Annotated in this window: 41 protein-coding genes and 1 pseudogene (2 of these 42 only partly in view); 17 read left to right on the top strand and 25 right to left on the bottom strand. The window is 45.1% G+C overall.

The genetic code is table 11. The annotated features are described in order from the left end of the window. Positions 1-192 (bottom strand): annotated as a pseudogene (locus AC1DXC_RS05995) (DNA/RNA non-specific endonuclease) (its annotated part extends 342 nt beyond the left edge of the window); the annotation flags it as partial. Positions 193-234: 42 nt separating this feature from the next. Here AC1DXC_RS05995 and AC1DXC_RS05990 point away from each other — a divergent pair. Then, complete coding sequence (locus tag AC1DXC_RS05990; RefSeq protein ID WP_477458233.1) at positions 235-930, top strand: hypothetical protein; 696 nt, start codon at positions 235-237, stop codon at positions 928-930. Then, on the top strand, positions 920-1,123 hold the full coding sequence (locus AC1DXC_RS05985) for a hypothetical protein (protein ID WP_477458232.1): 204 nt from the start codon (positions 920-922) through the stop codon (positions 1,121-1,123). The genes AC1DXC_RS05990 and AC1DXC_RS05985 overlap by 11 nt, the downstream gene beginning before the upstream one ends. Positions 1,124-1,355: 232 nt before the next feature. Here AC1DXC_RS05985 and AC1DXC_RS05980 read toward each other — a convergent pair whose 3' ends face one another. The 21 genes from AC1DXC_RS05980 to AC1DXC_RS05880 form a co-directional block, all read right to left on the bottom strand. Next, positions 1,356-3,920 carry a glycoside hydrolase family 2 TIM barrel-domain containing protein gene (locus tag AC1DXC_RS05980; RefSeq protein WP_477458231.1) on the bottom strand — a complete coding sequence of 855 codons (2,565 nt, stop codon included), beginning with the start codon at positions 3,918-3,920 and terminating at the stop codon, positions 1,356-1,358. Positions 3,921-3,933: 13 nt separating this feature from the next. Then, positions 3,934-6,300, bottom strand: coding sequence for a right-handed parallel beta-helix repeat-containing protein (locus tag AC1DXC_RS05975; RefSeq protein WP_477458230.1), 2,367 nt, complete (start codon positions 6,298-6,300; stop codon positions 3,934-3,936). Continuing rightward, complete coding sequence (locus AC1DXC_RS05970; RefSeq protein WP_477458229.1) at positions 6,276-6,542, bottom strand: beta-galactosidase; 267 nt, start codon at positions 6,540-6,542, stop codon at positions 6,276-6,278. The genes AC1DXC_RS05975 and AC1DXC_RS05970 overlap by 25 nt, the downstream gene beginning before the upstream one ends. A 22-nt stretch (positions 6,543-6,564) precedes the next feature. Beyond that, entirely contained in the window at positions 6,565-8,124 is a 1,560-nt protein-coding gene (locus tag AC1DXC_RS05965; RefSeq protein ID WP_477458228.1) for a GH39 family glycosyl hydrolase, read from the bottom strand. 24 nt (positions 8,125-8,148) lie between these two features. Further along, positions 8,149-10,281, bottom strand: coding sequence for a beta-galactosidase (locus AC1DXC_RS05960; protein WP_477458227.1), 2,133 nt, complete (start codon positions 10,279-10,281; stop codon positions 8,149-8,151). A gap of 499 nt (positions 10,282-10,780) precedes the next feature. Then, on the bottom strand, positions 10,781-13,081 hold the full coding sequence (locus AC1DXC_RS05955; RefSeq protein ID WP_477458226.1) for a glycoside hydrolase family 31 protein: 2,301 nt from the start codon (positions 13,079-13,081) through the stop codon (positions 10,781-10,783). Between the two features lie 544 nt (positions 13,082-13,625). Further along, positions 13,626-13,934 carry a hypothetical protein gene (locus tag AC1DXC_RS05950; protein WP_477458225.1) on the bottom strand — a complete coding sequence of 103 codons (309 nt, stop codon included), beginning with the start codon at positions 13,932-13,934 and terminating at the stop codon, positions 13,626-13,628. Positions 13,935-14,004: 70 nt separating this feature from the next. After that, on the bottom strand, positions 14,005-15,102 hold the full coding sequence (locus AC1DXC_RS05945) for a bile acid:sodium symporter family protein (protein WP_477458224.1): 1,098 nt from the start codon (positions 15,100-15,102) through the stop codon (positions 14,005-14,007). Between the two features lie 35 nt (positions 15,103-15,137). Beyond that, the gene (locus AC1DXC_RS05940; protein ID WP_477458223.1) at positions 15,138-16,064 is read right to left on the bottom strand and encodes an RraA family protein; all 927 of its coding nucleotides are present in this window, start codon (positions 16,062-16,064) and stop codon (positions 15,138-15,140) included. A gap of 51 nt (positions 16,065-16,115) precedes the next feature. Continuing rightward, entirely contained in the window at positions 16,116-17,372 is a 1,257-nt protein-coding gene (locus AC1DXC_RS05935) for an amidohydrolase/deacetylase family metallohydrolase (RefSeq protein WP_477458222.1), read from the bottom strand. A gap of 113 nt (positions 17,373-17,485) precedes the next feature. Then, on the bottom strand, positions 17,486-18,706 hold the full coding sequence (locus AC1DXC_RS05930; RefSeq protein WP_477458221.1) for an aminotransferase class V-fold PLP-dependent enzyme: 1,221 nt from the start codon (positions 18,704-18,706) through the stop codon (positions 17,486-17,488). Positions 18,707-18,733: 27 nt separating this feature from the next. After that, a complete protein-coding gene (locus AC1DXC_RS05925; RefSeq protein WP_477458220.1) occupies positions 18,734-19,189 on the bottom strand; it encodes a RidA family protein in 456 nt (151 codons plus the stop codon). A 119-nt stretch (positions 19,190-19,308) separates the two neighbouring features. Continuing rightward, positions 19,309-20,835 carry a SusD/RagB family nutrient-binding outer membrane lipoprotein gene (locus tag AC1DXC_RS05920; RefSeq protein WP_477458219.1) on the bottom strand — a complete coding sequence of 509 codons (1,527 nt, stop codon included), beginning with the start codon at positions 20,833-20,835 and terminating at the stop codon, positions 19,309-19,311. Between the two features lie 42 nt (positions 20,836-20,877). Continuing rightward, positions 20,878-24,123 (bottom strand): SusC/RagA family TonB-linked outer membrane protein, encoded by a 3,246-nt coding sequence (locus AC1DXC_RS05915; RefSeq protein WP_477458218.1) that lies wholly within the window; start codon positions 24,121-24,123, stop codon positions 20,878-20,880. A gap of 321 nt (positions 24,124-24,444) precedes the next feature. Further along, positions 24,445-25,422, bottom strand: coding sequence for a FecR family protein (locus tag AC1DXC_RS05910; RefSeq protein WP_477458217.1), 978 nt, complete (start codon positions 25,420-25,422; stop codon positions 24,445-24,447). A gap of 223 nt (positions 25,423-25,645) precedes the next feature. Further along, entirely contained in the window at positions 25,646-26,218 is a 573-nt protein-coding gene (locus tag AC1DXC_RS05905; RefSeq protein WP_477458216.1) for an RNA polymerase sigma factor, read from the bottom strand. 700 nt (positions 26,219-26,918) lie between these two features. Next, a complete protein-coding gene (locus tag AC1DXC_RS05900; protein ID WP_477458215.1) occupies positions 26,919-28,220 on the bottom strand; it encodes an HlyD family secretion protein in 1,302 nt (433 codons plus the stop codon). Positions 28,221-28,286: 66 nt separating this feature from the next. Then, positions 28,287-30,464: a peptidase domain-containing ABC transporter gene (locus AC1DXC_RS05895; RefSeq protein ID WP_477458214.1), complete on the bottom strand. Its 2,178-nt coding sequence runs from the start codon at positions 30,462-30,464 to the stop codon at positions 28,287-28,289. A gap of 241 nt (positions 30,465-30,705) precedes the next feature. Continuing rightward, entirely contained in the window at positions 30,706-31,728 is a 1,023-nt protein-coding gene (locus AC1DXC_RS05890; RefSeq protein ID WP_477458213.1) for a hypothetical protein, read from the bottom strand. A gap of 214 nt (positions 31,729-31,942) precedes the next feature. Beyond that, positions 31,943-32,776 (bottom strand): hypothetical protein, encoded by an 834-nt coding sequence (locus tag AC1DXC_RS05885; protein WP_477458212.1) that lies wholly within the window; start codon positions 32,774-32,776, stop codon positions 31,943-31,945. Positions 32,777-33,296: 520 nt separating this feature from the next. Further along, positions 33,297-34,898 carry a cysteine peptidase family C39 domain-containing protein gene (locus tag AC1DXC_RS05880; RefSeq protein WP_477458211.1) on the bottom strand — a complete coding sequence of 534 codons (1,602 nt, stop codon included), beginning with the start codon at positions 34,896-34,898 and terminating at the stop codon, positions 33,297-33,299. A 258-nt stretch (positions 34,899-35,156) separates the two neighbouring features. Here AC1DXC_RS05880 and AC1DXC_RS05875 point away from each other — a divergent pair, with 258 nt between their 5' ends. From AC1DXC_RS05875 to AC1DXC_RS05820, 12 genes are all read left to right on the top strand, one after another. Then, positions 35,157-36,155: a universal stress protein gene (locus tag AC1DXC_RS05875; RefSeq protein ID WP_477458210.1), complete on the top strand. Its 999-nt coding sequence runs from the start codon at positions 35,157-35,159 to the stop codon at positions 36,153-36,155. A gap of 73 nt (positions 36,156-36,228) precedes the next feature. Beyond that, a complete protein-coding gene (locus AC1DXC_RS05870) occupies positions 36,229-37,485 on the top strand; it encodes an acetate/propionate family kinase (RefSeq protein ID WP_477458209.1) in 1,257 nt (418 codons plus the stop codon). Between the two features lie 7 nt (positions 37,486-37,492). Continuing rightward, entirely contained in the window at positions 37,493-39,895 is a 2,403-nt protein-coding gene (locus AC1DXC_RS05865; protein ID WP_477458208.1) for a phosphoketolase family protein, read from the top strand. A 6-nt stretch (positions 39,896-39,901) separates the two neighbouring features. Next, a complete protein-coding gene (locus tag AC1DXC_RS05860; protein ID WP_477458207.1) occupies positions 39,902-41,503 on the top strand; it encodes a L,D-transpeptidase family protein in 1,602 nt (533 codons plus the stop codon). A 119-nt stretch (positions 41,504-41,622) separates the two neighbouring features. Next, positions 41,623-43,053: a class II fumarate hydratase gene (gene fumC, locus AC1DXC_RS05855; protein WP_477458206.1), complete on the top strand. Its 1,431-nt coding sequence runs from the start codon at positions 41,623-41,625 to the stop codon at positions 43,051-43,053. A gap of 111 nt (positions 43,054-43,164) precedes the next feature. Continuing rightward, on the top strand, positions 43,165-44,310 hold the full coding sequence (locus tag AC1DXC_RS05850) for a porin (RefSeq protein ID WP_477458205.1): 1,146 nt from the start codon (positions 43,165-43,167) through the stop codon (positions 44,308-44,310). 9 nt (positions 44,311-44,319) lie between these two features. After that, positions 44,320-45,750 (top strand): anion permease, encoded by a 1,431-nt coding sequence (locus tag AC1DXC_RS05845; protein ID WP_477458204.1) that lies wholly within the window; start codon positions 44,320-44,322, stop codon positions 45,748-45,750. 47 nt (positions 45,751-45,797) lie between these two features. Further along, positions 45,798-46,457, top strand: coding sequence for a succinate dehydrogenase cytochrome b subunit (locus tag AC1DXC_RS05840; protein ID WP_477458203.1), 660 nt, complete (start codon positions 45,798-45,800; stop codon positions 46,455-46,457). Positions 46,458-46,462: 5 nt separating this feature from the next. Next, on the top strand, positions 46,463-48,373 hold the full coding sequence (locus AC1DXC_RS05835) for a fumarate reductase/succinate dehydrogenase flavoprotein subunit (protein ID WP_477458202.1): 1,911 nt from the start codon (positions 46,463-46,465) through the stop codon (positions 48,371-48,373). 9 nt (positions 48,374-48,382) lie between these two features. Continuing rightward, positions 48,383-49,129, top strand: coding sequence for a succinate dehydrogenase/fumarate reductase iron-sulfur subunit (locus AC1DXC_RS05830; RefSeq protein WP_477458201.1), 747 nt, complete (start codon positions 48,383-48,385; stop codon positions 49,127-49,129). A gap of 11 nt (positions 49,130-49,140) precedes the next feature. Then, positions 49,141-49,959 carry a DUF6544 family protein gene (locus AC1DXC_RS05825; RefSeq protein ID WP_477458200.1) on the top strand — a complete coding sequence of 273 codons (819 nt, stop codon included), beginning with the start codon at positions 49,141-49,143 and terminating at the stop codon, positions 49,957-49,959. 12 nt (positions 49,960-49,971) lie between these two features. Next, positions 49,972-50,427: a universal stress protein gene (locus AC1DXC_RS05820; RefSeq protein WP_477458199.1), complete on the top strand. Its 456-nt coding sequence runs from the start codon at positions 49,972-49,974 to the stop codon at positions 50,425-50,427. A gap of 95 nt (positions 50,428-50,522) precedes the next feature. Here AC1DXC_RS05820 and yiaA read toward each other — a convergent pair whose 3' ends face one another. Beyond that, entirely contained in the window at positions 50,523-50,990 is a 468-nt protein-coding gene (yiaA, locus tag AC1DXC_RS05815) for an inner membrane protein YiaA (protein WP_477458198.1), read from the bottom strand. Positions 50,991-51,123: 133 nt separating this feature from the next. On the opposite strand from yiaA, the gene AC1DXC_RS05810 reads away from it, so the two are divergent. Continuing rightward, a complete protein-coding gene (locus AC1DXC_RS05810; protein WP_477458197.1) occupies positions 51,124-52,626 on the top strand; it encodes a hypothetical protein in 1,503 nt (500 codons plus the stop codon). A 64-nt stretch (positions 52,627-52,690) separates the two neighbouring features. Here AC1DXC_RS05810 and AC1DXC_RS05805 read toward each other — a convergent pair whose 3' ends face one another. Then, positions 52,691-54,631, bottom strand: a complete 1,941-nt coding sequence (locus AC1DXC_RS05805; RefSeq protein ID WP_477458196.1) for a sensor histidine kinase — start codon at positions 54,629-54,631, stop codon at positions 52,691-52,693. A 92-nt stretch (positions 54,632-54,723) separates the two neighbouring features. Between AC1DXC_RS05805 and AC1DXC_RS05800 the strand changes: the two genes are divergently transcribed. Together AC1DXC_RS05800 and AC1DXC_RS05795 are read left to right on the top strand one after the other, a co-directional pair. Beyond that, complete coding sequence (locus AC1DXC_RS05800; RefSeq protein ID WP_477458195.1) at positions 54,724-55,242, top strand: cupin domain-containing protein; 519 nt, start codon at positions 54,724-54,726, stop codon at positions 55,240-55,242. Between the two features lie 39 nt (positions 55,243-55,281). Then, positions 55,282-55,647, top strand: coding sequence for a response regulator (locus AC1DXC_RS05795; RefSeq protein WP_477458194.1), 366 nt, complete (start codon positions 55,282-55,284; stop codon positions 55,645-55,647). Positions 55,648-55,977: 330 nt separating this feature from the next. Here the strand turns inward: AC1DXC_RS05795 and AC1DXC_RS05790 are convergent, their stop codons facing one another. Continuing rightward, positions 55,978-57,671, bottom strand: partial view of a GH39 family glycosyl hydrolase gene (locus tag AC1DXC_RS05790; protein ID WP_477458193.1) — the 3' portion only. 4 nt of this gene lie beyond the right edge of the window; 1,694 of the gene's 1,698 nt are visible here — the last part of the coding sequence; the start codon falls outside the window, past its right edge; the stop codon is at positions 55,978-55,980.

Genomic DNA, 57,671 nt, shown 5'->3' with positions numbered 1-57,671 from the left:
ATCCTCCGTGCAATCAAAAAATAACGTATACAATCGACGGGCTGCATCGTTAAAATGCCGCACCTCCGCGTCATCAAACTCGTCCTCGTACGCTGCTGTTAATGCATTACGGAGTTCCTTCTCCAAAAAAGCCACACAACTCTCGTAATCTCCATCCGGGATATCCCCGAACAATTTGTAATAAGCGATCATGCCCTTAAATTAATATTTTTATATTTAAACTCCTGAAATCCTATGGCCAAATCGTTTGAGTCAAATCTTGTTATCCTTTTAGAAACGCACATTGCGCATGAAAGCCCTTTGGTGATTACCTGGAAGTGCGTACACTGTGGCGGACAGCATAACGGCAATTTGCTAAAAAAAGTAAAATCAATTGCGCTGGTTGAAGGAGACATCAGCCTGTTGGACGGAGAAAAAAAAACATTCGCGCTTATTCATATTTCCAAAAATAAAAATCCAAAAACAGACCTCTCAGATAGTTACCAGCAGCAAGGCATTATTTACATCCAGGTAAACCCATCAGGTCAGCTTGAACTTCCTCTGTTCGTCAATACCTGCCTTAATCCGAAGTGCAAAAAATGTAGCAATTTTTTACAGGATAAATCTATGCTCATTATCAATTCGGAATGCTGGAAATGCAACAGTCCAATGAAAATCGCCATGCTTGATGGCCATTGTTATCATCCCGGACCGGAGGCTTTTACGCCCGGTGAACTGGACTTCGCCCGTGACCAAGGGGTAATCATCCAAAGCAACTTCAGCTCCGTTCGCAGGGAATCCTATCTGTCTAATACTTGCCCCGCATGTGGTAAGCTGACCGGGGAACATTATTTGTTTACCGGGCATTACAGCCCGGCGATATGTGGACATTATACCTACACCAGCTACCCGATGGGTTATTACTGTGAACACTGCATATATGAGCAATAAAAAACAGCACGCTAAAGACAAATTCCCTGAAGAACTTATACGGGAATGGGAGAACTCCGCCGGGGTAAATTTTGCGGTGGCATTAGCCAGATTGACGGGCTGGCTGTTACATGTAGATTGGTGGACGCCAAGGCATGGCGCTGCCATTAACGACCGGAAAAACTCTCTGATTTACTCGCCAGACACATTATGATCAACTATAAAAAATCAACTAATAATGCATTAGAACCTGTCTAAATTTGATTTGTTAAAAATGTTACGATGATTTGGCGGTCAAAATTAGAGGATTGCAGCAGATTTTATTGCAAAAAACGGTGTATCATTAAACCTAAGAAGCTTGTAAATGCCTTATAACATCTTCAAATTACTGTTTTTAGACAGCTTCTTAGGACGCTGGATTAAATTTAAGTAAAATTCTTTATAAGTTATAGGCCTTCATAAGCGCTAATGCTCATTGTTTTAATATTTAAAATAGCCGGTGACAGATCAGGGCAAGTAACCGTCAATTTAATATCACCCACACCATGAGTGCTTCTTATAATAACCAAAGCACGTCCGTGCCAGGCTTTGTGAGCGTTGCCAACATATGGGTCGGTATCTTTCAGATCACCATTGGCAACTCCGGCAATTGTTCCTGGCCCTTCAATTTTAAAGTTTAGGCGGTTTGCGGCATTTGGTTGAAGTGTACCGTCCTTGTCGGTTACCTCTACAGTAACATAAGACAGGTCCTGCCCATCTGCTGCTATCTCTTTCCTATCAACTGTTACTTTGATTTTTGCAGCATCGCCGGCGGTTTGTAAAACGGTAGTTTCAATTTCCTTACCGTTATCCACACCGATGGCTTTAAGCTGGCCTGGCGCATAGGGTACGGTAAATTCAGCTTTAAATTCCTGGTCTTCAGTTGTTGGCTTCTCGCCAACAAGTTTGTTGTTGAGGTAAAGACGCACACCGGGATACTTTGAATAAATTTCAACCTTAATAGCTTTTCCTACATATTCCGGCCAGGTCCAGCTTTCCCAGGTCGGCCATACGGACCACCACGTTGTTTTGATTTCTAATGGATCCGGCTCGGGCTCGCGAACAGCCATGTAGAGCTTTTCGGTATTATTGTATAAAAGGCTACGATAGTGGGAAATGGGCTTTCTCCATCCGATCAAATCGATATCGCCGCAATAGGCGCCATGCCAGGGGAAAAAATCATGCTCCCAATGTTCACCGGGAACATCGCCCGAATAATACCAACGGCCAATCCCAGATTCGCCAAGATAGTCCATAGCAGTCCAAACAAAATCCCCAATAACATAATTGTTATTCTTCACCAACTTCCAATTTGCAAAGGCATCTTTGGGATACGACTCTGTTTGCATGATCATTCGTGAAGGCACCCGCTGATGATCGGCGGACGCACTCCATAAGTGATAATTATACCCGGCAACGTCATGCGCCGCCATAAGCGAATCAAGCGTAGCCCAATCTTTACCATTATCCACAATTGCGGATGTAACCGGGCGACCATTATCTATTTTTTTTATCGCATCGGCAAGCATTTTGGCGGTTTCTACCGCTCCCGGGGTACCGCGCTCCACTATTTCGTTCCCAATGCTCCACATGATAATCGAGGGGTGATTACGATCACGCAAAACCATCGCATCTAAGTCGCGTTTCCACCATTGGTTAAAATATTGGGCATAATCTTGTTTGTTTTTGCCTGTTTTCCAACAATCGAACGACTCGTCAATAACCAACAAGCCAAGCCTATCACAAGCATTTAAAAATGCCTCTGAAGGCGGATTATGAGAAGTTCTTACAGCGTTAAATCCTGCTTCTTTGAGTTGCTCTATCTTACGCTCCTCTGCACGGTCGAAAGCGGCGGCGCCCAGGCAACCGTTATCGTGGTGGACACAGCCGCCATTCAACTTTACGGTTTTTCCATTAAGCTGGAAACCATCCCCAACTGTGAACTTTATAGAACGTATGCCAAAACTCGTCTCTGTTTCGTCAATTACTTTTTTATTTTGCAGCACCTGTACCCGGGCATGGTATAAACCGGGGCTTTCCGGCGTCCATAGCCGGGGATTTGTTACCGTTATAGTTTGGGCAACTTCCTTCTCACTATTAGCGGCCAGATCAACCTTTATCTGACCATTTCCGGCATTTTTTGCATCTGCGCCCTTTAACCAGGTGCTTAAAACAATACTCTTAGGCAGATCGGTTTCGTTTTTTACCAGTGTTTTAATTTGAACGGTTGCCTTTCTTGAAGACACATCAGGGGTTGTAATGGCAACGCCCCACTGGGCTATATGAACAGCTTCGGTAGCGATCATCCAAACGTGGCGATAGATCCCCGAACCACTGTACCAGCGGCTGTTTACATGTTGCGAATTATCTACCCGCACCGCTATTACATTTTCCTTGTTAAAATCCAGGTAAGGAGAAAGATCGTAACTGAAAGATGAATAGCCATATGGGTAAATTCCAAGCGATTTCCCATTTATAAAAACTTCAGAATTCATATAAACTCCTTCAAAATAAATGGAGACTTTTTTGCCTTTCCATTCCCCCGGAGCTTTGAAGGTTTTACGATACCAGCCAATACCCGCCGGAAAATATCCGCCGGCACCACCGGTTGGGTTTTTAGGACTTACTTTACCTTCTATACTCCAATCATGCGGCAGATCAAGGCTTCGCCATGCCTTATCATTAAAATCCCTCGATTTAGCCGAAGCAGTATCTCCCAGGAAGAACTTCCATTGATAATCAAATAATTGCTTTCGTTCCGCTTCACCGGGATTTTGAGCCCGGCACGCGAGGTTACCAACCAAAAACAGAAAGGTTGCAATTATCATTTTAATATACCGGGTAATAATATAGGTTTTAAGCGGATTCATAATGGGTACCGGACCAAATGGCTTTGGCGCACTGATTTGAGCGTTGCAAAACAACGGTGGAGATAGAGAGAAAACAATTCCCCTAAAAAAATTTCTATTCATAAAAGTGATATCATTATATTTTTACTTCAATCTTTCGCTTCAGTTGCTGCTGATTACGAAAAATCACTATTTCGGTATTTTTCCCGGTAACCGTATTCCGGGCTTCCTGCAGATCTTTAAGATTGCTGACCTGGTTGCGATTAAAAGTTAGAATTACATCATTGGCCTGGAGGAATGCTGAGGCAGCAGAGCCGGGGGCAACCGAGAGGACTAATACGCCTCTTATCCTGTCCATGCCTGTTGCAGATTGCTCGCCGGCTGTGGTAAGGTTTTTTACCCTCGCACCCATAAAGTCTATTATTTCATCTTTGGTTAAATTATTGGTAATTATGGTCGCCGGAAAAATAGGCTTTTTGGCAATCCTCTTCAGCCCTACGGAAACCACACCAAAGTTATCCATCGAGAAATTTTTGAAGCCAACCGACAAAGCAGCGGCACCTTGTTTTACCCGAAAATCTCCTTTTTCAGGATTTTCAAAGGTTAGCGGCCCGTATGCAGAATGGCTATCTGTTCCGCGTGAACGGGCCTCGGCCAGTGAAGCGGAATCAGGAAAAGCGTTATAGTCAATTTCCCGGCCCCAGTCGGCAATACCGATAGGCAGGTACGCCGCGCCAACAATATTATGACGAAATACATCCTGGCTGTTTTTAAACCAAACATGGGGGTGAAAAGTATTATTGACCATGATATTGTTCTCAACAATGCGTTTTACACCCTCCCGCAGTTTAATACCTCCATTTAAACACAAGTTATTGTAAATTTGATAGTTGCTTGATCCATCATCCAGGTCGATATCCCAACCGTGGTCGCAGCGGAACCGGTTGTAACGAAGGACGATTGGTTTCACAACATCAAAGAGAGCTAAACCGGGGTTTTCGGCAACAATTGAATCAAGCTTCTTTTTATCCGCCTGCCAGTAACGGTCGCGCCCCCAGGAATTGAAAGAACCGTGGTCTCCGGTTTCCTTCACCGTATTAAAGATATCGTTATATTCGATTACATGACCTCCCCAGGTGCCTTCGCTGACGTTAATGCCCGCACGGGGCACATCATAAATGGTATTGTGGCTTACCACAATATCGCTACACATTGATAGCTCTACCCCGGCCGATTGTTTTTCTACGTAACCGAGGTTAAACATCAGGTTATCATAAACTTTACAGTCTTTAGGATAATTGTTTGTTTTTGGCCCCGGCGTAAGGTCTATTTTCGCCGGTGATATGTACTCATTATATTCAAAACTGGGTGAACGCACCGCCGCCGGGTCGCCTACAAAACAAATGCCGCTTGCGCCAATTTCAGAGATCCGGCACCTGGATACTTCACAGCCCCGGTTGAAGTTGCTGAAAAAAACAGCGTTACCTCCCAAATTTTCGAGTACACATTTTTCGAGCCGGCAACGTACAGCACCCTCATAAAGTACCGCCCCGCCCCGATAAATTGTCCAATCGCTGCGCAGCAAGGGTTCCTTGTTTTGCATAAAGGTGCGTACAGTTTGCGTTAAGGTAAGGGCGGAGATGGTAATGTTTTTAACCGGTTTTTGTTCTGTGCCCCTGAATTCAAATAAATGGGCTAACTGTGGCGTCTCAAACTTTGCAGTTTTTAAATCAAGGCCTGCGGGCGGATAGTAGTATAGGGTTTTCGTTTTCTTATCGTAAAACCATTCGTTAGCGGTATCAAGCTCTTCAAAAACATTCTCTGTATAACGATATTTTTCATGCATGCCCGAGCGCCTGTTATTTTGCCAGCCTCCTTCCAGCACAGGCAGGCCACTACTGTCTTTCCCTTTAATTTGGTAATGAATATCTCCCCACCGGGCTTCGTGCAAGGCATGTACGTATCCTCCTGCGGGCGATGCCCACCTTGTTGCCCGGCCTTTGCTGATGGCATCGGCCGCAGTGCCGCCCATGATTTGTGCCGAGGGGGCGTAATTAGGGTAACGGGCCATATATTGCAGTTCTCCGTTAACAAACAATTCATCAAAAACAAGGTCCGGCGTAATCTTTGCCTGCCAGATGCCATTTTTATATAGGGTCCATTTCAAACGGCTAATCACCACACCGCCGCTCACCACGGCTTTCTGATGGTCTACAATAGTCAAAACCAACGGTTCATTATCTTTCCTCGAGTCGGCAGGGGTAAATATTACCGGTTTACTCAAGTGATAGGTACCGCCAAATAACCTGATGAAAACAGCGCCCGGGATTTTTCGCGCCAAAGTCAAAGCGGCGCTTATGGATGCAACAGGTTTGCTCCGGGTACCGGGATTGCCATCGTTTCCCCTGGCAGAAACGTACAGATTTGTTTGCGCGCCTGCGTGCGCCGGCCATAACGAAACAGCAAATAATGCTGCAGCTATAATCGTCCTGATAGTTGCCATTTCGTCTTATCAATAATAAAAAAATCTTCAGCAGGTTCATAACTATCCCAGGCTAAATGGCCCATCCGTACCACCTTGAACCCGGCGGCCTTCATCAACATGATATCCTTTTTTATTTTTTCCTGATTTTTATCGTCGTTTGGATGATAATTGGTGCCGACGTATGTTGTTTGCGCGCTAACCGACCAAGACGCGAGCAAAATGATTGAAAATATTAAAAGCGTATTGATTCTTTTTTTCATAATCCGTGTTTGCGTACATGAATTAAGACCGTTTGATCAGGTTTACCAGGATAACATCATTTTCCCGGATCTCTACTTCGCTGGAATACTTAGCACCTGGTTTTATTTCAATTTGCCGTGTGGCGATTGGAGAACCGTTTTGTTCTTTTAACTTTTCAACCTGCTGCTTGTTCAGTTGCTTTGGCCGGCCCATATCCACATAACCTGTATAGGCATCGTTCACCCGGTAGCCTACTTTATAAATTTGCATAGTGTACTTTCCGGCAGGCATATGGGATAAATTTATTTTCACTTTGCCTTTTGACCTGGCAGGCAGATCTTTGATATAGTAAGCCTGATTATTGACAGAATCCGGTAAAGTATAGGTATAGTCCCACAGCAATAGCTGAATGCCTCCTTTATCATTTTTGCAAGCCCATGAACGGGTATCGGTATTGGTTAATTCCGTTCTGCCGAGTTTATTCATAAATTGATAAGCATAGAAAGCCGGCTTGTTTATCCCTTGTATATTGAGTAAACCGAAACCTCCATGAAAAGGTGTAAATCGCGGGCCGGGCTCTTCAAATACATCGGTAAAAACCCAGTACGACATGGAGTTGGCCGCATTACCAACTTGTTTTATTTTCTCCAGAATATAAGCTGCTTCGTGATAACTATCATGTATGGGGTCGGCCGGCGTGTAGGACGCACTCCATTCTGTATAATGCAGCTCCAGGCCAGGTATGGCCGATTGGGCAATTTGCTTACGGGTATTCAATACATCGCCACTTACCGACATCGGATCTTTACTTAATACCGTGCCCGAATTGCCATATTCATCCAAAAAACCCTGATTAACACCATAAGAATGAGTGCTGACGAAGTCGATAGGGATGTTATTTTTGCTGCAATGGGCTATCATCTCCGGAACCCATGCTGCACCTGCGGTGGCCGGCCCGCCCACCTTATATGCCGGGTTTACGTCTTTAACTGCCTTTGCCGTATAATCATACAATTTGAAATAATCCGCCTGCGTGCCTGTCCAAAATCCAGGAGATAAATTAGGCTCGTTCCATACTTCAAAATACCAGGATTTAACCTCTTCGGCACCATACCGTTCTGTAAAATGCTGAACAAGGTTGCTAATGAGCGCCTGCCATTTGTTATAATCTTTTGGTGGGGTAACATTGCCGCGCCACCAAAAAATTGTTTGATTGCCGCTTGCGAGGGCATTAGGCATAAAACCCAGCTCTACAAAAGGTTTCATCCCAATTTTATGCAGAAAGTCAAAAAGCGCATCTACATACATATAATTATACTGAGGAACTCCTTTTGAGTCTTCAGTGTACACGGCCATATCATCGGTAAGCAGTCCATGCATCCGTATATACTGAAAGCCGCATTGCTTTCTTGCGTATTGCAGTTGTTGTTGCCAATCGGCACGCAGCCCTTCGTTTGCCCGGCCTGCACCTATGCAGGTATTGAACATGGGATTAAGCTTGCCCGATACTTTGTTCAAATCCACATTGATAACGCGTTGGCCATATACATTTGCCAAAAAAGCAAATTGTGAAAGCACCAATACCCAAATTATTTTCTTCATTTTCTTTATCAATTCTTTATAAAATTATTCCGTCCACACGAGCACGCCCGCTGGTTTTAGTGTCTTTTCCCCGATTAAAACTTTTGCATTTCCCGGTAGGTTCATGGTATAATCCTCTGATGAATAATTTAATGCCGTATAAAAACCATCGCGCCAATACACAAAAACGCCGGGAGGATAGTCTTCCGTTGTAGCGCCGGCATCGCTATAAATCTGCTTCAACAGATCCTTTTCTAATTTAGAATCATCGGTATCTACGCCAATATAGGTTACGTCGCCTTTGCCTATCCGGTGTTTTACCACGGCAGCTTTTCCTTTGTAGAACTGATTATCATAAGTGGCCAGCACCTCTGTTGAACTATTGGGAACAAGTAAATCTGCCCAACTATGCCATGGATAATGGTTCGAATTCATCAATAGATCGCCTTTACCATATGATGAAAGCATATCCGTTTGGCCGATATGGGCGCCTATCAGGTTTGAAATTGGCATAGCTGCCTCTCCTTCCCAAAAATGACCTCTGCGATCTTTAGTACCGGTACGGCAGGTAACAATCAGGTGGCCGCCTTTTGCTACATAGTCGTTCCATTTTTTCACCAGCGCAGAATCAACCATTTCATAGGCGGGCACGATTACAACCTTATACTTTGACAAATCGGCCGTTTCCTCTATTACATCCACAGGTGCCCCTAATGACCTTGCAGTCTTAAGGAATTTTAGCGGATAATCCCACGTATTCCACTGCTGTGTTTGCCTTTGCCTGTCGATGCTCCAGTAATTTTCCAGGTTCCATAGCAACGCTGTAGACCGTGCGGCCAGCTTTGCAGGTGTTTTGGTACCTGCTGTAAATTTCTTCCGCAGTTCTGTTATTTCTTTCATAAACTGCATATAGTCTTTACCGCCCTGCGAGGGTGTTACGCCATCCGTTTGTATCACACCCGAATGATACTGTTCTGCACCATATAAAATTTGACGAAAGCGGTAAGAACAAGCGATCTTTCCTCCGGCAGCAAAACTATGGTACAGCCATAAGCGAACGGTACCCGGCAAAAGCAAGGGGTTGTAGCTTCCCCAATTTACAGGCCCGGGCTGAATCTCCATCACCCCGGAGACACCACCCACAGATTTGTAATATTCTGAAGCAAAAAGGACCAAATCCGGGTTGCCTAAACGAAAACCCGATTGGCCAATATTATCGGCGCCTCCGTTTGGATATGCTGTGTATGTAGCAAAATCCAGTTTCTCCGTACGGTTAGGGTCCGAACCGGTACAAACGGCAGTATAATTGGTAGTAATAAATTGTGCTTTTGAAATAGAACTGCGTAAAACGCCTGCCTGAAAATCAAGAAATTCGGCCTGTGTGTCTGCTGAATATCTTTTAAAATCAAGCAAAGCATGAGGATTGTTACCCCACCAGCCTACCAGGTTCGTATTCGGGATGATCACCTGATCGAAATTATTAAACCACTGGCTCCAGAAGGCTGCACCCCAGGCCGTATTTAAGGCATCGATGGTTTTGTATTTATTTTTCAGCCAGGTTCTGAATGCTTCCTGTGACGAGGGGCTATAATCGGAATTGGCGCCGGGCTCATTGTCTATTTGCCACCCAATTACGTTGCTGTTTTGCCCATATCGTTTAGCCATTTCCGCTACTATCCTTTTCACATAGCCACGAAATTTGGGGTTGACCATAGACTCCAGTCCGCGCGTGCCGTTCTCTGCACGGATATAATGGCCGTCCATAATAAATGTCTCCGGGTAATTTATCCGCATCCACGTTGGGGTGGTTGCCGAAGGCGTGCATAGCAATACTTTTACATGATATTTTGCGCACAGGCTGAGCACCTTGTCGAGCCAGGCAAAGTCGAACTTACCTTCTTCGGGCTCCATTTTAAACCAGGCAAATTCGGCCAGGTGAACAAACTCGAAACCCATCTCTGATATCTTTTTAATATCCCTGTCCCATTGGGCTTCATCCCAATGTTCGGGGTAATAATAAATACCGGTTGTTACCAAATCTTTCTCCGGGAAAAAATGGCTGGCTTGCTGTGCCTTTAAAATGGCAGGGGAAATTAAGAGGCCTAATAATAATATCGTTATGAATTTTCGCGCCTGTCGATGCCGCATAGCTGTAGAAGATGTTATGGGTTGTTTCACAATAATTTTTTAGTCAGAATTATCAATAATCGGTATATCTATGTGGTCGAGATTGTGGGCAAATCTTCATAAAAAAATCGAAGTTATTAAATCACCGGTAACAAGATGCTTTGCGCTCTCTGTCTCATATGCGTAGGAACCGGGTATAATAATTGGTTGCTCAAAGAAAGTAGCTTTTAATGTTTACGAGAAAATGTAATTAACAATTTATTAAGGAATTTTATCATTTAATATTATAGTTTCGATTTTTAAGGAATATTTATTGAAATGAAACCCCTACTGCTTAAAGTTCCGTACGAGCCAGATCAATCTAGCCGCAAGCTGAGCAGCGTTACTGCTCATACCTGTGGCATCGAGGGGGTGAAGTATTATAAGTGGGATAGATGGCAGCTTCTTGCGACACCTTTACCCTTCTAGTTTGCCAATTGGAAGAATTGATCACTAATGCTCTGTGGGTAACTTAACCATACCAGTACGCGCTGGAAGCTGTATTGGTGTATTATAATTTCACCACTACCGCACTTCCGTTATATACTACACTTTTATCAGTTTTGGCAGTTTCCAGCGGCCCCGAGCCATGCTTGCCGTTAACCAAAACAACGTTGAAAGTACGTTGCCTTAATGCACCCGGGAAATTGCCTTTAGTGCCGGAAATGCTTAGTTTTTTCAGTTTGTCGTTCCAGGTTAACGAAAAAGTACTATACATCCCTTTTTCATAATTGTAGTTATCATTTTCGTCTTCATAAAAAGTAAATTGCCCATCAGCACCCGGGTAAATACGCAATTCGATAGCTTTATTTTTTGTTTGAGTAGCATATTCAACTTCGGGGCCCATAGGAACGATAGAGCCGGCTCGCACATACAATGGCATCCGGCCTATCGGTGCGCCTGCATTGATATTCCTGCCTGCGGATAGCTTTTCGCCCGTCCAGAAATCATACCAAAGGCCTGCGCCCGGTAAGTAGACATTTCTTGTCGTGTCGCCTTTGCCGGTAACCGGATTCACTAGAAATGCCGGCCCGAACATATATTGGTCAGGTATTTTGTAAACATTCGCATCCGTGCGGAAATCAAATGCAAGCGAACGCATCATGGTATAATTTTCCAGGGTGGTTTTTGCTCCAAGGGAATATACATATGGAAGCAGGCGATAACGAAGTTTATCGAATTTTAAAAGTATAGCGCGGGTATCCTCGTCCCAGTTTTTTGAGAATATGGCCCGCTCGCCTTTGCCGTGGATGCGCATAATAGGGCAAAAAGTACCAAACTGGAACCAACGCGTAAACAGTTCCCTGAATTCCGGTTTCGACCAATCCGGGGCGGTCCAGTTGTAATGGTATCCGCCGATATCCGACGTCCAGTAGGGAATACCGGACGTGGCGGTATTGATTCCCTGGGGTACCTGTACTTTAAAAGCTTCAAAAGAACAGGAAATATCCGATGACCAAAGCGTGCCTGCGTTCCGCTGTTCCCCCGCGAAAGATTGCCTTAGCAAGAAAAAGGCCCTTTTGTTGGGAATATCCCTGCGCCAGCCTTTGTATAAGCCTGTGGAATGCTGTAAAGAGTAGGTATTAAAATAATCGATGCCTTTGCCGGTCCAGAAAACACTTTTGCGCCGCTCATCTAACAGTGCGCCATTATCAGGCTCACATTGGTCAACCCACCATGCATCCCAACCGTATCTTTTAACGAGACTGTCGCGGGCCATATCCCAGTATAGTTCGCGTGCTTTAGGGTTATGGGCATCATAATAGGTATCAAAGGTGTGCGTAACAACATTGTCCCAGGTAATGCTAGTTAAGCCACCCATTTTTTTCAAAGTGTCAAAATTCCGCGTCCCCTTGCCAAATACCGGCCAAATCGATATCATGCCATGTATGTTTGCCTTATGCAATTCATCAACCATTTTTTTGGGATCTGGATAACGGGCCGGGTTCATTACGTGCACCCCTATCGGGAAAGGGTCCCAATAATACCAATCCTGCACAATAACATCTACGGGGATATGATTACTTCGGTATTTATCTTTAACAGAAAGCACCTCGTCCTGGCTCAGATACCTATCCTGCGATTGGAACAACCCAAATGCCCATTTAGGAAACATTGGGGCCTTGCCGGTAGCAATACGATAGGAGTTGATGATCTGATCGAAACCGGGGCCGTAGAAAAAGTAATAATCCACCTCTTTCCCGCTTTCGGATACATATTTGAATTTGGTATTGCCCTCCTCACCGCCGTAAAAGTTGGAGGCCGAATAGTTATCCCACATCAGGCCATAACCCCTGGTAGATAATAATACAGGTATGGCACCTGTCAGGTACTTTATGGCCATATCCTGGTTTCGGCCTTTGTAGTTGATGGCGCCTGTGTCAACCGGGTGGCAGCCCAGCCCGAAAAGTGCTTCATTTTTAGGCGAATTGAACCCGGTGCTTATATTCCAGGTGTCTATACCGGCAATAGTGGCCGGTGTAATGCTTTTCTCATCCTCAGAAGTAATCTCCTTGCCGTTAAGGTCGGCATAGGTTATGGCATTGGTGGCTTTGTTAATTAGTACTTTTAACCTGGCGGTTGTGATAATAACCTGATTTTTATTTTCACGCACATCAAAAATGGCTTGTCCCCATTTTTTATTAACAATTAGTGAGGATTTGGTGCTGAAACTGTCAAACGTGGTGTATTTAACTTCTATGATATCATCCTTACAAACGGCGATGTACATTAAGCCCTTATCCAGCTTAAGTAGCAATCCCCTGGTGTCTTTTTTATACGATATAACAGCGGCGTTAGTAGATATGCTCATGAAAAGCAAAATCAGGGGAATTATCAGTTTGCAGCAGACCTGCTTCAACACTTGTGCTTTATTCAACATGAATATAGGTTTATCTAATGGGTAACAAATTACATTGGTTGCCGGATATAAAATGATAGCTAACAAATCCGTCCCCGCATGAATGCCGGTGCTTTCGCTTCCCGTCCGGAGACAAAGAAACTATTACCTCTTTTTTTAAAAGCTATCAGGTTTATTGATCGGGCTGGCCAAAAGTATAGATGGGAAAGATGAACGAACGGGTACAAAAGTGAATAAATAGGGCACGAAATGTTTAAAGTGAAAAAAAAAACGCGGTCCACCATCAGATGTGGCACTTAATATTACAGCCTAACGCTTAGCACGGGCATCCACAATTTGAAGAAGAGTGCCTGATTGCGGTTGGCTCAACATGGTCCGTTTTCTTAAACGAATGATCTGAAAACAATTTCTTGAATAGGGTATATAGTTATATAATAAAGGGCCCGCAACACTACTGCCGCGAGCCCCTTTATAAATTATGTTATTAACATATCCATTAATTCCATTCTCCCGAAATATCGCTAGCGACTGCGGAATTGGCATTCTTCTCGGCTAAAGGTATTGGTAACAACACATTTTTATCTTGAAAAGGCTGTGTACCATCCTCAATTTGCCTTTCAGCATTTATTGTTTGTATATAGAAGGGCAAGTAATTATAATTCTGCAAAACATGCTTCGCTTCTTCCTTTTTGTGGCCCGGAACCCGGTCAACCTCTTTGTATTCACGTTTTAATGAATTGTAATAGTCAGCATCGGTCTTGCCCACTGCTAACGGCACAGTCCGTGTTGATTTACGTATTTCCATCAATGGGCAATTTCACAGTAATAGAGATAGCTTAGCTCAAGAATCTATAGTAAATCAACACATCCAAGAATTAATTCTTTACCTTGGGTTTTTCAATTGGCTTTCGGTGCCAGTAGGTTGCTAATAGCGATCCTGTAATATTCATTAGCGGGCCGAAAACTGCAGGAGCCAACCCCACGGTTGCCATTTTACCCATCTCCTTTGCCAGGCCCGATGCCAGTCCGCCATTTTGCATGCCTACTTCTATGGCCATGGTGCGGCAATCGCGCTCGTCCATTTTAAACAGTCGGCCAGCCCAATAGCCCAGCGTATAGCCCGATAGATTGTGTATCAGTACTACCAACACCAGCATAAAGCCGATATTTAAAAGGCTTGCCCGGCCGGCAGCGGTAATCACTACTATGATTAGCGCTATGCCAACCATAGATACGATGGGCATCACAACCTCCAGCCATTTTGCTTTTTCCAGCAGGTATTTATTAAACAATATGCCTGCACAGATTGGAATAATAACCATCTTGAAAATGTCCCACGTCATTGTCAGCACATCTATTTTAATAAAAGCGCCGCCCAGCAATTTCATCAATAGTGGTGTAAAAAACGGCGCAAGCATGGTTGATACCGCCGTAATGGTGATAGATAATGCAAGGTTTGCCTTAGCTAAATATGATATAACGTTGGATGCCATGCCATTTGGCGAGCAGCCAATCAATATGATGCCCGCCGCTATCTCGGGCGGGAAACCACTCAATTTAGCAAGGGCAAAACCAAGCGATGGCATAATTAAAAAATGGCTGAACACGCCTATAAAAACGCCTTTGGGCATCTTAAGCACCCCGGCGAAGTCTTTCACGCTCATAGAGGTGCCCATGCCAAACATTATAAGTTGTATTAGCGGCGTAATTAACATGGATAGTTTCACACCATTTACGCTGATAAAAAACTGCGGATAGTACAAAGCCATGATAACAGCCGCAAAAATAACAAGCGTGTACGAAAACCCTTTAAACACGGCGAATCCTCGGCAAGCCACTGCGAACAGCAAAAAGGCGGCGATAAGCAGCAACCCAGCGTTTGCTATTCTGCCGCTGGTGATTAAACCCAGCGCTATAAGCAAACATAAAACCGCAAGCCCTGCTACTACTTTGTAAATATTGATCTTCTTCATTTTTTTGTGAGATATTTCTGATGAGTTGCCAATACTTACCAGGTTCGTTTTTGCATAAACTCGTCCAACTGCTGGCGGGTCATTTTCATTTCGCCGGGGTGTTGTTCCAGCCATTTCATAAAGGCATCTTTTATGGCAGGGCCCCACTGGCTGTCAATTTCGCCGGTGGTGTAGGTGCCGGCCTTAAGCATGGCTTGCCCAAATTTATCGCGCAGCCCTATAAATTCTGCTGTGGAAATCACCTTTTCGGCGAGATGTGCAGGGATAAACAACACACCTTCCTTTTCTGAGATAACCAGGTCGCCGGGCAAAACGATGGCATTACCTATGCGGATAGGTGTATTAAGGCCCATTAAAACCATATCTTGCAGGTAAGACGGGTGAAAATCGCGTACGAATGCGTTAAAGCCATCTATTTTGGCAAGCCCCGCCAAATCTCGCGCCGAACCGTCAAAAATTACTCCATTGCCCGATTTACTGAATATGGAATTGCCCAGGTTATCGCCGATAAGCGTACCGGCTTCTATCTTACCAAAACCATCGGCTACATACACATCGCCATTAGTTAGTACATCAATGGGCCAGGCATTGGTATTGCCCTTACGGCCCTGTTTGCTGCCACGTTCTTTAATATTCTTCTCAATATCCGGGCGCGAGGGCATAAACATTGCAGTAACCACCCTGCCAACAACAGGTTTATCATTAACGGTTTTCCAGTTGCCCTCAAACTGGTTGTTGTAGCCTTCGTTCCGTAAAACCGTCCAGGCTTCTTCAATACCTACGTTTTTAGCCCGCTCCAGCAATGCATCGGGGATCTTCGGCCGCCCGTCTTTAAACCGCTCGCCTTTCCATTCTGACGTGTAAAACATTAATTCCTCCCTTGATATGGTTTGCGCCTGTACCTTGCCCGCAAGTAAAATTGCGGGTAGCAGCACGCCCATTGCAGCCACTTTTAACTTCATATTTTTGTTTAATTTGGTTTATAATTGGTATGCTTTTAAGTATGCATTAACTCACTCGCTGCTTTTAGATAATACAACCGTTTTATTGCCGATGCCGTTTAAATCGTAAACTATTTTACCGGCGCGCAGGGTTAGCTCGCATTCCAGTTTTTTATTAGCCTCAACCGTAAAGCCTGTGTAATCAAAAAAACCAAACTTACCTTCTCTTACGTTCAGTATGGCTACATCTGCGTCGGCACCTACGCTAAGGTTACCCAGGTCCTCGCGCTTAATCTCCATGGCGGGGTTTGCTGTTGATGCTTGTATCACACTTTTCAGGTCCATCCCCATGGCCAAAAATTTCGACATGGTGGTTAACATATCCTTCATGGCATTATTCATGCTGCCGGTATGGATATCGGTACTTATTGAGTTTGGAAAGAAGCCTTCCTTTATGGCGGGTATGCCCTGTGAGTAAGCAAAACTGATACCGCCATAACCCACATCAAAATAAATACCCCGCTTGCGTGCCTGCCAAACAAAGGGCTTTACCCGCTGTGTTTGCAAATCAACAATGTATTCGCGATTATTCAATTGCCCAAAGCAATGGGTAAAAATGTCGCCGGGCCGCATGTGCTTAGTAAACAATTCTTCGAGTGGCAATGGAGGCCTGCTGCCGCCAAAATCAACCATTACTGGCAGGCCTCCGGCTAAATTACCGGCTTCCACGGCACGGTCTATCGGAGCCCATTCGTGTCCGTCGTAGTGGGCTAATTTAAAGCCGACTACATACTTCTTGTACTTATGCGCAACAATTGCCGACATTTTTGGATCCATATCGTTCATATCTTGCTCATAGCCGCCCCGCATACCTTCGCCAACAATGTTGATGAAAGCCAGCACCCTCGTTTGCGATTCATCAATAGTTTGTGCCTTAAAGGTAGGAAAGGTACGCCAGCCCGAGCTACCGGCATCTACCACGGTAGTAACGCCGTTACGAAACGTGAAGCCATCCGGCGGCAAAGCGAGGTTGCCGTTCTCATACTGGTGATCTGGCTGGGTGCCAAAAAAATTGTGGGAGTGTATATCTATCAGCCCTGGTGTAACATACAATCCCCTGGCATCAATAACCTGTTTGCCTAATTGGGCATCAATGCTTTTTGATACCTGTGCAATTTTGCCATCGGCTATGGCAACATCCATAACGCCATCAATATTATTCTTAGGGTCGATAACGTGGCCCCCTTTTATAATTATGCTGTACTTTTGCGCATCGGCCCGGCCGCATAAAAAGGCAATGCCAAGCATTAAAATAAGTATCTTCTTCATCAAAATCAGTCAAAAATTTAAAAATAGCATCTCCCATTAAGCCTCTGTATTGTAAAGGCCCTACCAGAAAAAGCAAGAAAATAAATGATTATCCCCGCGGTTTTAACATAGGCTTAAGCGGTTAAAGCTTGCTGTAAGATCTCTTTCACCCGCTTGCTAACAACCTCTACTTGGTCTTCCCGCAAAAGCACCACGCCAACAATCAGCGCATCACCTTTATCATTAGCTACAATACTTGGCGTGCCGTTTTTCAGCGCCGCCAATACATCCTTAGGGTTTGTGCGTATTTTGGTTTGGTCCCACCTTACAAAAAGGCTCGGGAAGTTATTTGCCGGCCCCGGGTCAACCACCGTTTCGGTTTTAACGGTTGGCAAGGCCTCCAGCCTGGTGCCAATAGTTTTGGCGCGCAGCAACCAATCTGCCCATTCTTTTTTATGGTCTCTGTCGAGGTATGATTTAAGCGCAGCGTACATGCCAAACATTTCTTCCTTGTTCACTTTCATCGGGCGGCCTATCGGCGCCTCGTGCGGGCTGTGGTTTAGCCTTGCCGCAGTTATCAGGTCCTTACGGCCAAATAGCAAGCCGGCGCTTTGCGGGCCGCGCATCATTTTACCACCCGAAAATGTAACCAGATCGAAACCCATCTTCTGGAATTTAAAAAGATTCTCTACCGGCGGCACATCGGCGGCAGCATCCAAAAATGTAGGGACTTTTTTGGCTTTGGCAACATTCAAAAACTCCTGATGGGTAATACTGCTTTTATCGGCCGCATTAAAAAACAGGGCCATTACGGTATTGCTGCTTATGGCTTTTGCCATTTCATCGGCACCCTCAACTTCTATAATTTTAGCCCCGGTAGTGCTTACCGCCTGGTCGAACAGATACCTATGTGTTTTTTGCATAATCACCTCGGGCCTTGGACCGGGATGATTGGGCAACATCTTTATTTTTTCTGCATCGGTACCTGTAATGCAGGCCGCAGTACCCAATACCATAGCGCATGCCGCGCCGGATGTTACCATCGCAGCTTCAACGTGCAGCATTTCGGCAATTTTGCCGCCTACCTTATCCTGCAGCTCGTACATGTTGGCAAAATCGTGCGAGGTAGAGTTGATTGCCTCCAACACTTCGGGCAGCATCAGCGAACCTGATAAAAAGGTCATGGTAACGGATGCATTGATAACCGGCGTAACGCCCAGTTCCTTAAACAGGTCGCGCTTTGGCGCCACAGTTGGCACCGGGGTAATGGTTTTATGTATAGATGAAGCCCTTGCAGCCAAGGCCCCCGTAAAGGGGAGGATAGACAGGCTTTTTATAACGTTTCTGCGTTTCATTTTTGTTGTTAATAGGGAGTATTAAACTTAGATGTAGGCAATGCAATCCATCTCGACAAGAGAATCGCCGGGGACGCCACCCTTTGCAACGGCAACGGTGGTGCGTACGGGTGGGTTTTTGCCGAAACGGCCCTTGTAAACTTCGTTCATGCCTTTGTAGTCGGCAATATCATTCAAATACACGTTCACTTTTAAAACCTTCTCCATAGATGAGCCGGCCTTGATGAGTTCTTTTTCCAGTTCTTTCAGCACAATTTCGGTATGCTCTTTTATTTCAAACGGCGCAACATGCGCACCTTTACCGGCAATAAATACCATGTTGCCCAATTTGGTTGAGCCCGAAAACAAGGGTACATCCTGGTATTCGGTAATGTTGTTCACCTCTTTTTTTTCTGCCTGTACAGTGTTGGCTTTTGCCAATCCAAATACAGAGATACCGGCAATTGAAGCCAGCATTTTTTTTACGATAGATCTTCTTTCCATTGCTTGGTTATTTATTGGTTATAAATGATGTAGTTGGTTGGTTAACTACGAATTTTAAATAACCCGCCGGGTGTAGTTCCCCGGCGGAGTTATGCCCTCTTTAATAAAAAACACTCTTTTTAAGGGCGGTCCCACCACATCCGGGTCAGGAACTCGTCGGCTCCCTGGCGTGCAATTGTAGCCTGGTAGTTTTCACCGTTTAAGTTTTGCTCGGTAGCCGGGTATAAAAACCTTCTGAAGATTTTACCGCCGGTAGCATTACCCACATAAGTGTTTGGCACAAGCGCAGGGAAACCTGTGCGCCTGTAGTTTGCAAAAACTTCTGTTGCATTTGGGAAAACACCCACCCAAAACTGGGTGTGAATTTGCTCCATTTGCGCGGCTACCGTACCTGCTGTATTCAGCGTATGGTATTTTATATAAGTTTGAATTTGATTGGTGCTTATAGCGCCGCCTGTACCAAAAAGCACCCACTGCCGCATAGATGCGCTGATGCCGTTCTCGTACGACGTGCTTGCACTTGCACCACCGTACCAACCACGCAAAGCGGCTTCTGCCAGCAGGAAGTTGGTTTCGGCATTTGTAACCAGCAGGTATGGGCTGTTGAGTTGCAAAATAGTAGCCGGATTTGGTTCAGAGTAAGTGCCAAAATCGGCAGGTTTAGTGCCCAACTTTGCCGACATACCTTTTTGTACCGCAAATGAGGTATCGGCTTTGCCGCCGATCCAGGCTACAGAGAGTACTCCTAAACGAGGATCCTTATTGGCCTTAAGATAATCAATAAACACATCCTGGTATTTACCGCCTTCCTGATTGCTCACCCCATCTGCCTTCACATAATCGGAGTTAAGCCAATTTAATGCAAGCGGGTTTTTGTTAATATCCTGCCCTGCAAGCACATAACCATTTACCTTAGCAATATCGGCATCGTTTAAAATAACGCCACCGGCAATTGCCTTTTTTGCCCATGCTTCAGCTGCAACAACGTCAACCTTGGTCATCCGCATTGCCAAACGAAGCATCAAGGAGTACGAGAACTTTTTCCATTTAGGCACATCGCCGCCGTAAATCAGGTCGGCAGCACCAAAGGTGGTTTTGCCTACGTTAAGTGCTGCAGCGGCTTCATCAAGTTCTTTAAGCATGTCGGCATAAATATTCTTCTGCTCATCATACCTTGGCTTATAAATAGCTTCGGTATAACCTTTTCCTGCATCAGAATAAGGCACATCGCCATACAAATCGGTAACACGGCTAAAGCAATATACACGCCAGATACGAGCGGTAGCCAGTAGGTTCACCTGCTCGGGGTTGGTATTTACCTGGGCTATCACCTGCTGTATCTCGTTTATCTCGTGCGGGTAGGCGTTGTTAAACACCGGCCACGATTGCCCGCTTTGGGCAAGGATATATTTGGCGCCAAAACCTGCTACATCATTGTAACTGGTAGTGTATTGCATGGTGCCGTGCAGCAGGTTGAGTACATCGCCCGTACCATCTAACAATGCTTTGGTGAATACAAAAGCGGGAGTTGGGTTTGCCGATGCGTTTGGATTGGTGTTAAGTACTTCAAAATTCTTATCGCAAGCCTGCAAGCCCATACAGGCGGTAATACAAACTGTTAAATATTTTAGGAGGTTTTTTTTCATGTCAATTGTCTTTAAAATGATGCTGGCATTAACGTGATCTAATTAAAACTTAACCATTAAATTTAAACCAAAGCTCCTGGTTCGGGGCAAGCCAAACGATTCAAAACCCTGGCTGGAACCATTGGTAAAGCTCGATTCCGGATCGAAGTTGTCTGTTTGCTTATAGATAGTAAGCAGGTTGCGCGCCACAAGCGATACGCTTGCACTTTGCAGGCTCAAGGCTTTGAGGCCGCTTACCGGGATGCTATAACTTAATATTACCTGGCGCAGTTTTACGAAGCTACCATCGTGCAGGAATAGCTCTGAGTACGATTTATAGTTATCGTAATAGGTGCGAAGGTTAGCTACCGGTACGGTTCTTGAATACGGTGCTCCAGTTTGATCTACCCCGCTGATAGCTAAACCGCCATCGCGACCGGGCAACGTTGTTTTCATTAAACCAAGGCGCGTACCGTAGATTTCCATTAACGATAATACCTTGTTCCCAAATTTGCCATCTAACAACACGTTAAGACTAAACCTCTTATACCTAAAATCGTTGGAAAGGCCCATGGTTAGCGGTGCAACACCTTTACCCAAAGTTTGCAAACCTGTTGCAACAGGCAGCCCGGTTGTAGCATTAAACACTACGTTGCCGCTGGCATCTTTCATCATACGCGTGCCTACGATAGAGCCGTAAGGCTGGCCAACAATATTGTTGATATAACCCCATCCGTTTACCGATGATGCCATCTGGATCTGGTTGAGCCCCGCCGCTAGCTTAACCACTTCGTTTTTGTTATAAGCAACGTTGTAGCTGGCGCTCCATGTAAAGTTTGCTGTTTTTATTGGCGTACCATTTATCAATCCCTCGATACCTTTATTGCTCAGTTCGCCAACGTTTAAGAGTACGTTGTTATAACCTGTAGTGCCCGTAATAGCGGTCGACACAATATCGTCGGTTGTTTTACGGTCGTACACGGTGATATCAAATCCAATACGGCTGTTGAGAAAGCGCGCTTCGATACCAGCCTCAATGGTAGTAGAGGTGTAGGGGCGTAAATTCTGATTAGTAATGGTTGTGCTTGATACCGTTTGAAGCGGCTGGCCCGAACTTGGCAACATAATAAACGCCTGGTTTATCTGGTACGGGTCCGGCGCGCCGCCACCCACCTGTGCCCATGATGCACGCACTTTGGCATAATTTATACCCTGCGGCAATTTAAATGCCTCCGACAGTACAAAGCTACCACCTACCGACGGGTAAAAAATGGTGTTGTTTTGCGGGCTTAACGTGGAAAACCAATCCTGGCGGCCGGTTACCGTTAAGTAAGCAAAGTTTTTATAACTGATATCGGCCGAACCCATTAATGAGTTGATGGCAGTTTTGTTATTGGTAGGCGTGTTAGAGATTGTAGATAAGTTTGTTGGGCTATAAAAGTATGGGATGATGTAATTACTGCCAATAGTACTAGCCTGGTTGTAAACAGAACGTTGCTGATTACCGCCTACAAAGGCCGAGATACCAAAATCTTTTACTTTGCCGTTGTAGTTTAAGGTTAATAAACCGTTGGTTTCTGATGCATCAACCTTTAGCTCGTTGTATTGTCCGTTTGGCACATAAAGCGTGCCCGTTGGCAATACATAATTATAATTGTAAAAGTAAAAGTCGCGGCTTACCACACCTTTTAACGACAGGTTCTTGATGAACTCGTAGGTTACGCCCGCCTGGCCAATAAACCTGTTCTTAGTATCGCGTTGCTGATATTTGTTTACCACAAAGTAGCTGTTTGATGCGATGGGTGCGTCATTCCAGGCTATTTCGTTATCATTGGCATCATATCCCGGGTTAAGCCACCTTATGTCGGCCGTATTGGCTATCATGTAGGGTGTCCAGTTGGGGTTACCCAAAGCATCGCCGGCACTTGGCCTGTTTTTGGCTTGCTCGATGTTGTATTGCGCAAGTGCATCAAAACTCAGCTTTTTGCTCAATTTGCCGCTAACATTTAAGTTGCCGGTTTTGCGATCGTAGCTGCTGTTAGGCAAAATACTTTTGCCGTTAAGGTCGGCAACAGAAAAACGGTAGGTAAAGGCCTCGGTTCCACCTGTAAATGCAACGGTATTGGTAAATGTAGAACCTGTACGATAAAAGTTTTTGATGTTGTCGCGCTGAGCAGAGTACGGGTGCTCCAATCCATCGGCAGCTACGTAAGTAGAGCCATCTATTTTGGCACCGAATGAACGCCTTCCGGTTGTTATTGCCGCGGCCTGCGTCATTGGTTTTACCCCACCATCGCCCTGGCCATACTCGTACTGCCATTGAGGAAAAACAGCCGGTGTTTCGGCGGTGTATGTAGTGTTGTAATCAACGCCGACGCCTTTTTGCGCACGGCCTTTTTTTGTGGTGATAAGTATAACACCGTTTGCCGCCCTTGCGCCGTACAATGCTGCTGCTGTGCCTCCTTTAAGTACGCTTATCGATTCTATATCATCGGGGTTGATGCCAGCAATGCCATCGCCGCGGTCGACGTTGCCGCCGCCTGCATTGGTTGTTGCACTACCGCCCGGTACCGAGTTATCAATTGGCATACCGTTAACCACGTATAAGGGCTGGTTACCGCCCGATAGCGAACCATTACCGCGTATGAGAACGCGGCTGGAGCCGCCGGGGCCGGTTGAAAGGCCTGTAGCATTTACACCCGCTACCTTACCGGTAAGGGCATTGGCCAGGTTATTCTCTCTGGCCTGGGTAAACTCTTCGCCCTTAACTTCGGTTACTGAGTATGCCAAAGCTTTTTTCTGGCGCGATATACCCAACGCCGTTACAACCACTTCATTAAGGTTGTTGCGGTTTTCTACCAATTGCACATCAATGGTTTGCCTGCCGTTTACGGAAATTTCCTGAGTTACAAACCCCATATATGAAAACACGATAACCGTACTCTCATCAGGCACAACCAGCGTGTAGCGGCCTTCTGTATTTGTTACAGCGCCGCCGTTGGTGCCTTTTATTTTAACAGTTACGCCCACTAATGGCACGCCCGTGTTATCTACAACCTTCCCGCTCACGTTAACAGGAGTAACGCCTGCAGGCCCAACAACGGCATCAGCCTTTTTGTCGATAAGGATAACGTTGCCCGATACTGTATAATCCATACCGAAAGGGTTCAGGATTTTCTTTAATACCGAGCTTAATTGTTCGTTTTTTACGTTAATAGTTACTTCCTGGTCGGTAACAATCGAGTTACTGAAAACAAAGCTTAATTTGGTTTCTTTGTTGATTTGCTTAAGTACATCTTTTACCGGCATATTCACCACTTTTAGCGAAATACGAGTGTTTAGGTCTTGCGCTGACGTATTTTTTGCCTGTGTTTGAGTAAAGCATACAGAAAAAACAGTGCTGATGATTATTATCCGCAGGAGTGCTTTACTTAACAAGTGAAAGGACAATGATTTATTTGTCATATATTTGTTCAAAAATTTGTAGTGACGAAATACCCTTAAATGGGAACTATGAATTTGGGGGCTCTGTGCCCCTGAGGGTTGGATGTGCTGGAACACATTCAACCTTTTTTTATGTCTTTTTTTGTTCTATAGGCGATCAGTTTAGTTTTTAATCAATCAGTTTAGCTAATATTTAATTGTATAAGTGTTGTGCTGTACGGTGTAATTAGAATGGGTGAGCTTTGTTAGTGCCTCTAAAATGCCCGGAAGGCTTTGCGACTCGAAAATACCCGTGATGTGTTCATGGGCCAGTTTGTTGCTGGCGACATTTATCTGCACATTGTATTTATTGTTTAGCTTCACAACAACATCCTGCAGGTCTACATCCTCAAAAATCAATTTGTTATCTATCCAGGCAATTGCGTCTTCGGGAGTGGCCATCTTACCAAGCCTAAAAGTTCTTTCGCCCGGTTTTACAGTTGCCCATTGCCCACGGGTTAGTATAGCCAATGCCTGGGTTTGCTCGTCCTTTACAGCTACTTTGCCGGTAAGCACAGTTACATTCATAGCTTGCAGCGGCGAATAGGCGCTAACGGTAAAAGTTGTACCCAATACGTTAGTTAATAATTTACCGGAGTGGATAACAAACGGCTTGTTTACGTTGTGCACTACTTCAAAATAGGCCTCGCCCTTTAAATAAACTTCACGGGTGCTACCATCAAGTTTTTCGGGGTACCGCAATGTACTGTTTGAGTTGAGAGTAACCTTTGTACCATCGGGCAATAAAACAACCTTTGTATTTGCCGGGGCTGCGTATGCTGTAATATAATTTACAGAAGCGTTATTAATTGATGTTTTATAGTAAAAAAAGAATGCCGTAACGCTAATGACAACCGCAATGAGTGTTGCGGATCTAACATATTGCTTCCGTTTTTTAAGCGCCCATAACCTTAGCGAGATATTGTTACGCATGCCATCCCAATTGGGCTGATGAGCCGTGGAGTCACCCTGGGCATTTTGCCATTGTTGTTGCATCGGGCCGTCAAAACCCTCAAAATCCGGGGAGGCCTTAACCAACTCTAAAAATTCGTTAAACTCTTCCTGCGTACATTCATTATTAATGTACTTATTTAAAAGGTATTCCTTCCGCTGCCTATCGTTCATTAACTGTGGTTTAATATGCTAAAGACACAGCAAAACGCGTAACAGACTAATGGAAGTAAAGAAAAAGTTAAAAAAATATTAAAAAATGGCATTCACGCTATCAAATAGCCCGGAATCGACGACCTAGAATTAGATTATTAGATAAAATACTAAAAATCGCCTAAAAACAAGTTGTGCTTAGTGTATTTTTTACACCAAAACGGGTGCTTTGCTTAGAAAACCGCTATCTACTTAAATAAATAGCGGATACGATGGCTATTAGAGTTGGGTTTACGCCATTTTTTGCGAGGAAATTATTAATAAAGGCCAGCGCGGCTAACAAATGATTTTTAACGGTATGTTTTGAAAGATTAAGCATAGTGGCTATCTCATCATAATTTAAGCCATCTTCTTTACTCAGTTTATATACCAGTTGCCTTTGCGGTGAAAGATGGTTAACCGCAGCTGAGATGAGTTGCTTACACTCAGATACAGCTATGCCCGCCTCGGTATTATTATCGTTTGTAACGGTTACCAGCATCAATTCATTTACCAGGCGAGTATCGCTGGCAGCCTTGCGCAAATAATTGAGGGAATAATTGCGCGCCATAGTATATATATAACCACCCAAGTTGTTTACATCCTGCAGAGCGTTTTTATTCAGCCAGAGTTTAATGAAAATTTCCTGCGTTAATTCTTCTGCTGCGTAATCAGATTTGGCAATAGCATACACCTGGTTATAAACTTGCTTTTTATAACGTTCAAAAACTTCTTCAAATGTAAGATCCTGGCGTCTGTTTAAACTGAAGGCCCTCATTTATAATACTTATGGCGCAAATTAGGAACCTAATGTAATGAAAAAATTACACTTAAAAAGCAAGAACGTAAATTGTTGGCTATTTATTAAATTTTGCTCGTTATAGATGAGGGCAGTTTATTGGCTTACCAGAATACATGAAGAGCCTTTAGAGCCGAAACAATCTACTGCCACTCATCCAAAAAGGCGAAATGCTATTTATAATTCAGCAAAAATTGGGCACCAAATTTGGGCTGCTTCGCCCGATGAATCTTTAAATAATGAAAAAAACAAGGTCCCGATCAACTGTAGCGTAGATGATATCCGGTTTGATGTTGCATAGGCCTGACCTTGATTTCAATCAAAAATAAATTATCTGTATGGTTCCGCAACCAAACTACAGAATAATGCTCAATACTTTCAGGTCGACTTGGTATATCGCTCAAAAACGAGCCAAACCCATCCGCTAACAGTATTTCATATGCTATCAGTGCCGCAAACATCCGCCTCTTTGGGGGTTTAAAACTGCAGTTCAACCAGCTAAACGTTTCAAATCACCTATAAAAGTAAAAGAGTTCGAGATTCTTCCCCTAAAGACTACTTTAAAACTGCGAAATCAACGAAACTTTACCGAAAGTTCGCGAATTTTCTTTTTTCACATACAAGATTCCATACAAAATCGACTTCCAGACTGTCGTAAAAAACGATTAATGAGAATAGATCAATTACTATTCATAGCCTTTATTACGTTCCTTGTAAGTCGTTGCAGCAATGTTGCGTCCTCGGTAATTATCTCGGCATCGGCCATCATACCTTGCTTGATCTTAACGGGTCTTTTTAAATCGGATGCCTTGTATGATTTTAAAACAACTCTGGCGGTAAATAAACTATCCTTAAAAGGCACATCATTTATATAACTAATGGTGCCTTTTAGCATCCCGTACTCTTCAAAGGGGTAGCTTTTTAGTTTTATTAATACCGCTTGCCCCTCTTTTACTTTGCCTAGATTGTTTTGCGGGATATTCATTTCGCCAAAAAAATGTACATTTTGGGAATTGATGTAAAATACTTCCTGCGACGGCGAAACCATTTGATTCTCCTGGATGATTCCCGCAAAAGAAACCTTACCCGCCTGCGATGCCGATAAAATGTATTTGTATTTCCAATCCTCGGCCTCGCTCACCAGGCTGTTTAATGCCTGCAGAAAATTAGACTTCTCTTCAACCACCTCATTATCCAGCTCTAATATCTCCTTTTGTTTATTTAAGTAATTGGTATTGGCAGCAATCAGGGATGCTTCTGTTTGCAATAGGGGCGCTTTGCGGCTAAGGTACTTGCTCTCCTGCTGCCTTAATTCGGCGGGTGTTTCAACCCGCTGCTGAGCCAGCTTTTTATGCATACCGTAATCCTCTTCGGCAATGCTTAAATCTCTTTGCTGCAGGGCTTTTTCGGCTTCCAGTTGGGTTCTTTGCTTGTTTAACCCAATAATGTCTTTTTGCAGATATGCCCGTTTTTTTAACAGGAAGCCATCATTTACAGATGCCATATAGGTGAGGTAAGCCTGGGTAAATGTTTGGTACGATGCCTGTAGCTCACCAAGGCCGCCATTGCCTGCCCCGTCAAAGTCGGTGTAAGCGGTAAGTGTGCCCGCTGTAATTTTACCCTGCATTATTTTTAGCTGTGTTAAAAGCGTAAGTACTTTCTTGTGGTCGGCTATGCTTTCCAGGTAAGCCAATGGCTGCCCGGCAGTAACCAATTCATCGTTTACCACCAAAAGCTTTATCAGCCTGCCGGTAATTTTGGGCACTACGGGTTTAGCCACATCTGGCGAGCTTAGTTTTAATTGGGTTTTAACAATATCGGGATACTTTATAAAGGCAGATAAACTTATTAGCAACACTATAATGCAAAAAAACAAGGTAATGCCCCAGCGCAAAATCCACGATGGTACCGCTGTAATAATATCCTGCATATCATCGGTATGGCGCTGGCTATCTGCTGTTTGGTTAATAGTAAAAGGCATGTTTGTAAAATTCTAATTGCTAAACGCTAAATCCTAAACTCGAAATCTGAAATCGAGAATCCGAAATCAATTTCCCAGTTCCAGTTGGTTCTTTACCAGGTTGTAATACTCGCCTTTAAGTGCCGTTAGCTGCCTATGCGTACCCTGCTCCACAATGCGGCCTTTGTGTAAAAAAATAATGTTATCGGCATGGCTAACCGTACTTAAGCGGTGCGCTACTATCACTACGGTACGTCCTTTAAAAAACTCCTTCATGTTATCCATTATCACCCGCTCGTTGTTGGCATCGAGCGCATTGGTGGCTTCGTCAAAAAACAGGTAATGCGGGTTTTTATAAACAGCCCGTGCTATCAGCAGCCGCTGCCTTTGCCCCTGGCTTATACCGTTGCCCTCTGCCCCTATTTTAGTTTTTAAACCCAGCGGCAGACTGCTTATCAAATCTTGTATGTTGGCTACCTTTATGGCGTGCTGTAACTTTGCGCTATCGGGATAATCATCACCAACGGCTATATTGCGTTCTATAGAATCAGAAAATATAAAGCCATCCTGCATCACCACACCGCACTGGCTGCGCCATATTTTAAAGCCAATGTTATTGAGCAATTGCCCGCCAACATTCAGTTCGCCTTTTTGAGGCAGGTAAAACCTGAGCAATAGTTTTATGATGGTGGTTTTGCCGCTGCCGCTCATACCCACAATGGCGGTTGTTTTGCCTTGCGGGATGCTGAGGTTTATATCTGACAGTACCGGCTCGTTACCTGCGCCAGGGTAACGGAACGATACATCGTTTAAACTTAGCGTGCGGTCATCCGGCAGGGCATGATTGAATTCTTTTTCAACAGGTTCTTCATCATCCATCTGGTGTATCTCGTTCAACCGCTCCAGGCTTATCTTTGCATCCTGAAAGCCCTGTATAAAACCTAAAAATTGCTGTATAGGGCTATTCAACTGCCCGATGATGTATTGCACGGCCATCATGGCACCCAACGTAAACTGCCCATCTATAACCGCCTTGGCGCTTAAAAAGGTAATGAGCAGGTTTGTAGATTCGTTAATAAAGGTAGAGCCACCTTGCTGGTACTGGTTTAAGGCGAGGTTTTTTACATTGAACTTAAACAACCTTGCCTGCAAATGCTCCCACTCCCAGCGTTTTTGCTGCTCGCTATTGTTCAGTTTAATTTCCTGCATGCCGTTTATAAGCTGTACTATACTACTTTGATTTTTGGAGGCTATCTCGAAGCTTTTATAATTAAGCTGCCGTCTGCGTTTTAAAAAGACAAGTATCCAACCGATATACAGAGCACTGCTAATGAGGTAAACAAAAAATATAAGCGGGTTATAATAAGCCAGTACCACCGAAAACACCACAAGGTTGAACATGGAGAACAGGGTGCTTAAGGTAGAGCCTGTTAAAAAGGTTTCTATACGGCGCTGATCATTCATCCGCTGCATAATATCTCCCGTCATTTTGGTATCGAAGAAGCTGATGGGCAGTTTCATCAGTTTGATCAAAAAATCGGTAAGGATAGAGATATTGATACGGGTGCTGATATGCAGCAATATCCAACTACGGATAAACTCTACGCTTACCCTGCCGATAATGAGCATGGCTTGCGCTATAATAACGATATATATAAAATTAAGATTGCGCGTGTTGATGCCGATATCAACCACCGATTGGGTTAAAAACGGTGCGGCTAATTGCAGCAATGTACCTATGCCCAACCCAAACAGCAACTGTATAACCAATTGTCGGTAAGTAATCAAATAACGGAGTAGGAAACTCCATTTAACTTCGGTGCCCTGTTCATCGTCCTCCTGGTAAAAATGTGGCGTGGGGCTTAACAGCAAGGCAATCCCCTCGTTTTTTTCGGTATCTGATAGCCAGTTGTTTGCAAATTCGGCTTCGGTAAGTTTAATAAGGCCTGCGGCCGGGTCGGCAATAAAGTAACGCCCGTTTTTAATTTTATACAGCACCACAAAATGATTTTGCCGCCAGTGCAAAATACAAGGCAGTTCTGCCTCCTTCAATTCTGAAAGGTTCAGCTTTGCGCCAAGCGACCTAAAGCCCACTTTTTCCGCCGCATCGCTGATGCCCAAAAGCGATACTCCCTCGCGGTTTATCTCGCAAAGCTGCCTTAGCGTTTGTAATTTGATATTGCGCCCAAAATGCTTGGCCACCATGCGGAGGCAGGTAGGGCCGCAGTCCATTTGATCGGGTTGTTTGTAATAAGGGAAAGGCATAGTTATTGTTAAGCGCGTGGTATTAAATATAAAACTGGCATCAGCACCTTGGTAATTGAATAGCTTATTCTTTCGGTGTTAATTTCTCCATTTCTTTAGACAGTTCGTCGCGGTGTAAATTTTTCGCAATAATATTCTCGTTCTTGTCAATCAAAAAATTAGCGGGTATGCCTGTAATTTTATAAGCTTACAATTATTTGTTTTTGCCATAACCACGCCCCGGTCCTGCGCTCCCCCCATCTCAGATGCGATCTTTAAAAGCTTTACGGATATTGGCGTTCTTACTCTGCTCAACAAGTGCATCAACTTCTGCCGCATTAGCGTTTTGAGGATCTTTATAGTAATTCATCGCAAAAAAATATAAAAAATATTCCCTGATAAAAGGATTGGGGTAATTTTTTATATCGCTGTAAAGATGATCATAGTCTTTTCTGCTCGTCAAATGATTAAACTTTACATTTACCAGTCTTTTAAAGTACCCCCTGAACACATTTTCCATTACAAATGAAAGACTGGTATCGGCAGGGTTAAATTTTGTATTTGCAAAAGCGCTGTCTATCAAACTGCCGAACTTAGCCAACTGGGGATGTTTATTATCCTGAAATTCCTGCTCGTAATAATACAAATCAAATAAAAAATCTATTCTTCGTTTCCTGCTCAAGTAATCGATCAATGGTTTAGCGCATGCTTTCTTTGTAAACAGGGGTTGAAAAAAATCATCTTTGATCTGATTGAACTTAACAAGGTCGTCGTAAAAAAGCTTAACGTTTTGATCATATTTAACATTTTTTGCTTCAGGCTTGTGCTTTAAAAGTGCACGGTTAAACAAATAATTTGAAAACATATAGTTACTACTGTTCTTTCCATGAGCAATAAGACTATCTTGGTCTGAGTTCCAATTCGGTCCCATCATTTTGTAGGTCAGTTGCACACTATCTCCGGGGGTAATGTAAATTGGCCTGTAATTAAGATACACCATTTCCGGTTTGTCAGATCGGTATTTCAACAGGTAATGATGATCATCTATTTTTGAAACATTGAAAAAAGCAGACCTGGGCAAGTTATAACCTCTCTTTAATAGTATGCGTAACTCGTCGTCAGAGGGCCTCTCCAAATTGTAACTGCGGGGCTGTTCAAAAAAGCTGAGCTGTTCAACATTGATATCTGTGATGTTCTTCAAAGTAATCGCAATGCTGGATGTTTTCTGTGCGTGGCCGATATAAAAAGAGCATGTTAGGCATAACATTAAAAAAAAATTCTTCATAATTTTAAAGGTTAAATCATTTATAAAACCAGCAACCCGGAGTTAAGCCCGGGTTGCTTAGGTTGATTAACACCAGAACGTATACCCTGTTACAGGTACACTAACTACACGTTCCCAATTCGCAGGTCGGTGTATTATCGTATGAATGTCATCCGCTGGAATAGTTTAGCAAGGATTGAGGTTTCAAAAAAACGATATCCCCGAGGCGCAAGTTTTAAAAATCTATATAATTTTTTATGTCGTCTTTGATATCCGCATTGGTGATAGTTCGTAAACTGTCTTCCAGCTTTTCCTGGTTTAAAAGCTTTGTTTTGCTGCGATATTCCTTCACCAAAAAGTAGAGGAAGTATTCTCTAATGTAGGCATTGGGATATTTATCAATGTAGTTAAACAAAGCAAGGGCATCGGTACGGCTGCTTAGGTATTTGAATTTTATTTGTACCAACCTGGCTAAGTATCGCTTAAACAAATTTTCCTGTACAAAATTGAAGTGAGTATCGCCGGGTAAAAATTTGGTAGCGTTAAAAGACTCATCTAAAACCTTAGAAAAAGCACCCAAGCCCGGATTATTACTTTCATACAATTCATTTTCAAAATAGATCATATTGAAAATGAATTGATTGTGCTCGGTTCTTTTCACAAAGCCAATTAAAGCCGGGGAGCACTTTAGAGATGTTAAGAGTTTATCAAAGTAGTTAAAATACACTTTTTCAAACGCGCTAAGATCCTGATAGAGTAACGTTGGGTTATTTTTATATTTAATAGCTTCGAAATCAGGATAATAGGCATCCAGCTTCTTGGTCATTGTATAATTGGAATACATATAATTCCCGGCATTTACGCCCTTTGCAAACAGGCTGTCTACCTGCACGTCCGTAGTTTTTGAAAAAAGCCGCCAGGTTAATTGGATGCTATCTCCGGGTGTAATATAAAATGGTTTTAAATTCAAATACAAAATGCCCGGTATTGGCTCGTTATATGTTAGGGTGTAATGCGTATCGTCTTTTTTTGTCAACTCGTACTTACCCACTTTATTAAAAATGGACAAATGGTCGATTTGTAACTGCTTGCTGTTTTCTAGAGTAATATGTATGATGGCAGGTTTTTGGGCTTGACATAACAGACAAGAAAAAAGCAAAAAAACAATGGATGAGCATATTTTCATAGGACATTAACTAAAGTATGTAGACGAAAGAAGTATCGACCCGGAAACAAGTTTCCGGGTCGATATTTTATTAACAGTTGAAATTGCCCGTTGCCGAGTTTTCGCAATGGTTGTGTGCGCCAACCTGCTGCGAAGCAGGCAACGTATTACAATTGCCGGTGTGATTTTGCCCATCTGCTGTGGTACATACAATTGTGCCACCCATTGGCTCGCAATAAGCGGGGCATGGACCGCCAGCTAACACCCCACCTAAAACATTCTTCATCTCAGCCCGGCTGAGTTTGTTAAAATTTGACATAAATAGAAACTTAATTAATTGTTACTTTTGCCTTAACCACGCCCAGGCAATTTTGGCGGTATGTATGTAAAGTGCATACTCCTTTACTTTCGCGAGAAGTTTCCTTTATTGCTGTACCATTAGGTATTTAATATCTTTTAATTGGTATTCTTTAGGTAAACGGTATCCATTTATCAACAAGGTGGGCGTGGCTTTTACTTCCGCCATCTCGCACCACTCCTTCTGTTTTTCTATTTTATAATATTTAGTAGTATCAAGGTTTACGGGGTACCGTTTAGCCCAATCATGGTAATTTTTTTGTTTTTGACCGTACCACTCATGCAAGGCCTTTTTTACCGTGCCTTTATCGGGCAATTCATTCAAAGCCATCAGGTGGCGGGCTACAGGCGTTTTTATGTCGTTTTCGTCATTGTCGGCCGTAAACACAATCCTCACTTGTATATCTAAATGGCTATTAAGCCAATCATTTAACACATTATGCGTTTTCTCGCAGGGCGGGCAATAAGGATTGGTTACCATGGTAATGACGTTGCCGGCTTCCACATTGCCTGTTACAATGCTCCAATCTTCATGAGGTAAAGCATACTTGGGCTGCTCTTTCAATATGCTGTTAAATAATTCGGAATTGTATTTAAAGGCTCGCAACTGATTCCTTAACGGCCCTACCTGCTGTGCTTTGAGTAAAACAGGCCTGGCCATCAACCATACCGCAACCGGCAATGCAAAACATATAAACAGGCGTGTAAGGCCGTTAATATCCATTACCGCGAAAGGCTGCTTTAATAAGGTCACAAGTGGTATAAATTCCAGCCAAAGCAATGCCTGCACCGCACAGCATAAAACGCACCACTGTTTGGCAATACGCGCCTGGTAATAAATGGAGTAAAAAGTGTAGGGCAAGCTTACTATATTGAGGATGGCGAGGGGTTGCAAAATGGCTGTACTGCTACCAGCGAACAACAGGGCCAGCCAGCTGCCGGCGAAATAGAAAAACCCCACTTCGCTCCAACTGAGTCCTTCAAATACTTTTGCCGCATCAGAAGAAATAATGGCGTTACAATTTGTTTTGCCTCCGCCGCCGCAAAGCACCTGCACAAGCGGGTTGTTTTTATCGATACTTTGTACCAGCAGCAGTACGGCAACGGTTAAACCGCCTGTTTTAAAAAAAGCTGCCAGAGGCAGTTGCCAGCTACCTTCGTATAAAGGCGCCCCGTATGCGCTCACCGCTGCCAGCAATACTAACGCCAGTAAAGTAAGCGCCAGCACGGCGGTGCCATTATCTTTTATAAAATCCAACAGATTTGATTGCTGGTTTTGCACTGTGCCTGCGTCATCAGGAACCAGTACAACACCACCAAACTTTGCTTTAAACTCAGGCAGTTTAATGTGCTGCGCTTTACTGTCCTGATGGTTAACGGTTACCGTTTTATCATCCATCGCTGTCACCAGCATAAACTCTGCTCCCCTGCTGCTGGTATGGGCAATAAACGGGCAGGGTACATCTGCTAACTCATCCGGCGAGATTCGGTACGCTCCTGCTTCTACACCAAAATTATTTAATACATCGTTTAAGGCTAAAAGCGAGTTGTACTCGGGGTGGATACTTAATTCAGTAATTGCATCAGCAGCTTTAACAGGAGAACCCAAAAGCTTTAAAAGACCAATTAATACTGCTTCGGGGTTTGAATACTTTTGAAAAAAAAGCATAATTTAACGATAGGTTTAAGTTAACGCTAACTTATTGCATGTAACTTAACATTCCAAATAAATTTTCAAATAAATTAAAAAGCAGGTATTAGTACGGGGATCTCTCTCGGGAAATATAGCTTTATCAAATACTCCCTGTTTAATAATTTAAACATTGGTTAATACTGCAACATCAAAAAAGCAACCATGTACGAGTGTTTTCTTGATCCTTATCGCGACACGTAGGCTTGTAAATAGCAAGCTAAGCAGTTTCTCAAATTGAGGTATCGATATTACATCCTTTGGCATTATCTAAATATTTTTGATCATTACTATTTCACCCTTCCATTATTGACGTTAATCATATTCGTAGATGCTTGTAATCATTTCTATGCAACTATATTAGTTTCAGCTTTGGGTATGAAAACTATACTCATCTCCACAGATTTTTCGCCAATGGCCGCTCATGCTGCGGCTTACGGTTATAACCTTGCTAAACAGATTAAAGTCAACATTTTATTAGCACATGCCATTACGGTACCCGCAGAAGTGCCGCAATCCGGAATGATTGTTTGGCCCATGTACGAGAGTGATGAAATGAATAATGACAGCAACGCGGAACTTCAAAAACTAAAAACCCACCTGGAGGAAAATGATTACTCGGATACATTTAAACCCGCTGTAAGCTACAAGGCCGAAGCCGGAAGAGTTGCGGATGTGATAGCACACCTTGCTGATGAGGAAATAAGCATGGTTATAACAGGTAGCCATGGTAGTGATGGCCTCAGCACTTTTCTATTAGGAAACCATTGTAATACCCTTATCGATACAGCAACCAAACCGCTTTTAGTTGTTCCGGCAAAAGCGGCTATCAGGAAAATTAAAAAGATAGCCTTCGCAACCGATTTTAATCAAGTGGGAAAAGATACTAAGTCGATATTTAAGCTTATTGAATTTGCAAGGCTGATGAACGCTGATATTCTCTTAACACGTATCTATACAGATGACCACCATTCACCCGCGCTTCAACTGTTAATAGATCAGTTAATCGCCGAACTATCCAACAAGGCCCACTATCCGCACATTTACTACCGGGCTCTTAAAGACAGCAATGTAGAAAAGGGACTGAACTGGCTTTGCGAAAACGGCCAAATAGATATACTTGCCATGACCCACGGCCCCTACAGTTTTATTGATGACATTTTAAAGTTGAGCCATACCCAAAAAATGGCCGCCCATATAGCTATCCCTTTATTGGTTTACCAGGCAGCAGAATAACATTATGGGGCAAATTGTTTGCGTAAAATAATGATACTCATCACTTTTTAGCGCCCCCTCCGTCACGTTTCAAATGCCCGCCGGCGTTACCTTTGATTTACATCTGCATCTTTCCGCTACTAATTCAAATGTAATGCCCGCTCATTCAATAACTTGTGTCCTTGCGCTTAACTGTGGTTCATCCAGCCTTAAGTTTTGCCTGTATGGTGCCTCCGATTTAAAGGTATTGCGCTCGGGCGCTATTACTCAAATAGGCGGAGATAAGGGCCGATTTGAAATTTTTAACAGCCGGCATAATTTGCTTAGAGGAAAAACCTCAGCCTATGGCAATGTGGCAGACGCAGCCAGGGAGATTATAGCGTACATAGGCGAGCATAAGCAAGAGTTCACCCTATCTGCAATTGGGCACCGAATAGTTCAGGGAGGCCCCGACCATCGCGAGCCGGAACTGATTACCAATAATCTGCTTCAACAACTTGAGGAATTGATTTATCTCGCTCCCAATCATTTACCAGGCGAGATACAGGTAATAAGAGCCATCCAAAAAGTTTATCCAAAACTGCCGCAAGTTGCGTGTTTCGATACGGCATTTCACTGCAACATGCCCAATCATGTAAAATACTACCCACTGCCCCATGAGTTTCAAACCAAAGGCCTGATGAAGTATGGTTTCCACGGCCTCTCCTATCAATACATTATGCAAAAGCTTATTGAAACCCTCCCGGCGACTAAACAGGAAAAGATAGTTATAGCTCACCTGGGTAACGGTGCCAGCATGGCTGCGGTTGATAATGGCGTGGGAATAGATACCACCATGGGCTTAACGCCGCTTGGCGGCCTGGTAATGAGTACACGCAGCGGCGACCTAGATCCGGGCGTGCTGCTGTTCCTGCTAAAAGAACACCACTTAACCGCCGATGAACTGGATAAATTGCTCAGCAACGAATCGGGCTTAAAAGCCATCTCGGGCATCGGCGATGTTGCCGAATTATTAAAGATGGAAGAACATAACCCAAAAGCCGCTTTGGCACTCACCGTTTTCTGCTACCGGGCCCGCAAATTTATAGGTGCGCTTGCTGCCGCAATGGGTGGCTTAAACAGGCTGGTTTTTACCGGCGGGATCGGCGCTAATTCACCCCAAATACGGGAGCGCATTTGCAGCGGCTTAGAATTTATGGGCATAGCAATAGATGAAAAAGCAAATAACGGCGGCCTTCAAACTATATCGGCCCAGCCGGGCAGGGTAACCGTGCAGGCCATGCAAACAAACGAAGAACTAATGATAGCCCGGCTGGTTAGCCGGGTTCTGAATAATACTACCATTAATTAAAACTAAAATGGATTTGAAAACGATAGATACAATTGCCGATGCCTTAAGTGCAGAAGAACTACATAAGATACATGCTTACTGGCGTGCATCTAACTACCTGTCTGTTGGGCAGCTGTATTTGCGAGATAACCCTTTGTTAAAAGAGCCCCTTAAACTGGCGCATGTAAAAACTATGCTGCTGGGCCATTGGGGAACCACGCCTGGCCAGAATTTTATTTACGCGCACCTTAACCGTATCATCAAGAAATACGACCTGAGTATGCTGTACGTATCCGGTCCGGGGCATGGCGGGCCGGCTGTGGTAGCGGGCACTTATCTGGAAGGCACCTACAGCGAAATTTATCCGGACATCAGCCAGGACGAAGAAGGTTTGAAAAAACTATTTACCCAATTCTCATCTCCCGGTGGTATTTCCAGCCATGCATCGCCTCAAACACCCGGCTCTATCCACGAAGGTGGCGAATTAGGTTACTCCTTAAGCCATTCTTTTGGTGCGGTGCTGGATAACCCGGGCCTGATAGTTGCCTGCGTGGTTGGCGATGGAGAGGCCGAAACGGGTCCATTGGCTACTGCCTGGCATTCTAATAAATTCCTTAATCCTTTAACGGATGGCGTAGTGTTACCCATACTGCATCTCAACGGATATAAAATATCCAATCCTACGGTATTGGCACGCATAACCCATGAAGAATTGGAACAGCTTTTTATCGGTTATGGCTGGAATCCCATTTTTGTAGAAGGCGACGACCCGGAGCAAATGCACCGCGATATGGCCGCTGCAATGGATTACGCAGTAGATCGTATTAAACAAATTAAGTACGATGCCGAAAATCCAAACGGACATCGCCCTCGCTGGCCGATGATCATCCTGCGGTCGCCAAAAGGATGGACCGGGCCAAAGGAAGTTGATGGCTACAAAATAGAAGGTAACTTCAGGTCGCACCAGATCCCGCTTGCGGTATCGGCCAGCAGCCCTCCCGAGCATTTACATATGCTTGAGCAATGGCTGAAAAGCTATCGCCCCGAAGAACTATTTGATGAGCAAGGAAAATTGGTTGCTGAATTGGCTGAACTTGCACCCAAAGGCGACTGCCGCATGGGTGCCAATCCGCATACCAATGGCGGCGAATTACTTCATCCGCTGCGCCTGCCCGATTTTAGGGATTATGCAGCTATTGTAGAAGCTCCCGGCGCTAATGGCGAGGGCGACACCTACGTATGCGGCCGTTTTTTGCGCGATGTGATTATAGAGAATGAGAGCCAGCGAAACTTCAGGATATTCGGGCCGGATGAAACCATGTCTAACCGCTTGGATGATGTTTTCAAGGTTACCAACAGGCAATGGGATGCACCCGTTATTAAAAGCGATGAGTTTTTGGCTGCCAATGGTCGTGTGATGGAAATGCTGAGCGAACACCAATGCGAAGGATGGCTGGAAGGCTATTTGCTCACAGGCAGGCACGGTCTGTTCAACTGCTACGAAGCCTTTATTCACATTGTCGACTCCATGTTCAATCAACACGCTAAATGGCTTAAAACCTGTTTAGAGCTACCCTGGCGCAGAAAAATAGCATCATTGAACATCCTGCTCACCTCTACCGTTTGGCGGCAGGACCATAATGGCTTTACCCACCAGGACCCTGGTTTTATAGACCATGTGGTGAACAAAAAGGCAAACATCGTTAGGGTATATTTACCGCCCGATGCCAATTGCCTGTTATCGGTAATGGATCATTGCCTGCGCAGCTATCATTACGTAAATGTAATTGTGGCCGGTAAACACGCGGCACCGCAGTGGCTGAATATGCAGCAGGCGGTTGAACATTGCACCCGCGGTATAGGTATCTGGGATTTTGCCAGTAACGACCAGGATTGTGAGCCCGATGTGGTAATGGGCTGCAGCGGTGATGTGCCTACCTTAGAAACGCTGGCTGCCGTATCAATTTTAAGGGAACATCTGCCCGAACTAAAGGTGCGCGTAGTGAATTTGGTGGATCTGTTTAAACTGCAAAAAAGCAGCGAACATACCCATGGGCTTACAGATACAGATTATAACGCTCTTTTCACCACGGATAAGCCGGTTGTTTTTGCCTTTCACGGATACCCCTGGCTGGTACACCGTTTAACTTATAACCGGGCAAACAACATCAACATGCATGTGCGCGGTTATAAAGAAGAAGGCACCATTACAACCTCTTTTGACATGGCTGTGTTGAACGAGATGGATAGGTTCCATTTGGCGATGGACGTGATTGATCGCTTGCCGCAAACAGGGAGCAAGGGAGTTTACCTCAAGCAAATGCTTGCAGATAAGCTGATAGAACATAAACAGTACATTAAATTACACGGCAAGGATATGCCCGAAATTTTAAACTGGAAATGGGGTGCCGAATCTTCTGCCAAACAATAACCGGCCATGAAAATCTATCTCATCAAATCTTTAATGATATCTGCGGCAACTTTGGTCTCGCTGGCCGGTTGCGGGCAGGGAGCTCCGAAATCTGCAACAACCATCCATCGGGACACTACTATTGCGGTCGCCTCTTTTGATAGCTTACAAATTGCAGGCTTTTTTAAACGCTATCCCTTACTTACGCCAAACCAGGCCGAGGTTGCCGCTTTTTACAGGCAACGGAACTTTACCTATGCATGGTTTAACAACGGTTTGCTTATTGAACAGGCAAGTAACTTAACCAGCAGGATACTTAATTTTAAAAGCGACGGGCTCAGCAAAAGCCCGCCCTATCAGCGTGTGCTGGATTCCTTGATAAACGAAACAAAACCAAGCCCCGCCGGCCATCAACCCGAAATTGAGGCAGAGTTGATGCTTACCGCTCAGTACTTCAATTTTTCAAAATCGGTTTACGAAGGGATCGACGTCTCGGCAAGCAAAGCAAGCGGTTGGTTATTGCCCAGGAAGAAGATTGCGTACAGCCAATACCTGGATAGCTTGCTAAAAACGCCCGGAAAGCAACTATCTGCAAACGAACCGGTTTACCGCCAGTATGAATTACTAAGAACCTACCTGAGAAAGTACAGCCTGTTGGCCGCAAACGACAAATGGCTACCTATAACCCTAAGTAAGAAACCGGCATTGGGCGACACAACTGTAGCAATTCAAATGGCCAGAGCCCGTTTATTTAAGCTGGAGGATTTTAGCGGCGATACGGTAAAGAACACCTACGACCCCGAAATGCAAGGCGGCATTAAAGTATTTCAGGACAGGCACGGGCTGGCCATCACCGGGCTTTTAAATAACGAAACCTTAACAGAATTGAATGTGCCCTTATTGGCACGAATAAAACAAATACTGGTGAATATGGAGCGGAGCCGCTGGCTCCCGGTAAGTTTAAATACAGATTACGTTGCCGTAAACATACCCGAGTTTAAAATGCACGTGTACCATGCCGATAGCCTGCTTTGGAGCAGCAACGTGGTAGTTGGTAAAACTGAGCACCCTACAACCGCTTTTTATGGCGAAATACAATATGTAGTTTTCAGCCCCTATTGGAACGTGCCGCCGGGGATATTAACTAAAGAGATAATACCGGGGATGAACAAGAACGGCAATTATCTGCGCGATCATAATATGGAAATAACCGGGCGTAGTAACGGCTTGCCTGTTGTGCGGCAAAAACCCGGAAAGGACAATTCTTTAGGCCTGGTAAAATTCCTATTCCCGAATAGCTACAACATCTACCTGCACGATACCCCTTCAAAATCCCTGTTCGGCGAAACAACCCGGGCTTTTAGCCACGGTTGTATCCGCATCGCCGAACCTACGAAGTTTGCCGCTTTCCTGTTGAAAGACAATGCGGTATGGAATGATGCTAAAATCAACCAATACATGCATGCGGGCAAAGAACGATATATAACGCTAAATAAAAAGGTGCCGGTATTCATAGCCTACTTTACCGCCTTTACTGACAGGGGAGGCCATCTTAACTTTAGGAAAGACATTTACAACCTGGACGGGCGACTCGCAGACATGCTACTATCAGGATCCGACACTAACTAATTAATACAAAGCAGTTTAGTAAATATTTTTTGTGACTGGCATCATCCTTTTTAATGACCGCCATCATAACTGCCCATGGTTAATAGTCCACCTTTACAGCACATCAAACTACACATCCTATGTCAACATTAACTATAAACATTCCGGATACCGAGCCGCATTTCAGAACAGAGCACGACTCGATGGGTGCTGTGCAGGTACCGGCAGAAAAATACTGGGGAGCACAAACAGAACGCTCGCGTAATAACTTTAAGATCGGCCCGAAGGCATCTATGCCGGCCGAGATTATAGAGGCATTTGCCTACCTTAAAAAAGCGGCCGCTTATGCCAATACAGACCTGGATGTGCTGCCCGCAGATAAACGCGACCTGATTGCGATGGTATGCGACGAAATATTGCAGGGAAAACTGCCGGATGAGTTCCCGCTGGTTATCTGGCAAACCGGCTCGGGTACACAATCTAACATGAACCTGAACGAAGTTATAGCTAACCGTGCGCATGTATTGCACGGCGGTTTGCTGGGCGATAGTAAAACGGTAGTTCATCCCAATGATGACGTAAATAAATCGCAATCATCAAACGATACCTTTCCAACGGCTATGCATATAGCGGCGTACAAAATGCTCATCTATGTTACCATACCGGGCATTGAACTACTGCGCGACACTTTAAAAAAGAAATCAGCAGATTTTAAAAACGTTGTAAAAATAGGCCGCACGCATTTAATGGATGCCACGCCTTTAACGCTTGGGCAGGAAATATCCGGCTATGTATCTCAACTGGATCACGGATTGCGGGCTTTAACAAATACGCTCGATCACCTTTCCGAACTGGCCCTTGGAGGCTCGGCAGTTGGCACCGGTATGAACACACCCGAAGGTTATAATGTAAAAGTGGCAGAATATATCGCGCAATTTACTAATCTGCCATTCCGCACAGCCGACAACAAGTTTGAGGCATTATCTGCCCATGATGCTATCGTAGAAAGCCACGGTGCGCTGAAACAGATAGCGGTATCGTTGATGACGATTGCCAATAACATCCGTATGCTGGCATCGGGCCCGCGCTGTAGTATTGGCGAATTGCACTTGCCCGAGAACGAACCAGGCTCGTCCATTATGCCCGGTAAGATCAACCCTACCCAAAACGAAGCGGTTACCATGGTGGCCGCGCAAGTAATGGGGAACGATGTAGCTATCACAATAGCCGGATCGAACGGGCAGTTTCAGCTAAATGTATTTAAGCCGGTTATGGCGGCCAACTTCCTGCAATCTGCCCGCCTCATTGGCGAAGTCTGCACCTCCTTCAACGAGCATTGTGCTATGGGGATAGAGCCCAATTACGAAGGCATCAAAAAGCACCTCGAAGCTTCGCTGATGCTGGTAACCGCTTTAAACCCGCATATTGGCTACGAAAATTCTGCCCGGGTTGCCCAAAAGGCAATGAAAGAAAATTTATCGCTGCGCGAATCGGCTGTTGGTTTAAAACTAATGACGAGCAAACAATTCGACGAATGGGTAAAGCCAGTTAATATGGTCGGCACGCTCTAATTCCTTCCTAAATTACCCTACCCTTTTTTATTGATGCGCCGGGGCGTGTTATAACCCGCTGTGCTACATCAATTCTACTGTATTCAATCAAACGTTCTTTATCATCACCATGTGAAAAATCTTACCCTTCCGATCCTCCTGCTGTTTGCCTTTTTAAAGGCATCGGCGCAACAACCCGCGGCAGCGCCAAAGGTGAACACCGATACAATTAAAAACTTCTCCACCTATAAAAGGTCTATCACCTTCGCCGGCTTGTTGCAAACCCGCTTCCTGGGTTCGCTTACTAAAAATGTAGATGTAAACGGCAAAAACTTCGATCCGGCGGGAACAGCCTCCAAAATAACCAACACCTTTATGCTGAAGCGTGTGCGCTTTGTTGTGAAAGGTACGGTGAATGACCACTTCTCGGCCAACCTGCTCATGAACTTCGCAGAATTTAGCAGTGACCCATCTAACAAAGTGCTGGAGAATGCGTACGTGAAATACACCCTCAGCAGCCACTTTAATGTACAGGCAGGCCAGTTCAGGCCGTTCTTCGGCATAGAGGACGTAGTGCCTAATGATATCATCCGCACGCTGGATTACTCCAACCAGTACTACGCTTTTGGAGCGAGCGGATGGCAGAGCTTCCAAACGGGTGTTGCTGTATTTGGCAACGTTGATAAAGCCGGCCAATTGCGTTACTACGCAGGTGCCTACAATGGCAATAACCGCAACCAGGCCAACGATAACGACAATACCAAAAACTTTTATGGCCGCTTAGAAGCCGACGTTATTAAGGGTTTAACACTGGGCTTCAACGCAGGTGTGGGCAGTTTAGGAGCGGGTAAAGGCAATGCACTGGGTATAGATGTTAAAGGCGGCTTCCCAATTAACGAAAGATGGGAAGTTAGTTTAGGCGGCGAATACAAAACCGGGACAAATTTTGCCCTTTACAACACATTAACCGTAAAGCCCAACCTAAGCGAGGTACGCATGCAGGGCTTTTATGTCTTCCCTATTATACGCTACAATGCCAATATGCGCAGGGTTAGGGCTATCGAGTTCTCATCGAGGTACGAGTATTTTAATGAGAGCTCCTGGCTTAACCACAATTCCAGGCAAACTATTATCCCAAATGCCTCGCTCATTTTTGCTGATGATTTCTATGCCGCCCTCCAGTTAGGCGTCTCTATCGACCTATACCAACGAAACATCCCCCTCACTACTGCTTACAACCACAACCAGGCTTATCTCCAATTACAGGTACGCTTTTAATCCATCATCATGAAAGAGATCAATCTTAAATCATTTGCGATTACGCTGGTGGTTGGCCTAATTATCTGGTTTATACCGGTACCCGAAGGCGTTAAACCCAATGCCTGGCATTTGTTAGCCATTTTTGTAGCCACTATCGTCGGTATTATATTAAAAGCTGCACCCATGGGTACCATGGCCATGCTGGGTATTACGCTTTGCGCAGCTACGCAGGTGTTGGCGCCTGGTAAACCTATAGATGCCATTAAAAATGCGCTGAGTGGCTTTGGCAACTCCACTATCTGGCTTATCGGGCTGGCGTTTTTTATAGCGCGTGGCTTTATCAAAACAGGCCTGGGTAACCGGCTGGCTTATAACTTTATCAAGCTGTTCGGTAAAAGCACATTGGGTTTGGCTTATGGCTTAAACACTGCCGACCTGATACTGGCGCCGGCCATTCCAAGCAACACCGCAAGGGCGGGCGGGGTAATATTCCCCATCATGAAATCCATTGCGGTAAACATGGGCAGCGAACCGGAGAAGCCCGAAACCCACCGCAAAATAGGGGCGTTCCTAACGCTAAGCAGTTACAACGCAAATATGATCACTTCTGTAATGTTCCTTACGGCTACCGCAAGTAACCCGATGGCGCAGAAATTCGCACATGACCTTGGCGTTGATATTAGCTGGGGAAGCTGGGCCATGGCGGCCGCCATACCCGGGCTGGTTTGCTTTCTGTTGGTGCCCTTATTTCTTTATAAAGTTTACCCGCCCGAACTGAAGCAAACCCCGGAAGCGCCCTCATTGGCTGCTGCCAAGCTGAAAGAAATGGGAAAGATATCCATACAGGAATGGCTGATGGTGGCTACGTTCATCATTCTGCTGGTGCTGTGGATATTCGGCAACTTAATATCCATGGATGCCACTACCGGGGCATTAATAGGCCTTTGTATCCTGCTGCTTTGTGGCGTATTAACCTGGGAAGATGTAAAATCTGAAAAAGGTGCCTGGGATACTATCGTTTGGTTCTCTGCATTAGTAATGATGGGGTCTTACCTCAACTCTTTAGGGCTTATAGGCTGGTTTGGCCATTTAGTAGGCGGCAGCATGAAACAATTTAGCTGGCAGCTGGCTTTCCCGCTCATCATCCTGGTTTATTCTTATTGCCATTATATGTTCGCCAGTGCTACTGCACAGGTAGCGGCCATGTATTCAGTTTTTTTAGCGGTTGGTATTGCGGTAGGCGTGCCACCGGTAATGCTGGCTATTTTCCTGGGGGCCTGCCCCACCCTGATGGGCTCTTTAACCCACTACGGCCACGGGCCGGCACCCATATTCTTCGGCAGCACTTATGTAGATATGAAAGATTGGTGGAAACAAGGCTTTTTTATGAGCGTGCTGTTCCTGCTGGTTTGGTTTGTGGTGGGTGGCGTGTGGTGGAAGGTTATCGGCTTGTGGTAGCCGGCACTACCTTTTTATAAATTATTAATTGCCGATACAATCAACCTATGAAACAAACAACCATTCAATATAAGCTCGCCATGGCGGGTACGGGGCTGTTCCTCTGCTTTTTCCTGGTGATACATTTGTTGGGCAACCTGCAGCTGTTGTTACCCGCTACCGAGGCCAAAGAACAGTTCAACTGGTACTCGCATCTGCTGGCAGGGAATATGCTCATCAAAATCATATCCTGGGTGCTGCTTATTGCCATCATCGGCCACGCGGTGTACGCGCTGATACTCGCAGGTAAAACAAAAAAAGCCAACGGTATCAAATATGTGTACGATAAACGCGCCGATGTAAGCCCCTGGAACAGCCGCAACATGGGTTTATTGGGCACGGTGATACTCATCTTCCTTGTAATCCACCTGAAAGACTTTTGGTACGTATCCGACTTTACCACTATGGCTTTGGATAAGCAGGGTTACAAGGATATGTATTCGGTGGTGGTGCTAACCTTTCACCAGTGGTGGTATGTAGCAATTTATGAGCTATCCTTTATCGCTTTAGGCTTTCACCTGCTACACGGCTTTTTTAGCGCTGCCCGTACACTGGGGCTCTATCATCCAAAATATGTAAAGCTGGTGCGTTATACCGGCTGGCTGTACACCTCGCTTATCACCGGCGGCTTTATGCTGATACCCATTGTTGTTTATTTTAATAACTGATTATCATGTTAGATTCAAAAATACCCGAAGGCAAACTTGCTGACAAATGGGACAACTATAAAGAGCACGTAAAACTGGTAAACCCCGCCAATCGCAAAAAGCTGGATGTTATTGTGGTAGGTACCGGCCTTGCCGGTGCATCCTGCGCGGCATCGCTGGGCGAATTGGGCTACAATGTTAAATCCTTCTGTTTCCAGGATTCGCCACGCCGTGCGCATAGTGTAGCCGCACAAGGTGGCGTAAATGCTGCCAAGAATTATAAAAATGATGGCGACAGCGTGTTCCGCATGTTTTCTGATACCATTAAAGGCGGTGATTTCCGCTCACGCGAAGCCAATGTTTACCGGCTGGCAGAATGCTCTGCCAACCTGATAGACCAGGCCGTTGCACAAGGCGTACCCTTTGCACGGGAATACGGCGGCTATTTAAACAACCGCTCGTTTGGTGGCGTACAGGTATCGCGCACATTTTACGCACGCGGGCAAACCGGGCAGCAATTATTATTAGGTGCCTACCAGGCCCTAATGCGCCAGGTTGGTGCTAATAAAGTAAAAACCTACACCCGGCACGAGATGCTTGATCTGGTGGTAATAGATGGCAAAGCAAAAGGCATCATCACCCGCGATTTGATAACCGGCGAGATAGAACGCCATGCGGCCAATGCCGTGGTGCTGGCAAGCGGCGGGTACGGTAAGGTGTATTACCTGTCTACCCTGGCTATGGGCTGCAATACATCCGCCATTTGGCGGGCGCACAAAAAGGGGGCGTATATGTCGGGCGTCAGCTGGATACAGTTCCACCCAACGTGTTTGCCTCAATCAGGCGAGCATCAGTCTAAATTAACACTGATGTCCGAATCCCTGCGTAACGACGGGCGCATCTGGGTACCCAAACAAGCACACGACGAGCGCAAGCCAAACGATATACCCGAAGAAGAAAGGGATTATTATTTAGAACGGCGATATCCAACCTTCGGCAATTTAGCACCGCGTGATATCTCATCCCGCGCGGCAAAAGAACGCATTGACGCGGGCTGCGGTGTAGGGGTAATGAAGAACGCAGTGTTTTTAGATTTCTCAAAAGCCATCAAAGAACAGGGCAAAGAAAAAATCAAAGAGAAGTACAGCAACCTGTTTAAGATGTACGATAAGATAAACGCCGTAAACGCCTATGAGGAACCAATGCTGATATCACCTGCGGCGCACTTTACCATGGGCGGGCTTTGGGTAGATTATGAACTGATGACCACCATCCCAGGTTTATTTGCCCTGGGCGAAGCCAACTTTGCCGACCATGGCGCTAACCGCCTTGGTGCAAATTCCTTGTTACAGGCATCTGTAGATGGGTACTTTATTGCACCATACAGCATCCCCAATTATTTAGCGGGCGAACTGAAAGCTGAAAAGATTACTACAGATCACCTGGCTTTTGTTGAAGCCGAACACGCTGTAAAGGAACAATTGCAGCAATTCCTCAATATTAATGGCCACCTCTCTGCCGACCATTTCCACAAAACACTGGGTAAACTACTTTATGATGGCTGCGGCCTTTCGCGCACTAAAGCCAGCCTGCAAATTGCAATTGTATCTATAAAAGTGTTGAGGGAGCAATTTTACAAAGAGCTAAAAATAACCGGCGACCATACCGTGAACAGCGAATTGGAGAAAGCCGGGCGCGTGGCAGATTACCTCGACCTCGGCATACTGATGTGCGAGGACGCTTTAAGTCGCGAAGAATCATGCGGTGCCCACTTTCGCGAAGAATACCAAACGCCCGATGGGGAAGCGCTGCGCAATGATAAAGACTATTGCTATGTATCTGCCTGGGAATGGAAAGGTGCTAATGCCGAACACGAACTGCATAAAGAACCCCTTGTTTTTGAAAACGTATCCCTAACGGTAAGAAGCTACAAATAAATTCCGATCATGAAAATATACTTGAAGATATGGCGGCAGGATAGCCCCGAAACGCCCGGCGCGATGAAGAACTATGAGCTGGATGATGTGTCGCCCGATATGTCGTTCCTGGAGATGATGGACCTGCTGAACGAATCGCTGATACAAAAGAGCGAACGTGCGATAGAGTTTGACCATGATTGCCGCGAGGGCATTTGCGGGCAATGCGGCATGATGATTAACGGCCGTGCACATGGCCCGCTCACCCATACTACAACCTGCCAGCTGCACATGCGTAGTTTTAAAGATGGTGATACCATTTATATCGAACCATTCCGGGCAACAGCATTCCCGATTGTGCGGGACCTGAAGGTTGACCGGAAAGCGTTTGATAATATTATCCAGGCAGGTGGGTTTATTTCTGCTTCAACGGGAGAAACGCCTGAAGCCAATGGCATTCTGATATCGCATGCCATTGCCGAAGCAGCCTTTGATGCCGCGGCCTGCATTGGTTGTGGGGCATGTGTAGCCACCTGCAAAAATTCCAGCGCAGACTTATTCACTTCGGCCAAGATTACCCAGTTGGCATTATTGCCGCAAGGGCGGGTTGAACGGACTGAAAGGGTAATTGCGATGGTAAACCAAATGGATGCCGAAGGTTTTGGCCATTGCACCAATACCGAAGCATGCGAGGTAGAATGCCCGCAGGAGATATCGGTATTGCATATCGCCCGGATGAACTATGAATATAATAGGGCTCAAGTGGTTCAACATTGATATAAAAGACAATGATAATTTTATTACTGATTGTGGCAGGGTTAATCGTATTAGCTTTTGCCGCCAAGATGAGAGCAGGCTTTCAATTCAATAAACAAGTACAAGAACTGTTTTCTGTTTCGCCGGCGCTACCCGAAAAAAGATTTCAATATGAACAGTTAGAAGGTCTGCCCGCCCCTGTTCAAAGGTATTTTAAACATGTTTTAAAAGAGGAGCAGCCCTACATCAACACCATTCGGCTTAAGCATACAGGACAATTTAAAACCGGCCCGGACAAAAAATGGGTAAACATCCTTGGGGAGGAATACTTCACAACCTCACCCGCCGGCTTTTTATGGAAGGGCAAAACCGCAACCTTTACTGCCAAAGACTATTTTATAAAGGGCCATGGCGGCTTAAAGGTAAATCTGCTAAACCTGTACACGGTGGTCAACAAAAAAGGCAGCAATTATGATCAGGGCGAATTACTTCGGTGGCTTGGAGAAAGTGTTTGGTTTCCAACCAATCTCCTACCAAATGAAAATCTGCAATGGACCGCGATTGACAACAACACCGCAAAATTAACATTTAGTTATAAAGGGTTAGAGGTGTATTACATCGTTACGTTTGATGATAAAAATGAAATCGTACAACTCAAAACGATGCGGTACATGGGCGACGCAGACCTGGAAACCTGGGTAGCCAAACTGTCTGATTACCGGGAAATGAATGGCATTATCATCCCGCTTACCACAGAGGCCATTTGGGAATTGAAACATGGGCCTTTAAGTTACGCTAAGTTCCATGTAGAAAACATCGGGTATGATATACCTAATAAATTCAATAATTAAAAGTTACACATTATGGCACCTAAAAAAACAATACTGCTGCTAACCGATTTTACAAAACGAGCAGAACGCGCGGCAGACTTTGCGCTAGACCTGGCGATAAACAACAATGCTGATATATTGATATACAATTCTATCATCTCTATTGAGGCGTCTGTTATAACGGGCGAGCGCAAATCGCCCGACAAAGAAATCGCGGAGATGGGTGACAAAAGCAAAGAGCGCTTAAATCAATTGTCGCAATATTTGCACTCGAAATTAACCATAGGACAGCAAGACGCAGTTACCATATTCTGCAAAAACGGGACCGGGCCGGTTGTAGAAACTATTTCAGAGCTGGTGGCCGAAAATGCCATTTGGTTAGTAGTAATGGGTAATCATATCGACAAAACCATCGCTACCTTATACTTTGATAGTAATATCCCATCGGTAATGAATTACTGTGGTTGTCCTTTGCTACTGGTGCCTTAATAATTGCCCATAAATTCCCAACCCACAAAAAGCTGATTCCACAAAAAACCCCGCAGGCTTGCAAAGCAAGGCGCTGCGGGGCGGCAACCGCTACGTTACAGGTCTTTATCGCCGAACATCTTTGCGTCGCGGGTATTCTTTTGTACGGCAATGGCCGAAAACATACACAGGCAGAATGCCATGGCGTAAAATCCTTTTTCACTTCTTGCTAAATCGGCATTCCAAAGGCCAATCGTTAATAGTACCATTGCCGCAATGGTGGCAAACCAACTCAAGCCGTAGTAAAGATCGGTAACGGCAAGTCCTTCGGCCCTGTCCCTTACGCTTTTCTGCACGGATATTACCGCGAACATGCCAAATAATAAGATGGTGAAATAATAGCCTTTTTCGTTCAAATCCATTGTTGCATTCCATAAACCGATGAGATATCCCGCCATGCCTACCAATAAGGCCAACCAGGATGCGCCTATAAATGCGGCGGTGGGTTTAAATGGGTTTCTGATGTTTTCGCCATATTTTGCAATGGGCAAATTTCCTTCTGTTTTGTTTTGTAGCGGTTCCATGTTTGTTTTGTTTTAATTGTTAATATGGAAGCAAATGTGGGCTATAAAATACACCTGAAAAAGTCATAATATGTAAATTACTGACGATATAGTTTCGCAATTATCGTATCTTTATTTACGCAATTATATCTATATGGACTCCATTCAAGCGTTAACCAACCTGCTCAACAATACCGATAAAAAGCTATTCAGGCAGTTTTTACAGCGAAAAAACAAGAGGGCCGACGTTAAGAATCTAGCTTTACTTGATTTGATAGAAACTGACGATATAAGTAACTTAAGTAAACTCTACAATCCGGAAAAAAATAATGACGCATATCATGCGCTCCGTAAAAGGCTGCAGGATAATTTACTGCTATTCTTATCGCAGAAAACCTTTGAGAGCAATCATTCCGATACTTACGATGCGCTGCGGCTGGTTGTGGTGGGGCGTTTTTTGTTAGAGAACGACGTGGTGAAGATAGCCTTCAAATGTTTGGATAAGGCTGAGCGGCTTGCTGAAAATTTAGAGCAGCTTAACCTGTTGAACGAACTCCTGCTGCTGAAACTGCAGTATGCCCACCTGCCGGGAGCAGAAGACTTTGAAACTTTGACCGCGCGTTTCCTGCAGAACCAGGCTGATATGCAGCGGGAGGCTAAGCTAAATATGGCCTATGCCTTTTTGAGGAAGGAACTACAGGAGATACACCTGAAAGGGAAGGTGGTTAATTTGACGGCCCTGATGATAACGACGATACGGAAGTACAAAATTTCCGCGCAGGATTTGATGACGTACAAGTCTATCTACCAAATCCTTTTCATCGCGAATGAATACGCCGCAATACAGCAGAATTATGCGCTGATAGAACGCTATATCAATCGGACGGATAAATTTATACAAGGTCAGGCGCATAAAACACAATCCTATCTTTTTCACCATATATCCATCTTGTATTTTCTGGCGAACTTTCACCTGAGGCGAAAGAATTTTGCGGGGAGTACATCCTATCTCAAGGAAATGATGGATTTAATGGCGACGGATAGCCGCTATTATGAGCTGTTTTATTTGCGCCAATCTCTGCTTTCTGCGCTCAACCTGTTCTATACAGGCTTTGCTAACGATGCCATTGCGCTATTGCAGCAAGCGCTCTCCAATACAAAGCATCGTTCTAAACCGGAAGATATAGAGGATATACGGATATGTCTGACCATGTTTTTGGCCCTTTACAATGACCGGGGAAGTTTGAAACAGCTTACTTTACTGACGCGCACCGATGCCTGGTACGAAAAAAAAATGGGCATGTTATGGACGATTAGAAAGAATCTGATGGAAATTTTGGTGCATGCACAGTTCTCCAACATCGAGCTTGCCATGTCGCGGCTAAACAGTTTCCGGCGTCGATATAAGAAGTACCTGCTGAAAACGTCGGAAGAACGCGTGTTGCTGTTTTTAAGGCTGGTTGAAAAATACCTGCTAAAACCCGATGTAGCCTTTGATACGGCCTATAGAAAGACGGTTTTAAACATGGCGGGCACGTCTGAAAATGACGATATCTTCACCTTGAGTTTTATTGCCTGGCTGATAGCGCGCTGGGAGAAAAAATCGGCTTATAAAGTAGTGCTGACGCTCATCCAGGATGACACCTATGCGCAATAACACCACATTCATTATTCGATATCATTTATCCTGATTGGCCAGGGCTATCCCGCGAGATGCCTTTTTATGAAACAGGTAAGGTAAACTGAAAGGTAGAGCCAACGCCTTTTTCGCTGTCGGCCCATATGCGGCCATCATGGTGCTGGATAATCTCCGCGCAGATATACAAACCCACGCCAAAACCGGCTATATGTTTGGTATGTTCGGTGCCGGCGCGATAATAGCGATCAAAAATATGCGGCAAATCTTGCCGGCGGATGCCCATCCCTTCGTCCTGTACACTCACCTGTATCACGTCCGCCTGCTTCTCTGCCCGGATAATGACATTTTTACCCTTGGGCGAATATTTCACGGCATTAGATAAAAGGTTAGAAATAACCGAACCTATTTTATCACGGTCGGCGATAACCGCCAAACCAGAATTTACTTCGAAGTGGAACTGATGCGAACTGACCGTCAGCCGCATTTCTTCGAGTTGTTCGCCAATGAGTGCAGCCAGGTCGAACCCCGTTTTGCTGATTTCCAACTTACCCGATTCCAGGCGCGATACGTTCAGGAAGCCATTGATCAAATTGCTCATCTTCTTGGCTTGCTGGCTGGCTTTACCCAGGGCCTGCAGCAAGAACGTATCGCTATGGCCTTTATATTTCAGCTGCATCACCTGTACCAGCGCTGTTAGGCTAGTCAGCGGCGTTTTGAGTTCGTGGCTGGCCATCCCTATAAAGTCGTTCTTGCGTTCTTCGTCGCGTTTTTGCTCGGTAATATCGCGGGCTATTTTTGATACGCCTATCACTGTGCCTGCTTTATCGCGGATAGGCGAAATAGTAAGCGATACATTGATTTGCCGGCCGTCGGCGGTTTGGCGCACGGTTTCGTAATGATCTATTTTTTCGCCGTTGCGCAACTTGCTCAGGATTATCGGTTCCTCATGGTGCAGGTGCCCGGGTATTAATTTCAAGATGGAATTCCCCACCATGTCCGCTTTCTTATACCCGAAGATGGTTTCAGCACCCCGGTTCCAGGCCGTCACCACACCGTCGAGGTCTTTGCCTATAATGGCATCGTCAGAAGATTCTACTATTGCGGCCAGCTTGGCGCTGCGTTCATCGGCCTGCCGCAATTCATCATTGGCCGCATGCAGTTCCTCGTTAGTCGCTATCATTTCTTCATTGATAGACATCAACTCTTCATTCAGGGCCTGGGTTTCCTGCTCGCTCTCCTGCAAGGCCCTGGTGCGTTCGGCAACCCGCTGTTCCAGCGTTTCGTTAATATTCGCCAGTTCGTCATTGGTGGCCATAATTTCCTCGTTGGCCGCCGTCAGCTCTTCATTGAGGGCCTGAGTTTCTTCTTCGCTTTGTACCAGTTCACGGCGCAATTGTTCTTTGTCGCGGTAATCGTGGGTTACCTTGCGGTAAGAGTAAGCAGCGATACCCAGGGCCAACAACAGCGCAAGTACGATGATAGCCGGGGCCAGGCTACTATAGTGTTCTAAATTGGAGGCCCTTTCTGTGAGCAATCCGCGTTCCGCTTGTTCTGCTTTTGCGATAGCGGCGCGGAAACTATCCATGGCTGCCTTGCCTTCATTGAGGTCTGCGGACGCAATGGCCTGGCCGTGTTGTTTTTTATCGATGACTTCCTGAAGGATATCGAGGCGTTGCTGCAAAATACTACGGATGGCAGCCACATTGGCTTGCTGCCTGGCATTATCTGCCGTAAGCACCTGTAGTTGCCGGCCAAGGTCGCCGGCTTGTTTGTAAGCACCGTTATAAGGTTCCAGGAATTTAGCTTGCCCGGTTAGCAGGTAGCCACGCTGGCCGGTTTCGGCATCCTTCATGGTAGATAGCAATTGCTCCAGCTTTTGCATCACCTCGCCGCTGTGGGCTACGGCGCGATTGCTTTTAAGCAAACTGTTCAGCGCAAGCCACGATACCAGGCCAACCACCAGTAGGATAAATATAGAAAAACCATACCCCAAGCGGAGGTTACGGTGGAATTTGTTCATCATAGGACTAGCGGAAAAAACGGATAAATATAGCGATTAACTTGCATTGCTGCCCGCTTATACAAGCTAGCTGTTTAATTGTTACCTTTACACGCATGGACGGTACCAGGGCATTTGGTTTATTTGGAGATGATTTGCCTGAGGAACAGGCGGATGCCGAATTGGTGCTGGAAAAACTGCTCGGTTTGCGTGCTGTAAAAGCCCCTCTAAATCTCAAAGACAAAGTGCTTGCTCAACTTGGGTTTGCCGGCGAAGAATTGCAATTAGGCAATTTACCGCCAACATCCCGGCATTCTAACTACCTAAGCTGGCTAAAAGCTATGCAGCCCCTGTTACCCAACGAACCTGTGGAATCCATTTTCTTAAAGGAAATCCGCCGTGACGAACAGTATGTGCAATCACTTGTAGTTTCGAGGGTTGATGTACCCGAAGAGGTGCACGAATCTTACGCTGAAAGTTTTTTTATACTAGAGGGCCGTTGTGTCTGTACTATAGGCGGCCAGGTATTTGAATTAGCGGCCGGCGATTACCTGCCCATCCCTTTGCATGTGCCGCACAATGTGCGCCTGCTTACGCCGCAGGTAACTGCTATTCTGCAATATGAACTTTGTTAATATCCACTCAATTTTTTAATTTGTGCGTTTAATCGAGTTATGTTGAAATCCACGGTTTTGGTGATAGAAGATGATGCTGATACGCTGGACATCATAGCCACGGCTTTAACGGAAGCAGGTTATGAGGTAAGTGCCGGCAAGGATATTACCATGCTGTACGGCATTGAAAAACAACCGCCCGGTTTGTTGCTGATAGATAACTGGTTAAGCGGCGATAAAACCGGGCACGACATCTGCTACCAGCTGAAACAAAACCCCGCTACTGCAAATATCCCGGTAATCCTAATTTCCGGAACACGTAACCTGGAGGCTACCGCAGAACGCTGTGGTGCCGACGGCTTTATTTGCAAGCCCTTTGATATACCCGAACTCCTCACTACAGTCGCTAACCACATTAAGCCTTAAAGGCACGATATTGGCATTCAGCAAGGCTGGAATTTCCTGGAAAACCTAAGCTAAAATGTTTCAAAAAGCTGGAAAAAGCTGGAAATTTTTTCAGCCAAATAATGGCCGTTTTGCTAGGAAATGCCGTCTCTGCTTAAATTAAGGCCTTTTGTTATGCGCAGGAAAAAGCCACAAAAAACACAGAAAAACTCGGATTTCCTCGGGTATTTGGGGCAATTTAGAGCCTCTCAGGGCGCTGGAAAACCGTCGTGCAAGCCGTCCCGGGCCAAATCCGATTCCCTTATTTTTTTGAATTTCTATAAAATAAAAACTGGAATCTTTAAGTACCAATTACCAGCTTATCAGCAGCAGCGAAACACCCTGCCTCGGCAAGCCGAAGTTTACCAGCAATGTATTTTTCTGCGTCGTCAGTTTTTGTGGTTTACCTAATATTTGCAGCCCGCCAGCTTTTTGCAGTTCGGCAATTTGGGCGCTGGTTGGGTTTTGGGGCGAGCCCATCTTTTTCCATACCTCATACGAATTGCTGTGTTCGCTATCTATCCGGTAGTGCGTCAATAAAATCTTTTCCGATGGTATGCCGTTGACAGTCAGGGCTACCTGTTCGGCAGGGCCGGCTTTATCGTCGTCATGGTAATTCCATACCATCACCGCTGCCGATTTTTTATCTTTTGATGCGAGTACGCCAATATCCGTCAGCTCGCCACGAACGCTGGAGTCCATTACCGATTTTAAGGAATACATGCGGTTGCTGATAGCTTCTACCCTGTTTCCCCTCATTTTGCCAAACATACGGAACACGTTGAGTACCGGCTTGTCTACACCGTTTGTGGCCAGATCGCGAAAGCCGTAAAACCAGGGCTGATCCTCAAACTCGAACGACCAGGAAACCGCTCCTGTAAAATTGGTTCCGTACTTATCGCCTAACTCATACTTGCGGGCAAAGGTTGCCGCCGTATAGCTTGAATACATGGTGCCGTTACGGTAAGCGTTTGAGGGGTTGGTGGCCATGCCGCAGGCGGCGCACCCTTCAGGGTCCGATTCGCCTATAATAACAGGAAGGTTCCTGGTTTCCGGGTACGAAGCCACAATGCGGAACCCTGTTGCAATATCATTCAACTGCGGTGCCGCATTCATTTGTACCATGCCTTTAATAAGCCTTGGCTGGCCCTTGGCATGAAAGGTAATCAATTCCAATGGCGAGCCTATTTGGCCGGTTGCATAGTTGGTATCGGCAATGCAATGTTTAATAAACGCGTTAAGGAAAGCCTGCGAACCCTTGCTTGATGTACCCGCAATATCAAGCCCGCCTATCCTGGCAGTTGGCAGGGCTTTTTTCAGCCCGTCGGCGGCATAATCATATAACTTAAAGAACTCTTTTTGGGTGCCTTTCCAGTAATAGTTAGGTTCGTTCCAAACTTCCCAGTACCAGCTTTCCACTTCTTTTTGCCCGTATCGTGCAACGCTATGCTTCACCCATTGGTAAATTAGCTCGCGCCATTTATTATAGTCTTTTGGCGGGTATGCCCATCCGGTCATGATATCGTCGTAAGGATCGCCGGGTTTCCAGTGGTGGCGGTACGGGTACGGATGGGTTGATAAAGCCTGCGGCATAAACCCAATCTGCGCAAGTGGTTTCATACCGCGGTTAACGTAGGCATCAAAAATACTGTCTACCAGGTGCCAGTCGTAAACCGGGTTGCCGTTAGCATCCTCGGTGTAGGCGTTGGTAGATCCCCATTTTAGAGCGGCAACGCCATCGCCGGTTACCAGTAAGCTATGTGTACGCACGTAAACAGGCGTGGGGCTTAGCGCGGCCAATTCGGTCAATAGCTTTTTGCCATCCTTCATATAGGTGTAGTTTGGCTCATCGTAGCCAAACCATGCCCAAACAGGTGTCATCGGCGCTTTCTCCTTAGCCAGGTTAACGGTTATCACCGCCGTGTGCTGAGCCAGTGCAATAGCCGGCCCCATTGCAAGCATCAGTATCAACCATATCGTTTTCAGCTTGTAATAAGTTCGTGCCA

The sequence above is a fragment of the Mucilaginibacter sp. P2_D11 genome (assembly GCF_056404435.1).
Note: the sequence above shows the minus strand (reverse complement) of the source record. Positions and strands in the feature narration are given on the sequence as shown.

Coding starts and splice junctions, on each gene's coding strand:
- AC1DXC_RS05805 (WP_477458196.1), bottom strand. CDS start 54,631: ATGATGAACAAATTCCACCGTAACCTCCGCTTGGGGTATGGTTTTTCT.
- AC1DXC_RS05965 (WP_477458228.1), bottom strand. CDS start 8,124: ATGAAGAAAATAATTTGGGTATTGGTGCTTTCACAATTTGCTTTTTTG.
- AC1DXC_RS05970 (WP_477458229.1), bottom strand. CDS start 6,542: ATGAAAAAAAGAATCAATACGCTTTTAATATTTTCAATCATTTTGCTC.
- AC1DXC_RS05955 (WP_477458226.1), bottom strand. CDS start 13,081: ATGAGCATATCTACTAACGCCGCTGTTATATCGTATAAAAAAGACACC.
- AC1DXC_RS05810 (WP_477458197.1), top strand. CDS start 51,124: ATGGACTCCATTCAAGCGTTAACCAACCTGCTCAACAATACCGATAAA.
- AC1DXC_RS05830 (WP_477458201.1), top strand. CDS start 48,383: ATGAAAATATACTTGAAGATATGGCGGCAGGATAGCCCCGAAACGCCC.
- AC1DXC_RS05890 (WP_477458213.1), bottom strand. CDS start 31,728: ATGAAGAATTTTTTTTTAATGTTATGCCTAACATGCTCTTTTTATATC.
- AC1DXC_RS05870 (WP_477458209.1), top strand. CDS start 36,229: ATGCCCGCCGGCGTTACCTTTGATTTACATCTGCATCTTTCCGCTACT.
- AC1DXC_RS05800 (WP_477458195.1), top strand. CDS start 54,724: ATGGACGGTACCAGGGCATTTGGTTTATTTGGAGATGATTTGCCTGAG.
- AC1DXC_RS05945 (WP_477458224.1), bottom strand. CDS start 15,102: ATGAAGAAGATCAATATTTACAAAGTAGTAGCAGGGCTTGCGGTTTTA.
- AC1DXC_RS05915 (WP_477458218.1), bottom strand. CDS start 24,123: ATGCCGGTAAAAGATGTACTTAAGCAAATCAACAAAGAAACCAAATTA.
- AC1DXC_RS05820 (WP_477458199.1), top strand. CDS start 49,972: ATGGCACCTAAAAAAACAATACTGCTGCTAACCGATTTTACAAAACGA.
- AC1DXC_RS05975 (WP_477458230.1), bottom strand. CDS start 6,300: ATGGCAACTATCAGGACGATTATAGCTGCAGCATTATTTGCTGTTTCG.
- AC1DXC_RS05880 (WP_477458211.1), bottom strand. CDS start 34,898: ATGCTTTTTTTTCAAAAGTATTCAAACCCCGAAGCAGTATTAATTGGT.
- AC1DXC_RS05910 (WP_477458217.1), bottom strand. CDS start 25,422: ATGAACGATAGGCAGCGGAAGGAATACCTTTTAAATAAGTACATTAAT.
- yiaA (WP_477458198.1), bottom strand. CDS start 50,990: ATGGAACCGCTACAAAACAAAACAGAAGGAAATTTGCCCATTGCAAAA.
- AC1DXC_RS05900 (WP_477458215.1), bottom strand. CDS start 28,220: ATGCCTTTTACTATTAACCAAACAGCAGATAGCCAGCGCCATACCGAT.
- AC1DXC_RS05895 (WP_477458214.1), bottom strand. CDS start 30,464: ATGCCTTTCCCTTATTACAAACAACCCGATCAAATGGACTGCGGCCCT.
- AC1DXC_RS05825 (WP_477458200.1), top strand. CDS start 49,141: ATGATAATTTTATTACTGATTGTGGCAGGGTTAATCGTATTAGCTTTT.
- AC1DXC_RS05985 (WP_477458232.1), top strand. CDS start 920: ATGAGCAATAAAAAACAGCACGCTAAAGACAAATTCCCTGAAGAACTT.
- AC1DXC_RS05860 (WP_477458207.1), top strand. CDS start 39,902: ATGAAAATCTATCTCATCAAATCTTTAATGATATCTGCGGCAACTTTG.
- AC1DXC_RS05920 (WP_477458219.1), bottom strand. CDS start 20,835: ATGAAAAAAAACCTCCTAAAATATTTAACAGTTTGTATTACCGCCTGT.
- AC1DXC_RS05930 (WP_477458221.1), bottom strand. CDS start 18,706: ATGAAACGCAGAAACGTTATAAAAAGCCTGTCTATCCTCCCCTTTACG.
- AC1DXC_RS05935 (WP_477458222.1), bottom strand. CDS start 17,372: ATGAAGAAGATACTTATTTTAATGCTTGGCATTGCCTTTTTATGCGGC.
- AC1DXC_RS05795 (WP_477458194.1), top strand. CDS start 55,282: ATGTTGAAATCCACGGTTTTGGTGATAGAAGATGATGCTGATACGCTG.
- AC1DXC_RS05865 (WP_477458208.1), top strand. CDS start 37,493: ATGGATTTGAAAACGATAGATACAATTGCCGATGCCTTAAGTGCAGAA.
- AC1DXC_RS05925 (WP_477458220.1), bottom strand. CDS start 19,189: ATGGAAAGAAGATCTATCGTAAAAAAAATGCTGGCTTCAATTGCCGGT.
- AC1DXC_RS05845 (WP_477458204.1), top strand. CDS start 44,320: ATGAAAGAGATCAATCTTAAATCATTTGCGATTACGCTGGTGGTTGGC.
- AC1DXC_RS05980 (WP_477458231.1), bottom strand. CDS start 3,920: ATGAATAGAAATTTTTTTAGGGGAATTGTTTTCTCTCTATCTCCACCG.
- AC1DXC_RS05840 (WP_477458203.1), top strand. CDS start 45,798: ATGAAACAAACAACCATTCAATATAAGCTCGCCATGGCGGGTACGGGG.
- AC1DXC_RS05905 (WP_477458216.1), bottom strand. CDS start 26,218: ATGAGGGCCTTCAGTTTAAACAGACGCCAGGATCTTACATTTGAAGAA.
- fumC (WP_477458206.1), top strand. CDS start 41,623: ATGTCAACATTAACTATAAACATTCCGGATACCGAGCCGCATTTCAGA.
- AC1DXC_RS05990 (WP_477458233.1), top strand. CDS start 235: ATGGCCAAATCGTTTGAGTCAAATCTTGTTATCCTTTTAGAAACGCAC.
- AC1DXC_RS05835 (WP_477458202.1), top strand. CDS start 46,463: ATGTTAGATTCAAAAATACCCGAAGGCAAACTTGCTGACAAATGGGAC.
- AC1DXC_RS05950 (WP_477458225.1), bottom strand. CDS start 13,934: ATGGAAATACGTAAATCAACACGGACTGTGCCGTTAGCAGTGGGCAAG.
- AC1DXC_RS05940 (WP_477458223.1), bottom strand. CDS start 16,064: ATGAAGTTAAAAGTGGCTGCAATGGGCGTGCTGCTACCCGCAATTTTA.